This is a genomic window from Shinella sp. GW821-FHT10F02 (assembly GCF_058809275.1).
This window is the reverse complement of record NZ_JBXASL010000001.1, coordinates 793,178-848,463: the sequence shown is the minus strand read 5'-3', so window position 1 is coordinate 848,463 and position 55,286 is coordinate 793,178. Positions and strand designations below refer to the sequence as shown.

Below are 55,286 nucleotides of genomic sequence, written 5' to 3'. Positions count from 1 at the left end.
GCGGACGCGTCGAGATCGCCGGCCGTCCCGGCAGCGGCATGACGATCGCCGCGGTCGTCCAGCGCGCGGAAGAACTCTTCGGCCCCATGTCCGGCACCGGCAACTTCACAGCCCCCGGCGTGCCAGCCCTGCCGGGCTGCGCCGCAGGCCACTTCATCGATGCCATCGATATCCCGATCTTCACCGTGCACGACTGCGAGGTCGCCGTCGATCCGGATACGGGCCATGTCGACGTCCTGAGCTACCGGGTGGTTCAGGATGTCGGCGTCGCCATCAATCCGCGTGCGATCAGGAGCCAGATCCAGGGTGGCGTCACCCAGGGTCTCGGCTATGCGCTGCACGAACATATCACCATCGACGAGCACGGCTCCATGGAGCAATCGGGCTTCGAGCACTATCTCCTGCCGCTCGCGCAAGACGTGCTGCCGGTCGAGATCGTGCTGCACGAGGGCGCCCCGTCGATCGGCCCGCTGGGCGCCAAGGGTGCAGGCGAAATACCGATCCTGAATGTCGGCGCGACCATCGCCTGCGCCGTTGCGCGGGCAACGGGAAGGCCGGTGGCGGAGCTTCCCTTGACCCCGCCGCGGGTGCTGGAGTTGATGCAAGGCAACGCAAAAGCGCTGGATTTCGAGCACATCAGCCCGGTTTGGCACGCCAATCTGGCGCGGCGGTGAAGGAGCCGGCATCACATCCGCCGGCTCAGGGCCTCATGCTTGTTTGCGCTCTTTGATTTGAGCCTTGTCGGCCGAAGGCTCTTCCGTGTCCTCAAGGTCGCCCTTGGACACAGGGTCGAGCCGGTGCTTGATCGCCAGCGCATAGACGACCTGGAGGATATTGGCGTCTTTCAGGTCCGGGTCCGAAAGGGCGAGAAGCGAGGCCTTCACGATCTTCTTGCTGCTCGCATTGGGACAGTGGCTCGCCACATGCTTGAACAGCTCGTCACCCGACAAGCCCGTCTCCGCGCCCTCGATCAGGGCTTCGTAAATCCTGTTTATTTTGCCACTCACTAATTCATACTCCGTTAAATATTACAATTGTTACAACTGAATCCAGCAATTCCCTGTCATAATCAAGGAAGCAGCGGCCCGGTCTTCAGGAACAAATATCGATCCTGCGCGTTCGACCGCGTCGGGGTCGCGGCCTCACCCCTGCCCCTCGCGTCACACGCATTTGATTTGATCGGCCGATACTATGCCGATTGACTGGTTTGATTGCCTCTTCCGTCAGTCCCTTTCCATCGTCGACTGACGCCATACCTCTTTGAAATATGAGCCCCGCCCCGCGGCTCCCTGCTGGAAGGATGCATGGACATGGTGACCTTCACCCTCAATGGAAAACAACGCTCGTTCACCGGAGACCCCGACACGCCGCTGCTCTGGGTGATCCGCGATTTCGAGAAGCTGACCGGAACGAAATATGGCTGCGGCGTCGCGCAATGCGGCGCCTGTACGGTGCATCTGGACGGCATGACGCGCCGCTCCTGCATCACCCCGATCGCAACGATCGAAGGCTCCGACGTCGTAACGATCGAGGGCATTTCCGGCAAGGAGGCCGAGGCCATCCAGACCGCCTGGGCCGGGCTCGACGTACCGCAATGCGGCTACTGTCAATCCGGGCAGATCATGTCGGCGGTCGCCCTCCTACAGATGGTGCCGAAACCGAGCGACGACGAGATCGACGGCGCCATGACCGGGAACATCTGTCGATGTGCCACCTATCATCGCATTCGAGCGGCGATCCACGACGCTGCAGACGCGATGGAGGGTTGAGCCATGACCATCCATGACATCCCATCCACCCGCCGCGGTTTCCTCGCCGGCGTCGGCCTCGTCATCGGCGTGGCGATCGCGCCGAAGATCCTGCGGGCCTCGCCGACCGGCACGCCCGCCGGCGGAAGCCCGGAGCTTCTCCCCCTCAACGCCTTCGTGAAGATCGGCACGGACGATACCGTGACCATCCTGTCGAAGCATATCGAGTTCGGACAGGGACCCTTCACGGGGCTCGCCACGCTGGTGGCCGAGGAGCTCGATGCCGACTGGAGCCAGATGCGCGCGGTCCATTCGCCGACCGACAACAAGATCTATGCAAACCTCGCCTTCGGGCTGCAGGGCACCGGCGGATCGAGCTCGATCGCCAATGCCTATGAGCAGATGCGCAAGGCGGGCGCCACGGCGCGGGCAATGCTGGTTGCCGCGGCCGCGCAAGAATGGAACGTGCCGGCGACCGAGATCACGGTCGAAAAGGGCCGCATGCGGCACGCCGCATCCGGCAAGGAAAGCGGCTTTGGCGCCTTCGCGGAAAAGGCCAAGGGACAGGTGGTGCCGGAGGATCCGGCACTGAAGGAGCCCAAGGACTTCGTGCTGATCGGCACCGACCTGCCCAAACTCGACACCCGCGAGAAGATCAATGGCACGGCGATCTTCACGCTGGATATCACGCCGGACAACCTGCTGATCGCCGTGGTCGCCCACCCCAAGCATTTCGGCGCCACGGTAAAATCCTTCGATGACAGCGAGGCACGCAAGATCAAGGGCGTGGTCGATGTCAAGCAGATCCCGCAGGGGATTGCCGTCTACGCCGACAACACCTTCACCGCCCTGAAGGGCCGTGACGCGCTCAAAATCGAATGGGATCTCAGCAAGGCGGAAACCCGCTCCTCCAGCGAACTCGCCGCCGAATATGCCCGCCAGTTTGCCAAGCCCGGCATCGAGGCGACGAACACGGGCAATGTCGCGACGGCCTTCCAGCAGGAAGGGCTCCAGACCATCGAGGCGGACATCGTCTTTCCCTTCCTCGCGCATGCCCCGATGGAGCCGCTCGATGCGGTGTTCATCAAGGCGGCGGACGGTTCGGTCGATATCTATAACGGCGCGCAGTTTCCCGGCTTCGACCAGCAGGTGGCGGCCGAGATCCTCAAGCTCGACGAAACGAAGGTCCGCGTGAACACCCAGCTCGCCGGCGGCAGTTTCGGCCGCAAGGCGCAGTTCGGGTCGCCCTATATGCAGGAGGCGGCAATGGTCTATGCCGCGATCGGCGGCGACCGGCCGCTCAAGCATATGTGGACCCGCGAGGACGACATCCAGGGCGGCTTCTACCGCCCGATGTATGCCCACAGGATGCGCGGCGCGATCGACGCGGAGGGGCGGATCACCGCCTGGGAGCAGATCATCGTCGGCCAGTCGATCATGGCCAAGGCCGATCTCGATTCGACATCGGTCGAAGGGGCGTCCAACCTCCCCTACCAGATCCCCAACCTCAAGGTCACGTCGCACAACATCACGCTGCCGATACCGCCGCTCTGGTGGCGCTCGGTCGGCCATACCCATACCGGCTTTGCAGTGGAAACCTTCGTCGACGAATTGCTGACCCGCGTGGGCCGCGACCCGGTGGAAGGGCGGCTGGCGCTGCTCGACAAGGCGTCGCGTCATGCCGGCGTGCTGCGCAAGGCGGCGGAGATGGCGGATTGGGGGGCGACGCCGCCGGAGGGACGGGCGCGCGGTGTTGCGGTCGTCGAAAGCTTCGGTTCCTTCGTCGCCCAGGTGGCGGAAGTCTCGGTCGGCTCCGATGGCGCGCCGCGCGTGCACAAGGTCTGGTGCGCGGTCGATTGCGGCGTCGCGGTCAATCCCAACATCATCAAGGCGCAGATGGAGGGCGGCATCGGCTATGGTCTGGGCGCCGTGCTCTTCGATGCGGTCATGCTCGGCAAGGGCGGAAAGATCATGCAGTCGAACTTCCACGACTATCGGTCGATCCGGATCAACGAGATGCCCGATGTCGCGGTGGAGATCATCAAGTCGGCGGAAAGCCCGACCGGTGTCGGCGAACCCGGCGTTCCGCCCATAGGACCGGCGGTCGCCAATGCGTGGCGAAAACTGACGAACGCCCCTGTTCGCCAGCTTCCCATCGTCAGCCTTATTTCCTCGTGAGGGATACCGTCAGATGAAAATCAAGCTCCTGTTTTCGGGCGTTCTTGCGCACTGTCTCATCGTGGGCGCAGGCCTGGCGCTCGCCCCCGCCTCCGTTGCCCAGAACCCCAACGCCTTGCAGCCGGCGGAGACGTTCCAGTCGATTTCCGACGAACGCGCCCGCTCGATCGCCCTCTTCGAAGAGGCCGGCAAGGTCATCCAGCATCCACGATGCGTCAACTGTCATCCGGCGACGGACCGTCCCTTGCAGGATATGACGATGCATCCGCACCAGCCGCCGGTCTTCCGCGGCGATGGCGGCATGGGTCTCGTGGGCATGCAGTGCAACACCTGCCACAGCGCGGAGAACACGCCGGTCGTCGGCCAGGCCGATACGCTGAAGAGCATCCCCGGCAACCCCGCCTGGCATCTCGCACCCATTGAAATGGCCTGGGAGGGCAAGACGCTCCGCCAGATCTGCGAGCAGCTGAAGGACCCCAAACGCAACGGCGACAAGACCATGGCCGAGATGGTCGAACACATGGCCCATGACGACCTCGTCGGCTGGGGATGGGATCCGGGCGAAGGCCGCGAACCCGTGCCGGGCACACAAGAAGAGTTCGGCAAGATCATCCAGGCCTGGGTGGACACCGGCGCAGTCTGTCCGGCGTCCTGACGGAATCTGGACGTCTCAACAATGCGCACCGCATGGATCGAACGATCCGTGCGGTGCCCATTTGAGAGAAGAGTTGGCGTTCTCCTGTGCGAGACTGGAAACAGAACCAGCGGTGAATGCGACACCACCATCGTATAATGGAATAGTATGCGATCCGGGGCTAAGCTCACGCCTTTCGGAGGGCGAACGCGTCCCTCGGATTTGAACGCGAGAGCATGGAAGCATGGCAGGGCGTAACGGAGAGTTCAGGGAGCCACCACTTGATTACGTTGCGCGGATATCCCCATTCGTCGCGCCCTATGAGGGCGCAAAGGTCATCGGCTTGCAGAACAAGCGCTGGGGCGGCGTTGGCGTTCAGGTCAAGGAACAGCGTTTTTCCACACCGTTCCAGGTGGATCTGCGATCCGACTATGCAAGGTTCAGCGTCGTGCTCGACCTTGCGGGCGGCCAGCCGGAAGCACGGGATAACCGCGCCCGTCCCACCGCCCCGCGCGAAAACACCATCCACCAGATGAATTTTGCGCCCGCCGACTGCCCCGTCTGGGCGTGTTCCGAAAACACGCACTATCTACGTGCGCTTTCGCTCTATTTTAAAGTCGGCGACGTGGGACAACTCAGGGAGGACAATGTCAATCCCGACACATTGGTCGTTCCGCGGTTGATGTTCTTCGATGCCTCCCTGCTCCACATCGCACGTCTCCTGGAACTCGAATGCGGCTCAAATCACCCGGTTGATGACTTTTATGTCGAAACGCTGATCCTGACATTCCTTCTGCGCCTGTCCGGTCTGGAGCGAAACCGGCCGGAACGCCGTGCCCGTGGTGGACTGACGGCCAACCAGTTGCGCCAGGTCACGGAATACCTTTCGGAACATCTTCCGCAAGGCGCCAGCCTTTAGGAGCTTGCGAGCCTGACCGGCCTCTCCCGCTCCTATTTCTGCCGCGCGTTTCGGGAATCCACCGGCATGTCGGCCCATCAATGGCTGCTCCAGAAACGCATCCTGAAATCGAAAGAGTATTTGCTGGGCACCGATTTTTCGGTCGCGCAGATCGCGCTTGCGGTCGGCTTCTCCGATCAGGCGCATTTTACACGCATGTTCAATCGCAGCGTCGGCACAAGCCCCGCGACATGGCGCCGTGCCCGGGCGAACTGACCAACAATTCACGGCCACTCACGTTAATGTCACCGAGACAACGGGCCTGCGAGGAAACGAGCGAGAATGGAGACACCGTGCCGGACGTCTTGATCTTGCAGCCTTGCCCCGCTTAGTCTGTGCATCGCAGGTCTAACTATCCATCTTTGCTTGGGGTAGGCAATGCCAAGGTCGATGCCAACGACCGGGTGATCTACGACAACAAGACGGCGCCCTCTATTACGACGCCGACGGCTCCGGCGATGCTGCCTGGCAAAGCCAGCCGCTACCGCTTGACCGTCAGCCGCACGCTGCCGCGATTGTTGTCGTAGGTCTGCCAGGCGTCATTGGCGAAGGCGTAGAGATAGCCGCTCTTGTTCGGCGTGAAATCCTTGCCGGCGCCGATTTCGAACTCCTCGTGCGGCGCAAAGCTCAGCCGGTCCTCCGGCTTCTTGTCCGGCAGAACGACATTGGCGACCATGCCGATCAGCGAGAACCAGGGCGCGTCTTCCGCGCGCTTGGTGTACCAGAAATCCACCTGGTGATTACCGGTCAGCTTGGTGAAGAGCTGCTCACCCTTGCCGAAGATCGATGAGGCGATCTGGACGGCTTCGCCGAGGTGGAATTTGCCGTCATTGGTGCCGGAGGGCGGGCAGGTGATCTCGCCGTCCATCCATTCACCCTTGGCGGAAAACCGGTAGGTGACGCCGGCCTCCAGAAAAAGTCCGGTAAAGTTCCACCGCTCGCGCGCGAAAACGTCGACCGTCGCCTCCTGCCCCTTGTCGAGGCGCTTGGTCTTCCAGTAGTCGCCCTGTGTCAGCGGCGGGTTGTCGTGGCGATCGCGCGCGGAACGATGCAGCTCCGTGCTGCTTGCGGAGAAAAGCGGCACGCTGCGCGGCCGGGTCCGCAAGGTCTTGAACACGCCGGTCACCGAATCGTGCAGCAGGCCGAGCGGATCGGCGACGAGCTGCTGCTGGATGTTTTCGCGAAAATTCAGGCCGAGCGCCCTCACCTCCTCGATCATCCAGTCGAGCGCGCCATCGGAGAGACCGCTGCGGCCATAACCGCCCCCGACATCGGCATGCACGCCCGGAAACCAGATTTGCTGGACCGTCGGGCGATCCTCGACATTCGTCCAGAGCGTCGGCGTGAAGCTCTGGCGCCGCTCGTCGATGGCGATGGCGTGGCGGGCGTTCTTGACGACCGGGCTCAGCTCCGTGTCGTGAAAGCTGTGTTTGGCGGGGTCGTCCAGCAGGTTCAGCAGCGCCAGGTCGTCCGGCACGCCGAGCGCGCCGACCGTATCCCACACGCCGATGCAGTGGATCGGCATCGAGTGTTTGCATTTCTGTCCGCTCGCGACGCCATGGAACGGCAGGCGCTTCGTCGCGGTCACCGGCTTTGCTGTCTTTTCCGGCGTGCGATAATTCTCGAAAAGCGTCTCGATGGCGGCCCAGATCGCCTTTTCCTCCAGTCCCGCGGCCTTCAACAGGCCGCAGCGGGAGATCATGCCGCCGAGGCTGCGCACGGTATAGGCGCCGCGGCTGAAGCCGAAGAGCCAGATCTGTGCGCCGTCCTCGTAGTTGCGCGCCAGCCAGTTGTAGGCGCTCATGATGTTGCGATCGAGCCCCTCGCCCATGCCGCCGCCGGCAAGGCGATCCCACACACCGCCGTCGGTGCCGACGCCAGGGTGGTAGTAGGCCCGCTGTTCCCGGCCGGCCCCGTCCTTAGGTGCCAGCGCGTGGTGCAGTTTCACGACATTGGTCGGCGCCGGCAGTCCGTCTTCCAGTTGATCGGGCGTGTTCCAGGTTCCGTCGCAGAATACGATGAGGTGCATCTTCCCTTCCTCCCAGACGTTGCTGCCCGAAAGTATGCCGCCAAATCGGCGGAAGGAAAGAAGGCTTTACAATTTAAAGGCGATCCCTTTTAGATCTTGATGTCGTAGGTCACCCAGGCCGTCTTGCTCGCCACCCGGTCATAGACCCCGCGGCCGCGATAATTGTTCTCGGCGGTGATCCAGCGCACGACGGACCATCCTTCGCCTGCGGCAATCGAGCGGACGTTTTCGATCAGCGCGTCGGCGGCACCCGTCCCGCGGGCGGCGGGCGAGACGAACAGATCGTCGAGGAAACAGCCGATGGTGGCGGAGAGCGGCCGCGGAAACGGCCGGAAATGCGCAAGGCCTATCAGGGTGCCATCCGCGCGCGCGGCGACGAGGCCGCGCGGGTCCTTGCTTGCATCGTCCAGCCACGACCAAACCGTGTCGCGCATCTGCGCAGTCTGGGTGACGTTGTAGAAGGTCGCATAGCCCTGATAGAGCGCGTCCCATTGCGCACGATCGTCCAGGTGAAGCGCGCGAACCGTGATTTCGGACATTGAAGAACCTTTCCGGGGAAGTTGGCCGTTTCGGAAAGGTTAGCAGCGAAAGCCTCGCGCGTGCCACCGGGAAAGAATCCCATGAGGATTGAAATTGTCCTGCATTTGGCCGACAAGAATGCATGACAAAGTGGCGACCCGATACCGGCCAATTGCGGCGGCCCGTTTACATTTCCCTTGCAGACCAGTTTACGGCGGCCATCAAGAGCGGCCGGCTTGTGCATGAGGAAAAGCTGCCCGGCCACCGCGACCTCGCCTATGACCTGAAGGTCTCGATCCAGACGGTCAGCAAGGCCTATGACGTCCTGGCGCGGCGCGGGCTGGTCTCCGGCGAGGTCGGCCGTGGCACCTATGTGACGTCGACCGGCCCTTCCCTGCAATCTCCCTACATCGCCGAGCGCCTCGCCAATGTCATCGATCTTTCCATCGTCACGCCCGTCTGCACATCCTTGCATCTCGACCGGATGAAGGATGCCCTGCACCGGCTGGCGGACACGCTGCCGCCGGCCGCCGTGCTGTCGTTTCGGCCAAACACGATTTTCCCGCGGCACAACGAGGCGGCGGTCGCCTGGCTTTCCACGCTGGGCGTGAGCACGTCGCCGCAAAACCTTCTCGTCACGAACGGGGCCTCCTCCGCCTTTACCATCGCGCTGATGTCCGCCGCCGGACCCGGAACGGTGCTGGCGGCTGAAGAAATCTGCTACCATGTGATCCGCCCCCTGTCGGATTATCTGGGCATGCGCGTGCGCGCGATAGCCGCCGATGGGGACGGCATGTTGCCCGAGGCGCTCGAAGAGGCCTGCCTGCGGGACAAGGTGCGCGTTCTGGTTCTCCAGCCGAACCTCGCCAATCCGACCGCCACGCTGATGCCGGAAGCCCGGCGCCTGGCGCTTGCCGAGATGGCGCGCAAACACGACCTGACCATCATCGAAAACGATGTGTTCGGCCCGCTGATATCCAACCGGCCAAGGCCGATCGCGGCACTCGCTCCCGAACGCACCATCTACTTTACCGGCTTCACGAAGGTCGCCATGCCGGGATTGAGGATCGGCTATATCGCGGCGCCGGATCACTTTGCGGCCACCGTCGCCAACCGGCAACTGATGGCCAACTGGATGGCGACACCGATGATCGCCGAACTCGCCACGCTCTGGCTTGGCGACGGCACGATCGGCAAACTCGCCGATTGGCAGCGCGATGCCCTGCGTGCGCGCCACCGGATCGTCACGGACGCCTTGCAGGGCGCGCACTATCGCGCGCATCCTGAAGCGCTGCATGTCTGGCTGACGCTGCCGCCGGATCACGACGAACTGGCCTTCGTGTCGCAGGCCCGGGTTCGCGGCGTTGCGGTCGCCCCCAGCACGCCCTTCTCCCTTTCGGGATTGCCGGTGGGAGCCGTCCGGGTGTCGGTCGGCGCGACAGAGATGGACGAGCTTCGCGCAGGGCTCGATATCCTCGCCTCGCTCCTGCGTGCCGCGCCCGACCGGAGCGTGCTGACGATCTAGAAATTGACACGTATCTTTTTACCGATTGACGCACATCGCTTTCCATTGCTCAATGCCCGCAGAACCCACCGGAGCGGGCATGATCGAAGAGAGGCAGCATCAGTCGACTTTGGATGACCGCCCGACAGGAAAGCGGATCGGCCTCATCGCGCTTGCCACGGACCACACGGTGGAGGCGGATTTCTGGCGGCTTGTCGCGCGCGACGACATTGCCGTCCATGTGACGCGCGTCAGCTACGCCAACCCGACGACGCCGGAAAACCTGTTGGCCATGCAGCCGCACCTCACCGCCGCGGCCTCCCTCATCCTCCCCGATGAGGCGCTGGATGCGATCGTCTACGGCTGCACGTCCGCCTCGGTCATCATCGGCGAGCAGAAGATCGCGAAAGCCATCGGAGCCGGCAAACCGGGCGTACCCGTCGTCACGCCGGCCGGCGCCGCCGTTGCCGCGTTGCGCGCATTGCAGGCCAACCGTATCGCCATCCTCACGCCTTATGTGCGCAGGACGGCGGAGCCCATGCATGCCTTCTTCACGGCACAGGGATTTCAGGTCGATCGCCTCGCCTGCCTCGGCATGGAAGACGACCGCGCCATGGCGCGCCTGCCGCATGCCGAAATCGTCCGGCTCGCCATCGAGACGGTGAAGCCGGAGACGCAGGCGCTTTTCATCGCCTGCACGGCGCTGCGCGCCGCCGAATGCGTGCCGGAGATCGAGAGACGGACCGGCCTGCCGGTCGTCACCAGCAATCTCGCCGCCGCATGGGCGAGCCTCCGGCTGTGCGGCATCGCCGCCGATCCGCATTCCACCGCACGCCTGATGGCGCTTGCCGGCACACCCGACCTACCCGCCTAAGAACAGGATGAATTCTTATGATCCAACTGCCCTTCGCGCTCAGCGAATACAGGACCAGGCTCCAGGCCATCCGCGCAGAAATGGCGCGCCGCAATCTCGATCTGCTGATCGTGAACGACGTCGCCAACCAGCATTACATCACCGGCTATGACGGCTGGTCCTTCTATACGCCGCAGGTGGTGTTGGTCCCCCTCGTCGAGGAGGAGCCGGTCTGGATCGGCCGTGCCATGGATGCCGCGGGCGGCCTGCTCACCGCCTGGATGAAACCCGAAAACGTCGTCGGTTTCCCGGAAGATCATGTCCAGCGCGCCGACCGGCACCCGATGGACTGGATTGCCGAATGGATCAGCCGGAAAGGCTGGGGCCGCGGCACGATCGGCATCGAGCTCGAAGCCTATTATTATTCGCCCAAGGCCCATGCCCGCCTCACCGCGGGCCTGCCGAACGCGACATTCCAGGATGCGGACCTGCTGGTGAACTGGATCCGCAGCGTCAAATCGGAAGCCGAGATCGACTATCTCCGCAAGGCCTCGCGCCTCGCCGAAGCGGCCGTTACCGCCGCCTATGAGGTGATTGCGCCCGGTGTGCGCGAATGCGACGCGATCGCCAGAATCCAGGCGGCGCAGGTGGCGGGCTCCCCGGACTTCGCCGGCGACATCACCGCCCTGCCGCCCACCATCCTCGGCGGGGAGAACGCCTCGGCGCCGCATGTCATGTGGAGCGACCGCCGGTTCGGCGCAAACGAAACCGTGGCACTCGAACTTGCGGGCGTCGTGCGCCGCTATACCGCCGGCCTCGCGCGCACCATGCAGCTCGGCACCATGCCGACCAAGGTCGGCGATACGAGCAAGGCCGTGCTCGAAGGCATGGAGGCTGTGCTCGCGACCATCAGGCCGGGCATCACCGCGGAGGCGGTCGAGGCCAGCTGGCGCCAGGTCATCCAGCGCTACGGCCTGAAGAAGGAATCGCGCATCGGCTATTCGATCGGCGTCGCCTATCCGCCGGACTGGGGCGAGCACACGATCAGCCTGCGCCCCGGCGACAAGACCGTTTTGCAGCCCGGCAACGTGCTGCACTCCATCCTCGGCATGTGGATGGACGGCTGGGGCATCGAGGTCAGCGAAACGATCCTCGTCACGGAGAACGGCAACGAGACGCTGACCCGCTTCCCGCGAGACATCCATGTCAAATCCTGACATCGGTGCGGGCGGAATGGAGGCAGCACTTGAGCGCCGGATGATCGACATCCGGCGCCACCTGCACCGCAATCCGGAACTCTCGAACGAAGAGCGCGAGACGCAGGCCTACCTGAAGCAGGCCCTGGAAGAGGCGGGTCTGCGCGATATCCGACCCGTCGCCGGCTTCGGCCTCGCCGTCGATATCGTGGGCACGGCCGGGCCGTCCAACCGCAAGGTCGTCATCCGCGCCGATATCGACGCGCTGCCGATCACCGAGACATCCGGCGTGCCGTTCAGTTCCCAGCGCCCCGGCGTCATGCATGCCTGCGGACACGACGCCCATGCCGCGATGGGTTATGCCGCCGCGGTGCTGCTCGACCAGCAGAAACAATCGTTCAGCGGCACCGTGCGCATCATCTTCCAGCCGGCCGAAGAGGCCGAGCCGCTCGGCGGCCGGCGGGTGGTCGAGGAAGGGCTTCTCGACGACGTCGATGCGGCGATCGGCATCCATGTCGACCCCTATACCGCGACCGGCAGGATCGCGGTCGGCGCCGGACCCTACACGCTTGCCTGCGATATTTTCGACGTCGTCGTCACGGGCAATTCCGCCCATGCCGCAAAACCCTCCGAAGGTGTCGACGCCATCACTGTCGCCTGCTCGATGGTCACGGAATTGCAGAAGATCGTGGCGCGCGAGATCGATCCCTACGATCCGCTTGTCATCTCCGTCACGGGCATCGAAGGCGGCGGGGCCTATAATGTCATTGCGGCCGAAGCCCGGCTGAAGGGCACGATCCGCAGCGGACATGAGGAAACGCGCCAAAAGGCCTGGACCCGGCTGCGCCAGATCCTGGAAGGCGTGGCGGCAACCCATGGCGCCAGGGTCGACATCCACCTGCAACGCGGCGAGCCGCCGGTCGTCAACGCGCCGGAGATGGTCGAGGTCGTCCGGCGTGCCGGGAGCGAGATCGTCGGGCAGGAAAATGTGCTTGCCCTACCCGGCTGGACCGCGGCCGACGACTTCGCCTTCTACAGCGAAAAATGCCCGTCGGTCTATTTCCGCCTCGGCATTCGCAATGACGCGATCGACGCCGTCCACCCGTTGCATCACCCGAAATTCCGGGTCGATGAAGCCGCCCTGCCGCAGGGTGCCCTGGTGCTCAGCACCGCCGCCCGGACTTTCCTCCAGCCGCCCGAGTGACGGCCGGCTGCACGCCTTACAGGAAATCGTCGCGCCGGGGTGTGAACGTGTCGATCAACAGGCCCGGCTCCAGCGCGACCACGCCGTGCACCAGGTTCGGGGCGACGATGAAGCTGCTTCCTTGGGCAAGGCGGGTGGTGACGCCGTCCACGGTGACGTCGAAGGCGCCTTCGGCAATGTAGCTCACCTGCGTGTGCGGATGCGAATGCAGGGCGCCGATCGCGCCTTGCTCGAAGCGAAAGGCGACGAGCATCATTTCCGGGCGATGGCTCAGAACCGCGCGGCTGTTGCCGGGCGCCACTTCTGTCCAGACGGTGTCTTCGGGCAAAGTATAGTGTTGCATGTGTCCTCTCAGCGGGCGAGCCATCCGCCGTCCACCGGCAGGATGGTGCCATGTACATAGTCGGAAGCCGGTGCCGCCAGGAAAACCGCAGCACCGACCATGTCGCCGGGCTTCGCCCAGCGGCCGGCTGGAATGCGTTTCAAAATGTCGGCGCTGCGCTCCGCATCGGCGCGCAGGGCCACCGTGTTGTTGGTCTCGACATAACCGGGCGCAATGGCATTGACGTTGATGCCGCGCGCCGCCCATTCGTTTGCCATGAGCTTCGTCAGGCCGGCAAGACCGCTCTTCGCCGCCGTGTAGGATGGCACGCGAATGCCGCCCTGGAAGGAGAGCAGGGAGGCGATGTTGATGATCTTCGCCGGACGCTCCGCCGCGACCGCCGCCTTTGCAAAGGCCTGGCACAGGAAGAAGACGGACTTCAGGTTGGTGTCGAGCACCGCGTCCCAGTCTTCTTCGGTGAATTCCAGCGCATCGGCGCGGCGGATGATGCCGGCATTGTTGACCAGCACATCCGGCGTGGCGCCGGCCGCCAGCGCCTGCGCGATGACGCCGGCCCCCGCACCCGCCTGCGAAAGATCGGCCGTGATGGACAGGAAGGTCCGCCCGGCGGACGTCACCTCCGTCGCCGTGTCCGTCATCGCCGATCGTCCGACGCCGACGATGTCGGCGCCGGCCTGCGCCAGCCCGACCGCGATGGCGCGGCCGATGCCGGTATTGGCGCCGGTGACGATCGCCCAGCGGCCGGTCAGATCGAACATCGTCATAGAAGCGCGTCCATCGGCACCTTGTCCATGTCGGTGAAGCTCATGTTATCCCCCGCCATGGCCCAGATGAAGGCATAACGCCCGGTGCCGGCACCGGAATGGATCGACCAGCCCGGCGACAAGACCGCCTGGTGGTTCTTCAGCACAACGTGCCGCGTCTCTCCCGGTTCACCCATGAAATGGAAGATGCGCGTCGCCTCCTGCATGCCGAAATAGAGATAGACCTCCATGCGCCGGTCATGCACATGCGCCGGCATGGTGTTCCAGACCGAACCCGGCTCGAACATGGTCAGCCCGACGAGCAACTGGCAGCTCTCGCAGACATCCGGGTGCACATATTGGTTGATGGTGCGGGCATTGGATTCCTCCGCCGAGCCGAGCACGACCTTCTTCGCCATCTCGCGGGTGATGTGCACCGTGGGGCAAACGCGGTGCGCGGGCGCGCTCAGGAGATAGAACAGAGCTGGAGCGGCCGGGTCGCCGCTTACAAAGCCGAGGGCGCCGCCGCCCATGCCGACATAGAGCGCTTCCTGGAAGCCGAGCGCATAGTCCTTGCCGCCGACGCTGACCGTGCCCGCGCCGCCAATATTGACGATCGCCACTTCGCGGCGGTCGAGAAAGTGTTCGGTGCCCGTCTCCGGCACGCTGTCGACCACCAGCTTGCTCGTCGTCGGCACCACGCCGCCGACGATCATGCGATCGAGATGGCTGTAGGTGAGTTTCACCTCGCCGGGGCGGAACAGGTCCTCGATGACGAAGCCATCGCGCAGGCCCTTCGTGTCGCGCCTTGCGGCATCCTGCGGCCCCACGGCCTGTCGTACAGATACGGAAAGTGTCACGGCATTTGCCTCTTGTCTTTCAAAATGGGGGTCAGGTGAGCACGACATATTCGGTCAGCTGGTTGATCGTCGTGTCGGCCTTGTCGACGTCGAACACCTTGGTGCCATGGCTCATGATCACGAACCGGTCGCAGACCTGGTAGGCGTGGTAGATGTTGTGCGTCACCAGCACGCTGGAGACGTTTTCCGCCTTGAGCTTCAGCACCTGGTTCAGGAGCGCCTCCGTCTCGCGCACCGAGAGCGCCGACGTGGGCTCGTCGAGCAGCAGCACGCGCTTCTTGAAGTAGACGGCGCGGGCGATGGCCACGGCCTGCTTCTGGCCGCCGGAAAGGTTGCCGACGAGCGTATCCGGGGAATCGATGCCCGAGATGTGCACGGCGTTCTGCAACACGTCCATGGCGATCTCGCGCATCTCGGCCTGCCGCAGGAAGCCGAAGCGGTCCGTCAGCTCGCGGCCCATGAAGATGTTGCGGGTGATCGAAAGCGAATCCACCAGTGCGGTATGCTGGTAGATCGTCTCGATGCCGGCATCCGCCGAATCCGAGCGGCAGGTAAACGCCGTCTTCTTACCGTCGACGCTGAGATAGCCTTCCGTCGGCTTGTGGATGCCAGAGATGAGGTTGACGGTCGTCGACTTGCCGGCGCCGTTGTCGCCGAGCAGGCCCACCACTTCGCCTTCGCCGATGTGGAAGCTGAGGTTCCGGAGCGCGGTGAGTGCGCCAAAACTTTTCGAGATATTGTGCAGTTCGAGAAGGTTCGACATCACGCAAGACCCCGCCGCTCGATGAGATGGTTAAAGATGGCGGCCAGCACGATCAGCGTCGCGATGAACATGTCGAGATAGAAGCCGGGGGCGCGCAGCAGCAGCAGCACGTCCGTCATGGTGTGAATGAGCAGCACGCCGAGGAAGATGCCGATGATCGAGCCCCGGCCGCCGCGCAGCGACAGGCCGCCGATGACGCAGGCCGCAATCGCCTGGAGTTCAAGCCCGGCGCCCTGCCCCGGCTGCACGCTACCGACGCGCGCCGTGGCCAGAATGCCCGCCACCGCCGCCATGCCGCCGGCAATCGCAAAGGCGATGAGCTTGACGCGGTTCGTATTGATACCGATCGCCGTCGCCGCGCCCGGATTGCCACCCGTCGCGAAGACGTGGTTGCCGAAGCGGTGGCGGTGCAGGAGCAGGTGGAAACCGATGACGAAGAGCACGATCCAGATGAAGGCGGCGTTGACGCCGAGCAGCGTACCGGAAAACAGGCTGGTGAAGATCGGCTCGGGATCGAAGCGCACCTGGACCGCGCCGTTGTAGAGCAGCACGGCGCCGCGCCAGAACAACAGGCCGCCGAGCGTGACGATGAAGGACGGCAGGCCGAAGCGCAGCGTGATATGGCCGTTGAGCAGGCCGATCATCACACCGGCGAGGATTCCGAGCGGGGCGGCGATGAAGGCACTGACGCCGGCACCGACGAGCGTGGCCATCAGGACGGCCGTGAAGGTATAGACGGAGCCGATGGAGAGGTCGAATTCGCCGGCGATCATCAGCACGCCCGCGCCGAGCGCCAGGCAGCCGAGCACCGGGATCGCCTTCATCAGGATCGTCAGGTTCTGCGGCGAGAGATAGCGGAATTCATTGGGATAGAGCAGCGCACCGGCAATGCAGACGATCTGCAACGTCACGAAGACGAGGAAGATCGCGCCCGCGGGCATGCCCATGATCTGCTTGAGGATGGATTGTCTCTGGGTCCGCGACCGGGGCGCGGCACTGTCTGCTAGAATAGGGGTCACGGTCTGGCACTCGATCGTTTGGGAACGGGGAACCCGCCGGGCACGCCGGCAGGCTCCCTTTCAAGGCGATTAGCGGAAGCTGCCGATCAGCGGCTTGACCGAACTGATGCGCGACTTGTCGAGGAAGGCGCCCTGCCCGGTGTCGATGTCGGTCGGGGTCAGGCCGTACCTCTTCGAGAGCGCGATCTGGGCGATCGGGTAGTAACCCTGGAGATAGGGCTGCTGGTCCATGGTCGCGAACATCGCGCCGGATTCCACCGCATTGACGATTTCGACCGCAAGGTCGAAGCCACCGAACGGAATGTTGACGCCGGCATCCTTGATGGCGCCAGCACCGACCGTGGAGGTGACCGAGCCGGTGCCGAACAGCGCCTTGACCGTCGGGTTGGCGATCAGGAACTGCGCCATGATGTTCTGCGCTTCCGCCGGATCGAGGCCGGCGCGGACCGTCTCCACCTTGATGCCGGCCTCCGTCATGGCCTTCTCGATGCCGCCGCCACGGGCGACCGCGAAGCTCGCCTCGGGGATTTCGCGCGGGTTGAAGACGACGTCGCCGGATTTCAGGCCGAATTCCTTGATCATCCGGTTGCCGAGCTCGTAGCCGGAGGCGAATTCGTTCATGCCGACATAGGCCTGGCGGCAATTGCCCTTGGCGCCGTCGAGGTCGTCATTGTTGAAGCCGATGACGACGATGCCGGCCTTCACCGCAGCGCAGATGCTTTCGTCGAAGGCGTCCGACGAGGAGATGGCGACGGCGATGCCGTCAACGCCGCTCGCGGTCGCGCTTTCGATCAGGTCGTTCTGGCGCACCGGATCGTTGTTGGCATATTGCACGTCAAGATCGACGCCGAACTGGGCGGCCGCGTCTTGCGCGCCCTTCACCACGGGGTTAAAGAACTGGACACTCGGATCGAGGTAGATGATCATCGTGGCCTTGACATCCGCGGAAAGCGCCGTAGATGCCAGCATGGTGGTCAGGCCCGCAGCCAATGCAGCGGTTCTCAACCTGGTCAATTTCATTTGCGTATCCTCCCTTTGGATGTGCAATGCGGGTCCAAAAGACCCAAGTCTCGGCTGGCGGGCTCCGACCAAAGATCACGCCAGCCGAGATTTTCCTCCTCTCGCTACAGATTGCAGCGGATTATCCGAACCAGGGCGCCGGGCGCCCGAGCGTGACGTGCACGCCCTTGAACTGGGAATATTCATCGAAGCCGTAGCGGCCGAGTTCGCGACCAAGACCGCTCTTCTTGTAGCCGCCGATCGGCAGCTCCGGCGTGCCGTCGATGACGCTGTTGATCCAGCAGCGGCCGGCACGGATGCGGCGGATGCTCTGGAGTGCATTTTCGAGATTGGTGGACCAGACGGAAGCCGACAGGCCGAATTCGCTGGCATTGGCCATCGCCACGGCCTCGTCCGCCGTCTTGAAGGTCAGCGTCGAGAGCACCGGCCCGAAGATCTCCTCCCGGGCGATCGACATGTCCGGCGTCACGCCGCCGAAGACCGTCGGTGCGTAATAGAGACCGGCCTCCCTGCCGACCCTTTCGCCGCCGAGCAGCAGTTCCGCGCCGGAGGCGATGCCGGCCTCCACATAGGAATGCACCTTGTCCGCATGGGCTTCGGAAATCATCGCGCCGATCTTGGTGCGCTCGTTCAGCGGATCGCCGAAAGTGACCTTGCGCGAGATGTCGAGCAGGCGTTCCATCAGCGCATCGCGGATGCCTTCCTGCACCAGCAGCCGGCTGCCGGAAATGCAGCACTGGCCGGCATTGTGGTAGACGCCATAGGCAATGCCATCGGCCGCGGCATCGAGATCCGCATCGGCGAAGACGATCTGCGGGCCCTTGCCGCCAAGCTCCAGCCCGACGCGTTTGACGCTGCGGGCCGCGATCTCGCCGAGCTTGGTGCCGACGCGGACGGAGCCGGTGAAGGCGACCATGTCGACGCCTGGGTCTTCGGCCAGCACCTGCCCGGCCGGATCGCCATAGCCGGTGACAACATTGAGCACGCCGTCCGGAATGCCGGCCTCGCGCGCCAGTTCCGCCATGCGGATCGAGGTGCCGGAGGTGAATTCGGAGGGCTTCAGCACCACCGTGCAGCCGGCGCCGATGGCCCACGGCACGCGCTCGGAGGCGATGATGAAGGGGAAGTTCCAGGGCGTGATGATGCCGACGACACCGACCGCTTCGCGCAGCACGAGGCCGAGGCGGTCGTCGCCGATATTGTTGTGGCTCTGCCCTTCCAGCGCCCGGGCCTGCCCGGCCGCATAGGACCAGAGATCGGCGCAGAAGCCGATCTCGCCGCGGGCCTGGTTGATCGGCTTGCCGACCTCCAGGCTCTCGGCAAGCGCCAGGTCTTCCTGATGCACAAGGATAAGGTCCGCCACCTTGAACATCAGGCGCGAGCGCTCGGCGCCCGACATGCGCGGCCACGGGCCGGTATCGAAGGCCCGGCGCGCGGCGGCGATAGCGAGCCGCACGTCATCCGCCGAAGCCTCCGGCCAGGTGCCGACCACGGCGCCGGCATGGCCGGGGCTCACCCGATCGATCGTCTTGCCCGAAGCCGCATCCACAGACTTGCCATCGACAAGCATCCGGTAGCGGGATTTAATGCCGAGGCGGGGATCACTGGAATCGGGTGCAATAAAATTGGACAGCAATATCTCTCCAAGGCCGGACACATGGCGCCGGCCCCTCCCTGTTCATCCGGTTTTCAGGCCACCGGATTTCTGTTGCGTTTGATCTGTATGGTACTGTATGGTGGTTTAAATTGGATGTCAACGCATGACGGCGGCGAAAGAGATGAACCTTGAATCCCTGAAGATCGACACCGGCGAAACGGCGGCGGCGCAGGTCGAGCGCGACCTGCGGGAGTCGATCATCCGCCTCGAACTCGCCCCCGGAGTTCGGCTTTCCGAACAGGAAATCGCGACCCGCATGGGCGTATCACGCCAGCCGGTGCGCGAGGCGCTGATCGCGCTCGGCAAGTCCAAGCTGGTCGACATCCGCCCCAACCGGGGCACGGTCGTCGTCAGGATTTCAGCGCGGCAGATGATGGAAGCGCGCTTCGTGCGCGAGGCGATTGAGACCGCCGTCGCGCGGCGCGCCAGCGAAACCTTCGACGCGTGGACGCGGCGCAAGATCGATACGATCCTTGCCCGCCAGACGGCGGCGATGGAGGCGCACGACCACAACGCCTTCCGCCGGGAAGACGAGCAGTTCCACATCGCGATTGCGGAAGGTGCCGGCTGCGGCCTCGCCTGGAACGCCATCTCGGACATCAAGGCCCATATGGACCGGGTCTGCAACCTGCAGCTCCGCCATCCCGATTCCATGACGCGGCTGATTTCCGAACATGAGGCGATCATCGCCGCCATCGACACACGCGATGCCGATGCCGCTGCGGCCGCCATGCGGCGTCACCTCAACGGCATCCTCGCCGACCTGCCCCAGATCGAGGCCGATCACCCCGGCCTGTTCGAATGACGGATCGTCAATAGCGTATGACGTAACGGCCCTTGGCCTGGCCGCTTGCGAGCGCCTCCAGCGCCTCGGTGGCGCGGGTGAGGTCGATCTCCTCGATGGGGTTGAGGAGCGGCTGCCGCGCATGCATCGCGACGACCTCGCGCATCTCCTGCCGCGTGCCGACGCTGGTGCCGGTGATCGTGACGCCCGTCGCCGTCAGCCATTCCTGAACCAATGGAACGGGTTCGGAGACCAGCGCCGCCGCAACGATGCGGCCACGCGGCCGGATCGACGCAACGATCGCCGTCCAGGTGGCGGGCGTCGGCGCAAAGTTGATCGCCGCATGATAGCGCGCGCCGCCGGCAAGATGGCGGTCGAAATCCGGACCCGCCGTCATCACCTCGGCCGCGCCATAGGACCGTGCATGCTCCAGCTTGGCGGGGTCGCGGTCCACGGCCAGCACATGAACACCCATGCGCGCGGCGATCTGCACCGCATAAAGGCCGAGGCCGCCGCAGCCGAACACCGCAAGGTGCTCGCCGGTCACCACCCCTGCCCGACGGATCGCGCCATAGGCGGTGACACCCGCGCACATCACCGGCGCGGTCGCCAAGGGGTCAACGTCGGCCGGCAGCGCGACGGCGAAGGCGGCGTCGACTGCGACATAATCCGCAAAGCCGCCAGGCACGTTGAGGCCATGCGCCCGCTGGTGCTGGCAGAAGGCCTCATGGCCATCCGAACATTCATCGCAGCGAAGGCAGGTGTCGTGCAGCCAGGGCACGCCCACCGTATCACCGGCCGCCCAGCCCTCGACACCCTCGCCGACCGCCTCGACCACCCCCACACCCTCATGGCCGAGAATGAAGGGTTCCGGCGCCTGCGGCGGCATCACGTCGCCCTTCCAGATGTGGACGTCGGAATGACAGATGCCGCAGGCCTTGAGGCGGACGAGCAGCTGGCCGCGCCCTGCAACGGGCCGAGGCACCTGCCGGATCTGCAAGGGTTCCCCGTAGCCCGCCAGCACGGCGGCTCGCATCATGGGCATGGATGTCACTGGATGCCGAGCTCCGCCTTGACGGCAGCCAGTCCCGGCTTGCCGTCAAGCGTCACGACGTCCTTTAGCCAGGCATCGAGCTTTTCCGGATGCGCCTGCATCATCTTTATGGCCGCGTCCTTCGCTTCCAGCCCGTCGGTCATGATTATGTTCATGCCGGTGTTTTCGTAGTCGATGTCGAAGACGAGGTTGCTGAAGAAGGCCGTGACGTTCGGGCACAGCTCCGGATACCCCTTGCGCACCAGCGTGCGCACGGTCGCGCCCCCGAAATCGGGGCCGAATTCGGCATCGCCGTCGGCGAGATAGGCGATCTCCATGTTGACGTTCATGGGGTGCGGCTGCCAGCCGAGGAAGACGATCCATTCCTTGGCCTCGGCCGCCCGCTGCACCTGCGTCAGCATCGCAGCTTCGCTCGATTCCACCACTTCCCAGTCGCCCTCCAGCCCATGCGCCTTGGCTTCGACCATGTCGAGCAGCGGTTTGTTGGTGCCGGGCTCGATGCCGTAGATCTTGCGATCGAGCTTGTCGGCGAATTTCTGGAGGTCGTCGAAGGATTTCAGGCCGCCGTCGAAGACGTATTTCGGAACGGCCAGCGTGTATTTCGCGCCCGTCAGGTTGGTGGCGACGGGAATGACGGAGCCGTCGTCGAAATAGGGCTTGTAATCGAGATCCTGCACGGGACGCCAATTGCCGAGGAACACGTCGATATCGCCATTGCGCAGCGAATCGAAGGTGATGTTGAGGGCAAGCAGCGTCTGGCTGGGCTCGTAGCCGAGTGCGCCCAGAATGATCTCCGCCGTCGTGTTGGTCAGCGCGATATCCGTCCAGCCGAGATCGGAAAGCCGCACCGCCTTGCATTCCGGCGCATCGGCCGCAATTGCAGCATGGGCCGGCAGACATGCGGCACCGGCCGCGACGATCATCGCAAAAACTGTCCTGTTCATTGGCGTTCCCCTTGTGGTTTTCACAAAGGATACGGACGGTAATTTTTAAGACAAGCAAAAAATTGTTAAAGCGTACAAAAATTTGATCTGCTAGGGAAAACCATGCAGCAGAAGCCAAAGAAGCAGCGCACCCGCATCGAGGACGTCCGGCGCGTCGAACTGATCGACGCCGCCCATCGCATCTTCCTGAAGGAGGGTTTGCGCGGCCTGACGAGCGCAAAAATCTGCGCCGAGGCCGGCCTCTCGCAGGGCATCCTCACCTATTACTTCAAGGACAAGGAGGAGGTTCTCTTCGAGATGGTGCGGATGAACAACCGCATCCTTGCCAATGAGATCGTCGGCAACCTGCGCCGCTCGCGCTGCGGCTGGGAGCGCCTCATCGCCCTCATCGACGGGAATTTTCCCGCACAGCGTTTCGACCAGCCCACGGCGAGCGCCTGGATATCGCTTTATTCGGAAGCCTCGCACAACGAACGCTACGCGCGCCTGCTGCGCCCCTATTACCGCCGCCTGAAATCCAATGTGTCGGATATCCTGAAGCCCCATCTCGGCCCGACCGAGATCGACCACTTCGTGCGCGGTTTTGCGGCTCTCATCGACGGCCTCTGGCTGCGCCGCGGCCATGCGGATATCGACCTTCCGCTAAACGAGGCGAAATCCATCCTGATCGATTATGCGCGAAACACGCTCGGCCCGGAATTGGTCCGCCGGTTGAACAGCGTTGGTGCGGCCGAGATCTGACCACACGGATCAGCTCTTCCTATGGATTGTGCTTGCGGCAATCGCCCTGTCGCGGCCTTCCGCCTTGGCTTGCAGCAACGCCGCATCCGCGCGCGTGACAAGGGTTTCCACCGAGCCCTCCCCCGGCGACGCCGCCACCCCGACAGAGATGGACACCGTGCCCAGAATCTGGCCGGCATGGGAGAGCGCGACGCTGCTGATCTTGTCGCGCAGCGTGTCTGCAAGCTCGATCCCCTCCTGTTCGCCGAGGAACGGCAGGAGAGCGGTGAATTCCTCCCCGCCGAACCGGAAGGCATTGCCGGCCGGCGCGCAGGTTTCGCGCAGCGTCTGCCCCACGAACTGCATGACGAGATCGCCCGCATCGTGCCCGAACTGGTCGTTGAAGCGCTTGAAGTGGTCGATGTCGATCATCAGGCAGACGAGCGGCTCGCCCGCATGGTCCCTGGTGTGCCGCTGCAGGGTTTCTTCCAGGAAGCGGCGGTTGAAGAGGCCGGTCAGCGGATCGCGCACGGCAAGCGTCGTCAGCTTCTCCCGCAGTTGCAGGTTCGCGATCGCCAGGCCGACATTCTCGGCGATCAGTTCGAGATAGAGCCGCGCGCCCAAGGGTCCCAGCGCATCGTCGTCCCGCTCTTCGAGGGAGAGAAGCCCGATCATGTCGCCCTGGGCCGTCAGGGGAACGCAGAGCGCCGTCACGCCGGGCGGATCGAGGTGCTGGCAGGGCACATCGGAGCCGTTGGCGCTGCTCTGGTGCGAGCGGCCGCGCCGCAGGCTCCAGCAAGCGGTGGCGGGAAAGACCGCCGCCGAATGTTGCGGATCGAGCCATGCCCCCGTGCGCACGAGCGACGTATTGCCTTCGTTCAGAATATAGAGGCCGCCGGCAAGGCCCGGAAAGATCTGCGGCGCGAACCGGACGACGACGTCGGTCAGTTCCGCCTGGTTCTGGCACGCCTGCACGCGGTGCATCATCTGGAGAATGAGGTCCTTGGTGCGTTGGTCGGCCCGTCGCTCGGAATCGAGCCGCTCGCGTTCGATCAGGTTTGTCCGGAAGACGTCGATGGCCTCGTTCATCTCGCCGATCTCGTCGCCCCGCCGGTCGATAGGAAGCTCGACGGTATAATCCTGCTTGGCGAGCCGGCTGACGATCCCCGTCATGCGCATCAGCGGCATCGCCACCCGCCGCCTCAGAACGAAATAAAGCACGGCGACGAACAGCGCGCCTGTCACCGCAAGCATGATCTCGGCGGCGAGGCTCCACCAGTCACTGCGCGCGCGGGCGGCTTCAAGTTCCGATGTCGCACGCGTCGCCGTCAGGTCGCGGAAATGGGCCACCGTCTGGAGAAGGGCTTTCTGGACCCGTTCATGCTCCGCGCCGAAGAGAACGTCCTGCGCCGCGACCTTGTCTCCACGCTGAAACGCCTCGACCGCGGCCACTTCGATCTTGTCCAGTTCCTCCGCGTCCCTGGCGACATCCGCCAAGGCTGCCACTTCGGCCGGCGTCAGTTTCTGCGCGCCGAGTTTCTGCGCGGCGGCCTCGCGGCGCCGCTCCGTCTGCTCTTCCGCGTGAAACGCCTGCAGGTGGCGCTCCTCGCCGCGCATCACGTAAAGCCGAGCCTCGTCGCTCCGCACCTCGGCGCCGAGTGCCAGTTCCTCGGCAAGCGTGTCGAGCGTCAGGTGCTCCTCGACCGCGACCCGTTCATGAAGGGCGCTGCGGGACGACATGATGAAGGACGCGCCGGAAAGCGCCGTCAGAACGACGGTGATGCCGTAGGCCCAGTTGGTGATGGTAGTGATTCGCATCCCCGCACAGTGCCAGCCTCTGCTTGCGGGAGGATTAAGGAAATATTGCTGATTGTGCTGGGGCTAAAACCCGCCCGCATCGTACCGCTAATATACTCTATTCGATGGACTTTGCGGCAAGGAAGGTGCTTTACCGGTGTCCACGCACGAACAGGCGGCCGACTCGCCAGAGCCGACGGGCCAAAATCCAGCTGTCGATATCGGAATTGCAGGAATGAATGAAGCACGTCACCCGAGCGGAACGGTAACGGCGATACCCGCTTTGTCCGAGCCGGAAAAGAACGTCATCATCGCCGGTGTTCTCCTCTCCATGCTGCTCGCCGCGCTCGACCAGACGATCGTGGCGCCCGCCATGCCGACGATCGGCAGGGCACTCGGGCACAGCGACTACCTGCCCTGGATCGTCACGGGCTACCTCTTGACCGCCACCGCGATGGCGCCGCTGTACGGCAAGATCGCTGATGTGCACGGGCGACGTCCGACGATCTTCGCCGCCATTATCATCTTCCTCGTAGGATCGCTGATCAGCGCGCTGGCGCCCAACATGCTGACCCTGATCATCGGTCGCGCCGTGCAGGGGCTCGGCGGCGGCGGTCTGTTCGCGCTGTCGCAAACGGTGATCGGCGACCTCGTACCGCCCCGCGAACGCGCGCGTTACGCCGCCTGGATATCCGGAACCTGGGCGGTGGCCTGCATCGCCGGGCCGCTGCTCGGCGGCACCTTCGCCGAGCACCTCCACTGGTCCCTGATCTTCTGGATCAACATTCCGCTCGGGCTGGCGGCGATGATGATCATCAACAACCCGCTGAAGAAGCTGCCCGCCATAACGCGCAAGCACCGTATCGATGGCGCTGGTGCAGTGCTGCTCATCGTCGCGACGACGCTCCTGCTGCTCGCCCTCAACTGGGGCGGCAGCCGCTATTCCTGGATCTCGCCTGTGATCGTCGGATTGCTGGGGGCTTCGGCCGTCGTCTGGGCGATTTTTGCCCTGCGGCTGCGGCACACGGCCGAGCCGCTGATCTCGCTCGAAGTCCTCGGCAATCCGATCGTGCGCTACGGAACCCTGGCGATGTTCCTGGTGCAGGCCGCCAATGTCGGCCTTTCGGTCTATATTCCGGTCTATGTGCAGTCGTTCCACGGGCTGTCCGCCAGCGGATCGGGCATCGCCCTGCTGGGCCTGTTGCTGGGCACCGTGCTCGGCGCGACGACCAGCGGGCGCACGATCCCGCGTTTCACCCATTACAAGAGGATCGCACTTGTCGGCGGCGTGATCAGCTTCCTCTGCCTGATCGCGCTGGCATTTCTCGCCGGGCGCACGTCGCTGCTCGTGCTGGAAGCTCTGACGGCGGGCGTGGGCTTCGGCACCGGAATGACCTTCCCGGTCGCAACCGTTTCGGTGCAGAACGCGGTCGATCAAGCGCATCTCGGCGTCGCGACGGGCGTCCTGACATTCCTGCGCTCCCTCGGCAGCGCGCTCGGCGTCGCGATCCTCGGCGCCATCGCTCTCGGCAACGGCCTGCCGCTCGGCGGCGAAGCCATCCAAACGGTGAGCGCCGGCGTCACCTCCGCACTGCCCTTCACCTATATTTTCCTCGCCTGCGCGGTCACCATGGCGCTGTCGCTCGTCATCTTCCACCTCATGCCGGAAAAGCCGCTACGTGGCCGCGAAGACGGCGAGATGCCGCCTGCCATCGAGTAAGGCGCCCGGGGAAGCCGGCGTTCACCAGCAGCAGAAACCGCCATCGACGAGAAGATCGACACCGGTCACGTAGCTTGCGGCGCCGGACAGCAGGAAGACGGCGGGGCCGACCATCTCGTCGACACTGGCCATGCGCTGCATCGGCGTCTGCTCCTCGAAGAGCTTGGTCTGGTGCACCATTTCCGGCCGCGTGTTCATCGGTGTTGCCGTATAGCCGGGGCTGATCGTGTTGACGCGGATGCCGCGGCCGACCCATTCCATCGCCATCGATTTCGTCATGTGGATGACGCCGGCCTTGGAGGCGTTGTAGTGGCACTGGCTGAGGCCGCGGTTGACGATGACGCCGGACATGGAGGCGATGTTGACGATCGAGCCGCGGCCGGTCTTCAGCATGGCGCGCGCTTCCGCCTGGCAGGAGAGGAAAACGCCCTTCAGGTTGATGTCCATCATCGTCTGGAACTGACTTTCCTCCATCTCCTCCGCCGGATTGGCATTGGCGATGCCGGCCGCGTTGACGGCGAGCGTGAGCGGACCGAGCTCTGCTTCGGTACGCGCGACCGCATCGTTCAGCGCTGCACCACTGGTAACATCGGCCGCGATCTGGATGCTGCGGCGGCCTGCCTTGGCGATGAAGTCGGCGGTGGTCGCGAGGCCGTCATCGGTGCGGCGATCGAGCAGCGCGACATCCGCGCCGCACTGGGCAAGGCCCATGGCGATGCGCTGGCCGATGCCGCTGCCGGCGCCGGTCACGAAGGCGACGTTTCCGGAAAGATCAAACAATTTCGGTGCGTTGAGGGCGATTTCAGACATAATGCTTTTCCTGTTCAGATCGTCGCCAGTTCCATGACCGAGACGTCGTTGGCGTCCTCGCGGTCCAAAATGCCGGCCTGCTTGCCCTGTGCCATGACCATGATGCGGCTGGAGACGCCGAGCACTTCTTCAAGGTCGGAACTAACCACGATGACCGCGACGCCCGCACGGGCGAGGTCCATGATGAGATCGTAGATCGAGGAGCGGGCGCCGACATCGATGCCGCGCGTCGGTTCGTCGAGCACCACCACCTGCGGCTTGCGCGCCAGCCACTTGGCGAGCACCACCTTCTGCTGGTTGCCGCCGGAGAGTTCACCCGCATTCTGCCCGCCGCGACCCTTCACGCCGAAGCGCTTGATATAGTCCTCGGCGAATTCACGGATGCGGCGCGAGGAAAGCCAGCCATTGCGGGAAATCTCGCCGAGATTGGCATAGCCGATATTCTCCGCGATCGAATGTTCGAGCACCACGCCCTGGAGCTTGCGGTCCTCCGGTACAAGCACGATGCCGTTGCGGATCGCATCGATCGGCGAGCGCGGCGTGACGGCCTTGCCGCGCAGCAGCACCTCGCCGCCGGAAATCGGATCGGCACCCGTGATGGCGCGCACGAGCTCGGTGCGGCCCGCGCCCATGAGGCCGGCAATGCCGAAGACCTCGCCCTTGCGTACCGAGAAACTGATGTTGCGAAACGTATTGGATGGCGACGAGAGATTGCGCACCTCCAGCGTCACCTCCTCCGTCGGCGCGGGAAGCGTCGGGAACATGCGCTCCAGCGAGCGCCCGACCATCGCCTCGACAATGGTGCGGACCGGCACGTCGCCGCTGTCAAATTCCTGCACCTTGGCGCCATCGCGCATGACGACGATGCGGTCGGCGATCTGGCGGATTTCTTCGAGGCGATGCGAAATGTAGACGATGCCGACGCCGTCCGCTTTCAGCCGTTCGATCTGCTGGAAAAGAAGCTGGGTCTCCTCGCCGCCAAGTGCCGCGGTCGGCTCGTCGAGGATGAGCAGGCGCGCGTTGAGCGTCAGTGCCTTGGCGATCTCGATGAGCTGCTGTTTTCCCGTCGAAAGCCCCTCGACGAGGCGATCGGGCGAGATATCGAGGCCGAGCCGCTTGAGGCCGCTCCTCGCCCGCTCTTCCATCGCCTTGCGGTCGATGCGGCCGGCCTTCATGGGATAGCGGCCGACGAAGACGTTTTCGGCGATGGAAAGCTTCGGCAGCAACTTCAGTTCCTGGTGGATCATGCCCACGCCCTCGTCCATCGCGGCGCGCGGATTGGCGGGGGCATAGGGCCTGTCCAGCCATGTCATCTCGCCCGCGGAGGGCTGCACGGTGCCGGAAATAATGTTCGACAGGGTCGACTTTCCGGCACCGTTTTCACCGAGCAGCGCCACGACCTCTCCCGGATGGATGTCGAGATCGACACCATGGAGAACCTTGACCGGACCATAGGATTTCTGGATCCCACGGAGCGACAGGATGGGAGAGCGTGTCGTCATGGCGCTGCTGCCTTTCGTGTCCGGATTACGGATGGCTCTTGACGAATTCCGGCGCGTTCTCGCAGGTCGTCAGGACGGCATTCGGCGTCTGGCGCTCTTCCACCTTCTGGCCGGCTGCAACGGCCAGCGCGGATTCGACGGCGAGGACGCCCATCTTCTGCGTGCTCTGCGTTGCGGTGGCGATGAACGGACCGTTGCACTTGGCGAGGTATTCGAGCGCCGAGACGTCGCCGTCATAACCGCCGATGATTACCTTGTCCGAGAGATTGGCAACATCGACCGCCTTGGCAGCACCCATGGCGAGACCGTCAGCCTGGCCGAAGATGATCGTGATGTCCGGGTTTGCCTGCAGCATGTTCTGCGCGATCGTGAAGCCCTCGTCGGCCGACCACATGTTGCTCCACTGCTGGTCGACCAGCTCGATGCCCTTGTTCTCGTCGATGGCGCGCTTGCAGCCGGTGAAGCGGTCGACTTCCGGCGTCGTGCCCTTCTGGCCGTGGATGATCGCCATCTTGCCCGAGCCGCCGGCCTTCTCGATGATGTGCTTGCAGACGGCATAGGCGGATTCGACGCTCTCGCCGGCAATGAAGGTATCGCCCGGTGCGCCATCGGGAACACGGTCGACGTTGATCACCGGAATGCCGGCTTCGCGGGCAAGGCGGGTCGGCACGGCGGCAGCGGCAGCACCGGCGGGAATGTAGATGAAGGCGTCGATGCCCTGGGTCATCAGGTCCTGCACCTGGCTGACCTGCGTGGCCGTGTCGTTCTTCGCATCGACGACGATGACCGTGAGGCCCTTTTCCTTGGCGTATTTTTCGACGCCGAGCTTGATCTGGTTGAAGAAGTCGGCCTGGAGGTTCGGCACGGCAAGGCCGATCGTCTTGACCTCCGCGGCGGCCGCGGGAGAGGCAAGGACCGCAGCCGCGGTTGCCGCCATCAGCAGTTTGGACAGTTTCATGGTTTCTCCTCCGAGTTTCCCGGTGGTTTCCGTTTGCCGGAGACCACCTTCCCTTTTGCCGGTCCGCACCATTGCCGACCGTTTTCCGCACCCCGCCGCGTGGCTGCGGGGTGAAAACCGTTATTTCCGCTTGCGATAGGTCTCGGCCGTGACGGCGAGCACGATGACGGCGCCGATGATGACCTGCTGCATGAAGGGCGAGACGCTGAGCAGGTTGAGGCCGTTGCGCAGCACGCCGATGATGAGAACGCCGATGATGGTGCCACCGATGCCGCCGGTGCCGCCCGACAACGACGTGCCGCCGATGACGACCGCCGCGATGGCGTCGAGTTCGTAGGAAACGCCCGACGACGGCTGGACCGAGTCGAGGCGCGCGGCGAGCACCATGCCGGCAAGGCCCGCGAGGAAGCTGCACACGACATAGACGAGCACGGTCGCGCGCTGGACGTTAATGCCGGCAAGCCGCGCCACTTCCGCATTGCCGCCGATCGCGTAGAGCACGCGTCCGCCGTGACGGTAGCGCTGGTAGAGCAAGCCGACGATGAAGACCACGACCATCACGGCGACGGTCAGCGTCAGGAAGCCGCCGAAACGCACGATCGCCATCATGTTGAACCAGGCCGGAAAACCGATGATCTGCTGGCCGTCGGTGATCATGTTCGCAAGGCCGCGCGCAATCGACATCATGGCGAGCGTCGCGATGAAGGCCGGCACGTTGAAACGCGTGATCAACAGGCCTGCGACGAGACCGTTGAGCGAGGCGACGAGCAAAGCGAGCGGAATGGCAAGCCCCATCGGCACGCCGGCAACGACGTGGAGATAGCCGAGCACCATCATCGCCAGCGCCATGACGGAGCCCACTGCAAGATCGATGCCGCCGATCAGGATGACCAGCGTCATGCCCACGGCCATCACGCCCAGCACCGTGATCTGGTCGAGCACGTTGAGGAAGTTGCGGATCGACAGGAACTTGTCCGTCGCAAACGTGAGGAAGAGGCACAGAACGATCAGGCCGATCAGCGGCCCGGTGGCCCCGCGCAGGGATGGCAGCAGCCCGCCCACGATGCCCTGTTTTTCCTTCGCTGCAACCAGCATGAACGCTCCTCCCGGTCAGCCAGCCACCCTAGATTGGCGGCACGCATAAATATTCATTACCGTGTGTAAATTCGTATATGATCGATCCGGGTCCTGTCAATACGATCCGGCCAGCTAATTTTTGCGCCACCATCCGCGATTTCCGCTTGACTTGCCTGATCTCCGTGCAAGTATATAGGCAACTGTATATTTATTCACTATGAGGGTTTCATGCAGCCGAACGATCTCGACCGCATCGCTCGCCAGATCCGCCTTCGCGATCTGCAAGCGGTTTTCGAAGCCGGCGCCGGACACATTGGCGGGGAGATGTCGGCCATCGACATCCTGACCGCGCTCTATTTCCGCGTGCTGCGCATCTGGCCCGACCAGCCGAAAAACCCGGACCGCGACCGTTTCGTGCTGTCGAAGGGCCATGTGGCGCTGGCGCTCTACGTGACGCTCGCCAAACGCGGCTTCATTCCGGAAGAAGAGGTCGCGACGTTCCTGAAGCCGCATTCGCGCCTCAACGGCCATCCGAACTGCAACAAGGTGCCGGGCGTCGAGACCAATACGGGGCCGCTCGGCCATGGCTTGCCGGTCGCGGTCGGCATGGCGAAGGCCGCCAAGCTGACGGGGGCCGCCTACCGCACCTATGTCATGACCGGCGACGGCGAAATGCAGGAAGGCTCGAACTGGGAGGCGATTGCGGCCGCCGCACAGTTCGGCCTCGACAACCTGACGCTGATCATCGACCACAACCGCTTCCAGCAGGGCGCGTCGCTGAAGGACACCAACAACCTCGCTCCCTTCCCGGCCAAGCTGGAGGCCTTCGGCTGGGATGTCACGGAGATCAACGGCAATGTGATGGACGAGATCGTGCCGGCGCTGGAAAAGCGCGGCAGCCGCCCGCACTGCATCGTCGCCCATACCAACAAGGGCCACGGCATCTCCTTCATGCAGGACACGGTCGACTGGCACCACAAGGTGCCGAATGCCGAACAATACAAGATTGCCGTGGCTGAGCTTTCGGAGACGCTGTGATGAAAGACGTGATGACCTCTCCCAAGCTGCACGATTGCCGCGACGCCTTCGTCGCCACGCTGGAACGCCTCGGGGCGGACAATCCGAAGATCGTGGCCGTCTGCAACGATTCCGTCGGTTCCTCTAAGCTCGGTGGCTTCAAGTCCCGCTGGCCGGAACGGCTGGTCAATGTCGGCATCGCCGAGCAGAACATGGTGGGCGTCGGCGCCGGCCTTGCCAATGGTGGGCTGCTGCCCTTCGTCTGCGGCGCGGCGTGCTTCCTGACCGGCCGCTCGCTGGAGCAGATCAAGGCCGACATCGCCTATTCCAACGCCAATGTGAAGCTGATCGGCATTTCCTCCGGCATGGCCTACGGCGAACTCGGCCCGACGCATCATTCCATCGAGGATTTCGCCTGGACCCGCGTGCTGCCGAACCTGCCGGTCGTGGCGCCCTGCGATTCGATCGAGACGGCCGCCGCCGTGGAATGGGCCGCGCATTATGACGGGCCGGTCTTCCTGCGCCTCTCGCGCGTCGGCGTGCCGGACCTGCTGCCGGCGGGCCATAAGTTCGAGTTGGGCAAGGCGAACCTGCTGCGCGATGGTGACGCCATCACCCTAATCGCCAACGGGACACTGACTCACCGCATCCTGAAGGCGGCCGAAATTCTCGCCGAACAGGGCATCGAGGCCCGCGTGTTGAACATGGCGACGGTCCGGCCGATCGATGTCGAGGCCGTGGTGGCTGCCGCGCGCGAAACCGGCGCCATCCTGACGGCGGAAGAACATTCCACCATCGGCGGCCTCGGCTCGGCGATCGCCGAATATGTCGTGGCGGAAGCGCCCGTGCCGATGAAGATCCTCGGCGTGCCCGGCATCTTCGCCCCCACCGGTTCGGCCGAGTTCCTGCTCGACGAATTCGGCATGTCGCCTGCCTCAATCGCCGAGGCGGCCGTCGCTTTGATTGCACGGAAGTCTTCCCGCGCGTGATCGCGCTGGATTAGATGACGTGCCGGGCGCGGCAAGGCCTCCCTTTCGCCGCGCCCCCAATTTCTGCCTGCCGGAGCCGCCATGACGACCGCCATCCTCGCCATCGACCAGGGCACCACGAATTCCAAGGCCGTGCTTGTCTCCACGGCCGGCGAAATTCTGTCGCGCGGCGCTTCTCCGGTCGGCATCGAGCATCCGCAGCCCGGCTGGGTCGAGCAGAGCCCACTGCGCATCTGGCAATCGGTTCAGGAAGCGATCGCCGCCTGCCTGCAAGCCGGCCCTGAAGTCGATATCCTCGGCATCGCGATCTCCAACCAGCGCGAATCCGTCACGGTCTGGGATGCCGCGACCGGCGAACCGCTTGGCCCGGTGGTGAGCTGGCAGTGCCGCCGCAGCGCGCCGGCCTGCGCCGAGCTGATCGCGGCCGGCCATGCGCCGCGCGTGCAGGCGCTCACCGGCCTTCCCATCGATCCGATGTTCCCCGGCCCCAAGATGAAGTGGCTGCTCGACCGCGTGCCCGCGGGAAAAACGGTCCGGCTCGGCACGATCGACGCCTGGCTGATCCATCGCTTCACGGATGGTGCGGTGCATGCCTGCGATGCCGCCAATGCCGCGCGCAGCCAGCTTTACGACCTCAACCGGCAGGCCTGGAGCGACGAACTCTGCACCCTCTTCGGCGTTCCGAAATCCGCCCTGCCAGAGGTGTGCGACAGCGCGTCTCATTTTGGCGTCACTAAGAACGTGTCCGGTCTCGGGGACGGCATCCCGATCGCCTCCGCCATCGGCGACAGCCATGCTGCGCTCTTCGGCCACGGTGCTTTCAACCCCGGCGACGGCAAGGTGACCTTCGGCACCGGCTCGTCGATCATGACGACGCTGCCGCGGTTCATCGCGCCCGAACAGGGCATCACCACCACCATCGCCTGGTCGATCGGCGGCACGCCGACCTATGCCTTCGAGGGCAACATCCTCGTCTCGGCCGCCGCCCTGCCCTGGATGGCCGAGATGCTCGGCCTGCCGGACGTGCAGGCCCTCACCGATCTCGCCGCCACAGCCCAGCCCGGCGGTCCCGGCTTCGTGCCGGCCTTCGTCGGCCTCGGCGCGCCCTATTGGCAGGCCGATGCGCGGGCGCTTTTCTCCGGCATCACCTTCACCACCACGCGCGCCCAGATGGCCCGCGCGGTGACGGATTCGATGGCGTTCCAGGTCCATGACGTCTTCAAGGCTATGTCCGCGCAATCGCCGACGCCGCTTGGCCGCCTCTATGCCGATGGCGGGCCGAGCCGGAACAGGTTCCTGATGCAATGTGTCGCCGACACGCTGAACCACGTCATCACGCAATGCGATGCGCCGGAGGCTTCGGCCCTTGGCGCCGCCTATCTCGCTGGCCTTTCTCTTGGCATCTGGCCCGATCTTGCCGCCATCGCCGCCCTGCCGCGCGCCGGCAATCCCATCGTGCCGCGCAATGCCGATACCGTGGATCGCCTTGCGGTCTGGCAGGACGCAATCTACCGCTCGACCGTTCCGGGTCCTTCAACTATGAGTGAATAAAAATTCACCAATGGAGGACTGCATGGGACGATTGAACGAGCTGCGACTGATCGCCCGCATCGCCCAGATGTACCATATCGAGGGCAAGCGGCAGGCGGAGATCGCCGAGACCATGCACATGTCGCAGGCCACCGTTTCGCGCATGCTGAAGCGGGCCGAGCAGGAAGACATCGTGCGCACCACGGTCATCCCCCCCGCCGGCACCTTCGCGGACCTCGAAAACGCACTGCGCGAACGCTACGGTCTCACCGAAGCCATCGTCATAGACTGTTCGGAAGACCGCGACGGCGCCATCATGGCCCGTATCGGCGAGGCCGCCGCCCATTTCCTCGAAGTCACCTTGCAGCAGGACGAGATTATCGGCGTCTCCAGCTGGAGCCAGACGATCCTGCGCATGGTGGACAACATCCATCCGCTGAAGAACGCCAAGGCCAAATACATCGCCCAGATCCTCGGCGGCATGGGCGACGCCTCGGTGCAGACCCACGCCACGCAGCTCACGGCGCGCCTCGCAAGGCTCACCGGCGGCGAGCCGCGGCTGCTTCTCGTGCAGGGCATCACCTCGTCGCGCGAGGCAAAACTCGTCATGCTGGCCGACCCGGTCGTGCGCGAGACGATGGACCTCTTTGGCCGCCTCAGCCTCGCCATCATCGGCATCGGCGCCGTCGAGCCGTCCGAACTGCTCGCCCGTTCCGGCAACACCTTTTCCCGCCAGGAAATGGCGATGCTGCACGAGGCCGGCGCGGTTGGCGAAATTTCCTACAGGTTCTACGACAGCCAGGGCAAGCCGGTGGAAACGCCGCTCAACGAGCGCGTCATCGGCATTTCGCTGGAAGACCTGCGCCGGACCAACCGCGTCATGGCGCTCGCGGGCGGAGAATCGAAGACGCAGGCCATCGCCGGCGCCCTGAAACTGGGCGTCATCGATGTGCTTGTCACCGACAAGTTCACAGCAGCGCGGCTGACGGCCTGATTTCAGCCGCCGGCCTGCTGCGCATTATGGAGAAGAGACCATGAGACGTTTTGCAGGCCAGACGGTTTTTGTCACCGGGGGCAACAAGGGCATCGGGCGCGGCATCGCCAAGCGCTTTGCGGAAGAAGGCGCAAAGGTCGCGATCGCCGCAATCGAGAAGGATACGGTCGCGGCCGCTGCGACGCTGGCGGAGGAAACCGGCGCCGAGGTGCTGGGCCTCGCGCTGGACGTGACCGACGCCAAGGCCGTGCAGGAAGCCTATGGCGAGGCCGAGGCGAAGCTCGGCGCCCTGTCCGTCTCCGTGCAGAATGCCGGCGTCATCACCATCGCCAAGGTCGAGAACCTCACCGAGCACGAATGGGACCTCAACCTCGACGTCAACACCAAGGGCGTCTTCCTGTGCTGCCAGGAGGCGATCCGTCGCTTCCGCGCGAGCGGCACCAAGGGACGCCTCGTCAACACCGCCTCCGGCCAGGCCCGCCAGGGCTTTATCTACACCCCGCATTATGCCGCCTCGAAATTCGGCGTCGTCGGCTTGACGCAGAGCCTCGCGAAAGAACTCGCCCGCGAAGGCATCACCGCCAACGCCATCTGCCCTGGCATCATCCACACCGAGATGTGGGACTATAACGACCGCGTCTGGGGCCAGATGCTCGGCGAATACGGCCCGGGCGAGTTGATGGCAGAATGGGTCGAAGGCATCCCCATGGGCCGCGCCGGCACGCCCGCCGAAGTCGCTGCCCTCGTCGCCTTCCTTGCATCGCCGGATGCCGCCTACATCACCGGGCAGACGATCAATGTGGATGGCGGCCTGATCATGTCTTGATCAGTTCCCGACACGCGACGGTGGAATAGCAGGAAGCCGGAACTCGACGGGTTTGCCGCGGCGTTGGCAGCGCACCGCGTTGCGATCCCTGTTGCTCTCTTCCAGCGCATAATGCATCGCGGCGTCCTCACTGGCGAAAATGCCGCCGACGCGGCCGAGGCGGTCATCGACGACCCACCAGCCGTGGCAATCGCGGCCGACGGTGAAGCGGGGTGGTTCTGTCCGGCTCGTTTCGCGAGGAGGACGCGGCTGTCTGGCATGCGGATGCATGGTTCTTCCTTTCTTCAATGGGAGAGGTGGCTCAGGGATGCGGCAGGAAATGCTGGGCGAGCGCGGCAGCCGCGAGGATCAGGACCACGCGTAACACCAGCGCCGGCATCGGGAGTTCAGGCCGTGGCGACGGCATGGTGGTCGCGACGGCCTTGGGGTTCTTCCTTTTGCGTTTCATCGACGCCTCCGGATCAGCTTGCCTTGGCGAGCTGATCCGCGCATTCCGGAAGGCCAGCCAGCGCATGGCTAATAGCCACACCGGCCGGCACTGAGGCGGATACCAGCGGCAGCCGCACCGCTTCGTCGATGCCCAGCAAGGGCGCGAGACCGTGCTTGAGCATGGCGGGATCGGGCATGTCGCCAAGGGCGGCGAAGAGTGGGGCGAGCCGGTCCTTCAGATCGAGTGCAAGATCGACATTGCGGGTACGCAGTGCCTGATGGAGCGCGCTTGTCATGCGCGGGGCGAGGTTTGCCGCTGGCGACAGGGTTCCGCACCCGCCGAGCACGTTGAAGGCGAAGGCGGTCGCGTCGTGGGCGGAATAGAGCGCCAGCCGCTCGCGCAACGGCCGGTCGATCACGGCGAGCCGCGCGATGTCGCCGGAGGCGTCGATGAAGCCATGGATGCCGGGGACCGCGCCGAGTTCGCGCAGCGTGTCGGCCGTGACATCCGACCGGGTTGCGACAGGATCCGCAAGAACCAGGACCGGAAGCGTCGTGGCCTCCGCAACGGCGCGCAGGTGGGCGATGATGCCTTTCTGCGTCGGCTTGCTGTAATAGGGCGTCGTGACGACCAGGCCGTCCGCGCCTTCCGCTTCCGCATCCAGCGCGAGGCCGATGGTGGTCTCCGTCGCATAGGTGCCGACGGCGGCCAGAACCGGAACGGCGAGGCCTGTCGCCCGGACCACCGTGGCAAGCACGGCACGGCGCTCCGCGCGGCTGAGCGCGCCGCCCTCGCCGACCCTGCCGCAGACCGAGAGCCCCGAGACGCCGCTGGCGATCTGCCAGTGCACGAGCGCGGCTAGGCCGTCATGGTCCACGGTGTCTCCGCGGAAGGGTGTGACGAGGTCGCAGACCAGTCCCTGCACGGGGAGACGACGCCGATAATCCTGCATGATGCAAATCCTTTTCAGTGTTTTGCGGGGCCAGCAGCGCGCCGGTCCGCCGCAACCAGGGCCGCCATGATGGCGGCGACACGATCGACATGGACGGCGACGGAGCGGGACGGCGAGGCCTCGCGGGAGAGAATGCGGGCAATCCAGTTGCCGTCGACGGATTGCAGGCGGTCCAGATGGCGCCTCGGGCGGGCTGCATCGACCAGCGCGCGGCTCGCACCCTCCAGGTCATCGCGCTCCATCAGCGCCCGGAACTGCTGCCGGAAGACGGCATCGTCGCGTGCTTCGGCAAGCGAGGGCAAGGAACGCAGGATTTCCCACAGGTGATGTTCACGCAGGCGCCGGGCGGCGCCGATGCGTTCCGCCAGTTCATCCGCGGCCGTCGATGGCCCCTCGCCGCCCTGGGGACGATGCGTTTCGGACGAGGAGGCCCTAGGCATGGAAGGCACCGATCAAAACCACGATGGCGGCGGCAAGTGCCAGAAGTGAAAGACGCACAGCGAGCGACGGGCTTTGCGTTCCCGCGCTGCCGTGGTGAAAACGATGGTGCATCCGCACGCGGTGATGAAGAAAGATCATCCGCGTCGATAGCGGTGGAAGCGGGTGTTTCGGAAAATCGTTCCGCATGGCGGCACCTCACAAGAGATCGCAGCCATCCCTTGCTGACTGCGATCTCAAGTTAGGCGCGCCGGCATAACTTCTCGATTGGGAAACACGGCGGAACGAATATGGATTTCATAAAGACGGATACGCCTCTGCGCGTCACACCCGCATGGCGTCGATGACGGCTCTCAGGCCCGCGGACATGTGCCGGCGCGTCGGGTAATACAGATAGAGCCAATCCTCCGGCGGGCACCACGCCTGGAGGCATTTAACCAGCCGGCCGCTCTCCACATAGGGCTTGGCGCGCGCCTCCCAGATATAGGCAAGCCCGATGCCGGCAAGGGCTGCCTCCACCATCAATTCGTGGTCATGCAAGGCCAGCGGCCCGCGCGGTTCGACATCGATCGCCTCGCCATCACGCGCGAAAGACCACGGATAAAAGGCGCCGCTCGGATACATGTTGCGGATGCAGACATGGGCCGTCAGGTCGGCCGGCGACCGGGGGATGGGCTTCGTTTCAAAATAGGCGGGAGATCCCACCACGGCAAAGCGCAGCCGCGGCCTGATCTTGACGGCCACCATGCCTTCCCGAAGGCTTTCGCCCAGCCGAATGCCCGCATCGAACCCGTCTTCGACAATATCGACAAGCCGGTCGGTCGCGACGATTTCCAGTTCAAGCTTGGGATTGTTCCGGATCAACTCACCCATGACCGGCCCCAGCACAAAGGGCGCGATCGAATTGGGAGCGTTGATGCGGACCTTGCCGAAGGGCGTCTCGCGGAACTGGTTGAGCGCATCGAGCGCCGAGCCGATATCGCGCAGGGCCGGAGAAAGCTGCGCAAGAAGCATCGCGCCTGCATCGGTGGCGGAGACATTTCGTGTGGTGCGGTTCAGCAGGCGGATGCCGACGCGGGCCTCCAGATTGCTCACCGCATGGCTGATCGCCGAGGCGGTCACGCCGCGCTCCTCGCTCGCCTTTCGAAAACTGCGATGGCGAGCGACAGCTTCGAAGGCTGCGAGTTCGGAAAGGTCGGTCGCGCGCATTGCTGAGCCATATTCATGATGATCGACAATATTATCTCGCTAATCGGCGGAATGGCAAAGGGCTAAATTCATCTTGCCGGCCAACGATGGCCGCTCAAATTCAAACCTGAGGGAATTCCTATGAAAACCTGGTTCATCACTGGCGCCTCGCGTGGCTTCGGCGCCCTCATCACGGAACGCGCGCTTGCCAAGGGCGACAACGTGGTCGCCACGGCCCGCAACCCCAAAGCCATTCTCGACCGCTTCGGCAACCATGCCAACCTGCTCGCGGTGGCGCTCGATGTCACCAACGAGGACCAGGCGATCGCCGCCGCCCATTCGGCCATCCAGCGCTTCGGGCGCATCGACGTCCTGCTCAACAATGCCGGCTTCGGCCTGCTGGGCGCCATCGAGGAGGCAACCGCGGCCGAAGTGGAAGCGATCTACCGCACCAACGTGTTCGGCCTCCTCAATGTCACGCGCGCTGTCCTGCCTCACATGCGGAAGGCCCGTTCGGGCCGCATCCTCAACATCTCGTCGATCGGCGGGTATCGGGCGGGCGCCGGCTTCGGCGTCTATTCGTCGGCGAAATTCGCGGTCGAGGGCCTCAGCGAATCGCTGCATGCGGAGCTCACTCCGCTCGGCATCCACGTCACCGCCGTGGAGCCCGGATATTTCCGCACGGACTTCCTGGATGCCTCCTCGCTCTCCGTCAGCTCGCCGATCATAGACGACTATGACGGCACCGCGGGCGCTGTCCGGCGGCTGGCCGCCGAAGTGAGCCACAACCAGCCGGGCGATCCAGCGAAACTGGCGGACGTGCTGATCGATTTCGTCGACGCCCCCAATCCGCCGGTCCGCCTGCCCCTTGGCAGCGACACCGTCGCGGAGATCGAGAAGAAACATGCCTCCGATGCTGAAATCCTGGCAGCTTGGCGGAACATCTCCGTTTCCACCGACTTCGCACGATAACGCCGGCGGCGCTGACCGTCACAGAACTGCAAAAAACCATCCCGCCGATACACTTTCTGCGGTCGGCGGGGTTGTGGAACAGGCATTCTGGAGTAAGGAGCTGCAGGCGTTCTGGAAACGGGCGCCGTCGGTGGAAGAGGGAAGAACCGGATGGACATGGATGCTGCGAACGAGGAGCTCCAGCCGAAACAATCCGGTCGTTTTTCGGTCCTCTTCCAGCGAAACGTGCTGCTCTATCTCATCAGCCGCTTCCTCCTGATTTGTGCAAGCCAGGTGACCAATGTGGCGGTGGGCTGGCTCGTCTATGACGTCACCCGCAGCGCCATGGCACTCGGCCTCGTGGGGCTCGCGGCCTTCACGCCGAAATTGCTGTTGTCGCTGGTCTCCGGCGTCGTGGCGGACCGGTTCGAACGCCGGCTGGTCTGCGCCGGCAGCTTCGTTACCATGGCCCTCGTCTCCGTCGGCCTGCTGCTTGCGGCAACCAGCAGCCCGGTCGATATCAGCGCGATCTACGCTCTGTTCATCCTCTATGGCTGCGCAAGGGGTTTTGGAAATCCCGCCGCCCAGGCGATGATCGCCAATCTCGTGCCGCGGGCATCGCTGAGCCAGGTCGTCGGCATCTCCTCCTCGACGAGCCAGATGGCGACGATCATCGGCCCGGCGCTCGGCGGCGTGCTCTACATTGCCGGCGGCTGGGCGCCCTTCGCCTTTGCCTGCGCCGCCTTCCTTCTCGCCGCGATCCTGATGCTCTGCATCGAAGCAAGGCCGCAGCATGCAGTCAAAACGCCCTTCACCTTCAGCGACGCCTTTGCCGGCCTGACATTCATCTGGCGAAAGCCCGTCATCCTCGGCGCCATCTCGCTCGACCTTTTCACCGTGCTGCTGGGCGGCGCGACGGCGCTGCTGCCGATCATCGCCAGCGAGATCCTGCATATCGGTCCGCTCGGCCTCGGCATCCTGCGCTCCGCGCCGGCCCTCGGCGCGATGATGCTGGGACTTTTCATCGCCTACCGACCGATCGAGCGGCGCGCCGGCCCGAAACTCTTCGTTGTCACCACGATTTTCGGGCTGGCAACGATCGTGCTCGGCCTGTCGACCGACGTCTACCTGTCGCTCGCAATGCTCTGGCTGCTCGGCGCATCCGACGTCTTCAGCGTGGTGATCCGCCAGACATTGGTGCAGAGCGATACGCCGGATGCGATGCGCGGCCGGGTGGCGGCGGTCAACTCGCTTTTTATCGGCGCCTCGAACGAGCTCGGGGAGTTCGAATCCGGCGTTACCGCCGCACTCTTCGGCCTTGTCCCGGCCATCGTCATCGGCGGCGCCGGCACGCTTCTCGTCTCGCTCTCCTGGGCGATCATGTTCCCGCAATTGCGAAAGCGCGATCGCCTCGTCGACTGAGCCTCAGGGCGATGGTTTTATGGTCATGCGGCCATAGGCGACGAGGCTGAATCCGACGGCGTACATGAGCAGGCCGAAGAGCGCGGGCGGGACGGCGATCTCGGGCGAATTCATCATGGTGATCGCGAGCAACATGCCGATCGCGGCGTTTCGGATGCTGATCGACAGGGCGACGGTCACCGTCTCGGGGCCGGATAGGCCGAGAATGCGGGAGCCGAGGAAACCGATGGCGATCCCGCTGAAGACCAGGGCGATGACGGCAGGCCCGGCGCTGGCAAGGATTTCCGCCCAGCGGCCATAGACCGAAACACCGATGCCGACGATCAGCACCACCAGCACGACCGCGCCGAATGCGCCCACCATCCGTTCGGCGCGCGCTGCGAATGTCGGGATCCTGTGCCGGATGCCCATGCCGACGATGACGGGCAGCAGGATGAGCCCGACCATGATGCCGATCGTGCGCATCACGGGCAGATAGACGCGCGCATCGCCATCGCTGAAGCGCTCTATGGCGAAGTTGGCAAAGAGCGGCAGCGTTGCAATCGCCACGAGGCTGCCGACCGCGCTCAATGCGATCGACAGCGCGACGTTTCCGCGCGCAAAATAGGAAAACAGGCTGGACGTGGTGCCGATCGGGCAGGCCGCAACGATCACGAGGCCGACGGCGATCTTGGGCGGCAGGCCCAGAAGTACGGCAATCAGCATGCCCGCCATCGGGACAAGGAAGAGTGCGGCCACGATGCCCCAGATCAGCGCTTTCGGCCGCGCCACCACCCGTTGGAAATCGGTGGGCACCAGCGTCATGCCGATGCCGGTCATGATGACGAACACGGCGATCGGCAAACCGATCTCGATCAGGGCGGACTGCTCCATCTTTCTTCCTTTTCCACAGAGGCCGTTGATCGCGCCCGTGTGGATCGTAGCATTGTTCCATTGTCCCGCCAGATGCAATCGATCCCGCCAAGATGCGCACGCCCGTTCACAAACACGTTGGGAACACGAAAAAGAGGATCTATCGCTTGCCCAGGAGGCGTCGGCAGGCTACGCCATCGGCGCCGAGCAGCATGCACTGCAGAACCGAAAGTCACCCCACACCTATGACTGCCATAAAAACGACCGCCCATGACGGCGGCGACCCGGGAAAAGCCTGGCTCAAGATCCTCGCCGCCTATCGCAAGCCGAGTACGGGCCGCAGCGTGTTCGAACTGGCGGTGACGCTCATCCCGTTTACGCTCCTCTGGGCAGCCGCTTGGGCCTCGATGCATTTTGGCTATTGGTTCGGGTTGATCCTGATCGTCCCGGCCGCCGGCTTTCTGCTGCGCCTGTTCATGCTGCAACATGATTGCGGGCACGGCTCGCTCTTCGGCCGGCGCGGCCTGGATGACTGGACGGGCCGGGCGATCGGCGTCCTCACCCTGACACCTTACGATTACTGGCGCCGCGCCCATTCGCAGCACCACGCCTCGGCGGGCAACCTCGATGAGCGCGGGGTGGGTGACATTACCACCCTCACCGTCGCGGAATACCGGGCCTTGAAGCCCCGAGGCCGGCTCGGCTACCGCCTCTACCGGCATCCCCTGGTCATGTTCGGAATTGGCCCCGCCTGGCTGTTCCTCTTCCAGCAGAGATTGCCGTTCGGCATGATGCGATCCGGCGCGCTGCCCTGGATTTCGACGATGGCAACCAACGCCGCCATCCTCGTGCTCGCAGCCCTCGTCATCTGGTGCGTCGGGATTGTGCCTTTCCTGCTGATCCACCTGCCGATCGTGCTGATTGCCGGGTCGGCCGGCGTGTGGCTGTTCTATGTCCAGCACCAGTTCGAGGATACGCACTGGTCGAAGCCGCCGGAATGGACCTTCCAGCACGCGGCCCTGCACGGCGCCTCGCACTATGACCTGCCGCGCCCCCTGCGCTGGATGACCGGCAATATCGGCCTGCACCACATCCATCACCTCTCCAGCCGCGTCCCGTTCTACCGGCTTCCGGAGGTCATGCGCGATCACCCGGAACTGGGCGACCTGGGACGCATCACGCTCAGGGACAGCCTGCGATGCGTAAAACTCATCCTCTGGGACGAGGCATCCAAGAGACTGGTGACGCTGCGGGAAGTGGAACCCAGGCTTCACGCAGCGGCATAACCAACATTTACTTCTCGCAGCCTGCGGGTGAATAGTCGTCGTTCGGAAGCCACTATCCCGAAGGACGGCACGATCATGGACCGCATCGATGCGATGAAGGTGTTTATCACCGCGCTGGACGAAGGCAGCCTCGCGGGCGCGGCCCGTCGCCTGCGGCGATCCCCAACGGCCGTCAGCCGCGCGCTGGCCTTTTTGGAGGCCCATGTCGGCGTCGAGCTGCTGCATCGCACGACCCGTACGATCAAGCTGAGCGAAGCGGGCGAACGGTATGCGGCAGCATGCCGGCGGGTTCTGGTCGATCTCCAGGAAGCGGACATGCTTGCCGCCGGCGAACGCTCGGCACCGCGCGGCATGCTGACGATTTCGGCGCCGCCGATCAGCGGCGAGGAAGTGTTGCGGCCGGTCCTCGACGACTTTCTCGATCTCCACCCCGCCGTCTCCGCCCAGCTTCTCCTGCTGGACCGCCCGGTCAGCCTGGTCGACGAAGGCGTCGATATCGCGCTGCGCATCGGCCACCTCCCTGATTCCTCGCTGATCGCCACGCGACTCGGCGGCGATGTCCGGCGCGTCGTGGTCGCCTCGCCTCGTTACCTCGCCAACCATCCCGACATCGTCGAGCCCGCCGATCTTGCGAGGCATCAGATCGTGGCCTTCACGAATTTCGGGCTCGACAGCTGGAATTTCACGCCGGCGGCGGGCTCGACCATTCCCCGCACGGTGCATTTCGCGCCAAGGCTGATCGTCAACACGGTGCGCGCCGCGATCGCATCGGCAATCGCGGGCTGCGGCCTGGTGCGGCTCTATTCCTATCATGTCGCCGAACATGTGCGCGACGGGCGCCTCAAGATCGTCCTCGCCGACGCCGAGCACCCGCCCCTGCCGGTGCACCTGCTCTCCCCGCCGGGCCGGGTCTCGATGCCGAAGGTCCGCGCCTTCGTCGATTTCGCAGCGCCACGTCTGCGATCGGCATTCGCGCGAATGGCGGTAGAAGCCAGCACGCTTCAGTGATTATGCCGAAATACGGTCGAGTGTCCGTCAATCATCGACCATTCTAACGAAGAACGGGCCGTTCTAAATCGATAGCACCAACGCCGAGGGCGTGGGCGGGCTGCCAGGGTGGCGCCCGCGGCAATCGATAAAGGTCCCATCATCATGAGCACGCAGCAAAAGGTCGTCATCATCACCGGCGCCTCCCAAGGCATCGGCGCTGGACTGGTTCGCGCCTATCGCGACTACAACTATCGCATCATCGCCAACTCCCGGTCGATCGCGCCAAGCGGCGACCCGGACATTCTCGCCATTCCCGGCGATGTGAGCCAGCCGGAAACCGCCGAGCGGATCGTTCGCGAAGGGCTCGACCGCTTTGACCGCATCGACACGCTGGTGAACAATGCCGGCGTCTTCCTGGCCAAGCCGTTCGTCCAGTTCACCGCGGAGGATTTCGCGCACAATATGAGCGTCAACGTCGCCGGCTTCTTCCACATCACCCAGCGCGCCGCCGCCGAAATGCTCAAGCAGGGCTCCGGCCACATCGTCAACATCACGACAAGCCTGGTCGACCAGCCGATCGCAGGGGTTCCCGCCGCCCTCGCCTCGCTGACGAAGGGCGGCCTGAACGCGGTCACGCAGTCGCTCGCCATCGAGTTCGCAAAGAGCGGCGTGCGGGTCAACGCGGTCTCCCCGGGCATCATTAAGACCCCGATGAACCCGCCGGAAACCCATGCAGCCCTTTCGGGCCTTCATCCGGTCGGCCGGATGGGCGAGATCCGCGACATCGTCGATGCCGTCCTGTTTCTGGAGACGGCAAGCTTCATCACCGGCGAAATCCTCCATGTCGACGGCGGCCAGAGCGCCGGGCGCTGGTAGCCGATGTTTTCGCTCGATCAACTTTCGTTCTTTTGAAAAAGGAGACTGCAAATGCCCATCGTCACAATCCAGGTTACCCGCGAAGGAATAACGCCCGAGCGTGACCGTGTGTCCGCTTCGGAGAAAGCAGCGCTCATCAAGGGCGTCAGCGCGCTTCTTCTCGACGTCCTCAACAAGCCGCTCGAATCGACCTATGTCGTGATCGAGGAAGTCGAGCTCGAAAACTGGGGCTGGGGCGGCATGCCCACCACCGAATACCGCCGGCTGCGGGCGCAGGAGCGAGAAAATCCGCCCAAGGGATGAGCCGTGCCATCCCCTTCCGGGTGGATGGCACGCGCGGTGGTCTTGCTTTAGGCCTGTTGCATGCCGGCCAGCAGCAAGGAGAGCGCCCATGAAATATGTCCGCATGCCCATCGAACTCGAATCGCCCGAACAACTCGGCTATGACACGATCCGCTACAATCTGTCGGAAAGTTCGGTCGCCGACCGGCGTCTCGGCGAACTCAACGCGAAGCTCGACGACATCCTGCTGTGTTACGGCGATCATCGCGGCGCGCCGGATTTGCGCGGCCTGATCGCCGGGACGGGCAAAGGGCTTGTGGCGGATGACGTGCTGGTGACCGCGGGGGCAGTGGGCGCGCTGTTCATCATCTCGACCTCGATGCTGCAGGCCGGCGACCACATCGTCGTGGTGCGGCCGAACTACGCGACCAACATCGAGACGCCGCGCGCCATCGGCTGCGAACTGAGCCTCATCGACTTGACCTTCGAGGAGGGCTACCGGCTGGACCTCGGAAAAATCGAAGCGGCGATCCGGCCGGAGACGAAATATGTCTCGGTCACCTATCCGCACAATCCGACGGGCGTGATGCTGTCGCCGGCCGAGCTTGATGCGCTTGTCTCGCTGGTGGAGCGCAAGGGCATCCATCTGCTGTTCGACGAGACCTATCGCGAGATGACCTTCGGCCCGATGCTGCCGGTCGCCGCCAGCCTGTCGGACCGGGTGATCAGCGTCTCCTCGCTGTCGAAGACCTATGGCATTCCCGGCATCCGCATCGGCTGGCTGATCACCCGCGATGCCACGCTGATGGACACCTTCCTCGCCGCGCGCGAACAGATCGGCATTTCCGGCAGCATGGCGGATGAATATATCGCTTACGTCGCGCTCAGCCAGCGCGACGAATGGCTTGCCTTCAACAATGCCCGCATCGCCAGCGCTTTCGCCATCGTCAAGGACTGGATCGCCGGCGAGCCGCTGGTCGAATGGGTCGAGCCATCCGGCGGCTGCGTCTGCTTTCCCCGCATCGTGCCCTCGGCGAATGTCGATCCCGCCGCCTTCCACGACCGGCTCTACCGCGAACACCACGCCTATGTCGGCCGCGGCCGCTGGTTCGAGCAGGACGACCGGCATTTCCGCATCGGCTATGCCTGGCCGACCGAGGACGAACTGCGCCTGGGCCTTGCCGCGATCTCCGCCGCCATACGCGAGAGCCTCAAGAACTGAGCGGGGCGGCCTACAGATTGAGGCTGCGCAGGAAGGTGGAAAACAGCTCCTGCTGGGTCGAAAGATTGAGTTTGGCGTAGAGCTTCTGCCGGTGGGTCTTCACCGTCGCGATCGAAATGCCGAGATGGTAGCCGATCGATTCGCTGGAATGGCCCTTCAGGATGAGCAAGGCCACCTCGCGCTCGCGTGGGCTTAGAAGGCCGCGTCCGAAGTCGGTGAACAGGTGGTCGATGGGGCGCGGCTGCGGCTGCGCGTCGCCGCGCGACAGATGCACCCAAAGACGCCGGAAGATCGCCGCGATCAGGGCATGCGCCTCGCGAAGCCGCGCAACGGACGCTTCATCGAAACCGCCTTCGCTGCGGATGCGCGACAGGCTGATTTCCGCCATTTCGCCGCCGGGCAGGTCGATGGCGATGAGCAGCTCCTCCATGCCCTCCGGCCAGCCATGCGTGCGGTATCCCAACTCCTCGTCTTCATGGCGGCGGATGTCGAGGCCGCGATACAGGTCCGACGCGAGGTAATTGTCGGGCGCGAGGTCGCGCATCAGGTAGACGCCTGAAGACAGGCCGCCGAGATAGGCATTGTGGAACGGGTTCAGCACATAGGTGCCGGCGATGAACAGCGCGACGGCCCGCTTGGCGCGCGGGCCGGAGAAGGTGTCGAAGACATAACTAGGCCCACCATCGCGCCGGTGGACCACCGACAGCGCCAGGTGAAAGCGCGCGACCGAGCCGATCGCCGCCAGAAGCGCAGTGGCAGCGTCCGGCTGGTCATAGCGGTCGAGAGCCTGGGCGAAGGGCGCTATCCAGCTGGCAGCGAGGGGTTCCGACATGGGGCCATCTGTCAAATTCCTGAGGGAAACCGGCTATTTGCCCGCATGGTTAGGGCATGGCGGCCTATGAGACAAGCCGCTCGATGACCGCCAGGGTGCGCTCGATCTCGTCTTCGCGATTGTAATGGGCAATGCCGATGCGCACGACGCCTTCCTCCTCGGATAGGCCGAGATGGCGGGCGGGCTCCAGCGCGTAATTGTGACCCGACCAGACATTGATGTCTTCGGCCGCCAGCGCCTCGGCGAAGCGGTGGGTCGAGACGCTCTCGTGGGTGAAGGAGATGGTCGGCACACGATGGGCAAAGAGGTTCGGGTTGGCGATCCCCATCAGCTTGACACCGGGCAGCGCCGCCAGGCCGCCGATCAGCCGGCGGGTCAGGCCGGCCTCGTAGGCGTCGAAGGCGTTGTAGGCGCCCGCCATCCGCTCGCGCCGCGTGCCGGCATGGCCCGTCGCCTCGCCGGCCCAGGCAAGATACTCGATCGTCGCTGTCAGGCCGGCAAGAAGCTCGGTCTGCGGCGTGCCGGTGCAGAAGCGGTCCGGAATATCGTCGCTCGCGCAGCGCACACGGTGCGGCGGCAGCGACCTCAGCAGCGCCTCGCGCCCCCACAGGATGCCGAGATGCGGGCCGAAGAACTTGTAGGACGAGCAGGCCAGGAAATCGCAGCCGATCGCCTGGACATCCGGCAGCCGGTGCGGCGCCAGCTGCACCGCGTCGATCCAGACGAGCGCGCCCGCAGCCCGCGCCAGCGCTGTCAACGCGGTGACGTCATTGACACTGCCGGTCATGTTCGAGGCATAGTTGAGCGCGAGGAATTTCGTGCGCGGCGACAGGAGGGCCGCAAGATTCTCGGGCTCGATGCGCCAGCTTTCCCTGTTGAAGGGCAGCCATTTCACCACCAGGCCGCGCGCCTCGGCCATCGCAAGCCAGGGCGAGATGTTGCCCTCGTGGTCCATGCGGGTGACGATGATCTCGTCGCCGGGCGACAGCGTCTGGCCGATGACCTGCGCCATCTGGAAGGCCAGCGTCGTCATGTTCGAGCCGATCACCATCTCCTGCCAGGAGGCGGCATTGACGAATTCCGCGGCCGCCTCATGCGCCGCCCGCCAGATCGCATCGGCCCGCTGCGAGGCAGCGAAACGCCCGCCGAGATTGGAGGATGCCGTCGCCATGGCTTGGGCTACGGCCGCAATGACCTGTTCGGGAACCAGCGTTCCGGCCGGATTGTCGAGATAGGCGGTGCGGGACTGGAGCAAGGCCGGGAAAGCGGCGCGGATCAGGTCGATCGGATAGGCGGTCACGGGCATCACTCCTGCGGAATAGGTCTGTTCGATCGCTTATCCCGCGCCCGGAGCACCGTCGCAATCCACCTGACGGAGGATGGGCCGTATCCCTGGTGACAGCTAGGCCCTTATCTCGACCGCCTTTCGCCGGCTATAGGACGCGATGCCGGCCATGCCGCTTTCGATGCCGAAGCCCGACTGTTTCCAGGGCGCGGAGCCGAGCGCGAAGCCGGAACCCTCGCCGGCCGCGTCGTCGCCCATGACGACCACCTTGCCGGCCTGGATCGTGCGAGCCGCCTCCATGGCGATTGTCAGGTCGCGGGTATAGACGGTGGCGGCAAGCCCGTAGATCGTATCGTTCGCCAAAGCGAAGGCCTCGTCGGCGGTGCGGAACGACTGGATCGTCAGGACTGGCCCGAAGACTTCTTCCTGCACGATGCGCGTGCCCTGCGAAACACCATCGAAGACCGTGGGGGCGACATAGCTGCCCTCCGCCGAAGGCGCCACCCGCACGGCCGTCACCCGGCGCGCACCGTCGCGGAGCGCGGACTGGATGTATCCGTCAACGCGCTGCTTCTGTGATGCGCTCGCGAGCGGCCCAAGCCCGGCCTCGCCGGAAAACGGCGCGACCAGGCGCATGGCATCGACCTTCGCGGCGAGCGCTTCGGTGAACGGTTTCACGATCGCATCCGCGACGAGAATGCGGGTTCGGGCGACGCAGAGCTGGCCGGCATTCCAGAGGCCCGCCTGCGCGATGCATGCGGCAATCCGCTCGATATCGCCGGCCATGTCCTCGAACACCAGGGCCGGCGACTTGCCGCCGCATTCGAGCAGCAGCGGCTTGCCGTTCGATTGCGCGGCGAGCATCATGAGCGCCCTGCCTGTCGCCGTCGATCCGGTAAAGCTCATCAGGTCGACATCCGGATGCCCGCCGAGCGCCGCGCCGGCATCCGCGCCAAACCCGGTCACCACGTTCAGTACGCCCTCCGGCACGCCGGCCTCTACCGCGATCTCCGCGAGCTTCAGTGTCGAATAGGACGCGATCTCGGATGGCTTCAGCACGATCGAATTGCCCGCCGCCAGCGCCGGCGCGATCTTCAGGGCGGCGTTGACCAGCGGGAAATTCCAGGGGGTGATCGCAGCGACGACGCCATGCGGCTCGTCGCGCGAGAAGGCGAGCGTGCGCGGATCGGCGCTCATGACCGCGCCCTCCGTCTTGTCCACCGCGCCGGCGAAGAAGCGGATCAGGCCTTCGGCGATCGACACGTCGAACCGGGCGTCGGCGAGCGGCTTGCCCATCTCCAGCGTGTCGAAAAGTGCCAGCGTCTCCGTGTTCTCCCGCACGAGATCGGCAAAACGGTTGAGGATCGCCTGGCGCCGCAACGGGCCGAGCGACCGCCAGCGGCCATCCACAAAGGCCCTCCGCGCAGCCTGGACCGCGCCGTCCACATCCTGCGCATCGCAGGCCGCCACGGCCGGCAACCGACGGCCGTCAGCGGGGTGGACGGGCTCGAAAGTCTTCCCCGCGCTTGACGGACGAAAGGCGCCGTCGATGAATGGCTGGACGGGGAACGCGAGCGCGTTCAAAGCAGCGTCGAAATCAGGAGAAAGGGAAGGCAGCATGAGGTCGGTGTCCTTGAAAAATCCCACGCCGTTTAAGCACGCGTATCCATCCGCAGGGAGACGACCATTGGGCGTCACTCGATGCATTTGGATGTCTTATGCGCAGGGTGCCGTTGGCCTAGCGTCGTTGCCAGCATATCCGAGCCAGGCACCATTGATGAACGCAGACCAGCATTTTTCGCATCCCCAGTCCGACGAGGCGTCGATCGAAGAAATCGGCGGCCGTCGTTCGGGCCTCGTGCTGATCTGCGAACATGCCGGACGTGAAGTGCCGGAAGCATGGAATCGGCTCGGCCTCGGTGAGGACTATTTCGACACGCATTTCTCGCACGATATCGGCGCGGCGGAGCTTACCCGCGCGCTCAGCGCCCAGCTCGCCGCACCCGCCATCCTCGCCCGCTATTCGCGGCTGTTCTACGACATCAACCGTGGTTCGCGTTCCTGGGATTGCATTCGCCCGGACATGGGCGGCATTCCCGTGCCGGGCAACCAGAAACTGACGGATGCGGAACGGGACCTTCGCGATGCGCTGGTGCGCGAGCCCTTCGACCGCGCTGTCATCCGCCGCCTGCGCCCGGGCGACGTGCTGGTCGGCATCCACAGCTTCTCCGGCATCTATGACGGCAAGGCGCGCCGGACGGAAATCGGCGTGCTGCGCGCCGACGGCTGCCGGACCGGCCAGGCGATGCTCGACTGGCTGAAGCAGGACGGCCGTTTCGTCATCGGCGACAACGATCCCTACGACCTGCGCAAGGTGGCGCCGGGCACCACGACCCGCATACAGTCCGCGGTCGACGTCGAGGCCATCATCATCGAAGTGCGCAACGACATCATCGATACGGCCGAAGGCGTCGAGCAGGTGGCGGCCTGCCTGGCCGATGCGCTTGCGGCTCTCGTCTCCTCGAAAGAGGAGGTGCAGCCATGAAATTCCACCAGATCAGCGCCTTCGAGGCCGTGACGCGCGCCGGCGGCATCCGGGCGGCCGCGCGCACGCTCGGCCTCACGCAAAGTGCCATCACCAAGGCGATCCGCGAGCTGGAGGCGGAAGCCGGCGTGTCGCTGCTGCTGCGCAGCGCCCGCGGCGTCGTGCTCACCGAGAGCGGCCGGCAGCTTGCCGCGCGCGCCCATCTCCTCGTCGAGCAGATGCGCGCCGCGCAGGACGATATCCGCCAGCTCAATGCCGGCACCGGCGGCAAGCTGGTCGTCGGCCTGACGCCCACCATCATTGAGACGGTGCTGTCCGAGATCATCCGGCATTTCCGCACCCGCATGCCGGGCGTGCGGCTGGTCATCCACGAGGCGTCGTTGCCGGGCTCTCTGCCCGATATCCGCGACGGCACCTTCGACCTCGCCGTCGTGGGCGCCGGCCGGGAGCCGGCGACCGCCAGCGACCTCGCCTGCGAATTCCTGCTCAGCGTCAACAAGCGGATCGCGCTGCGCCGCGGCCATCCGCTGGCGGGGATCCGCAACCCGGCGGAGCTTGCCGATGCGGTCTGGGTGCTGCCGCAGGAGCCGAGCGATCCCTCCGACCCAATGCACGCCTTCATGCAGGAAGCGGGCCTCGCCATGCCGCCGAAGCTGGTCGAATGCGTGAGCCTGCCGGCCACCGTTTCAATCATCGCCAACAGCGACATGGTGTCCGCCCTGCCGGAACCGCTGATCGACCAGCCGCATGTCGCAAGCCGCATCGTCAGCCTCGCCTTCGAGCAAAAACTCCAGCCGAGCCGCTATTGGCTTCTGCGGCGCTCGGCCGTGCCGCTGTCGCCGGCGGCGCTGTTCATGTGCGACCTGCTGCGCACCTATTCAAAAGACATCAAGGACAAACGATGACGACCAAGACCACGGACATTGTCGTCATCGGCGCAGGCTCGGCCGGATCGGTCGTCGCCAACCGCCTTTCGGCGGACGGCACGCGGCGCGTGCTGCTGCTGGAGGCCGGCGGCTGGGACTGGTCACCGGTGTTCAGCGTGCCAGCCGGTGAAGAGAAGGCGATCGGCAACCCCGACTACGCCTGGGCCTACCGGACGGAACCGGACGCCACCCGCGACGGACGGCAGGAGAACTGGCCGGCCGGGCGCGTGCTCGGTGGCAGTTCCTCGATCAACGGCATGATTTTCCTGCGCGGTAATCGCGGCGATTTCGACGCCTGGGCCGAGGCGGGTGCAACGGGCTGGGACTATGACAACGTGCTGCCCTATTTTAAGCAGCTGGAGCACAATTCCCGCGGCGGCGACGCCTTTCGTGGTGCCGATGGCCCTTTGAGCGTCTCCGACGTGCGCACGCCGCACGCGCTGGTTAAGACCTTCATCGCCGCCGCGCAGCAGGCGGGCCACGCCTACAATCCGAACGTCAACGGCGAGACGCAGCTTGGCGTCGGCCCCTTGCAGGCCTCCCAGAAGCGCGGCTGGCGGCACAGCGCGGCGCGCGCCTATCTCTGGCCGGCCCTCTTCCGGCGCAACCTGACGATCCGCACGCGGGCGCAGGTCACCCGCATCCTGACCGATCGTGGGCGGGTAACCGGCCTCGACTATGTTCAGGGCGGCACGACGCATCGCATCCATGCGGGTGCCGTCGTTCTCAGCGCCGGTGCGCTCGCCTCCCCGCGCCTCCTCATGCTGTCGGGCATCGGCCCTGCCGATCATCTCCGCGCGCATGGCATCAACGTGGCTGCAGACCTGCCGGGTGTCGGCGAGAACCTGCAGGAGCATCCGGGCGTGCTGGTCACGGCGGCCGTTCGCACGCGCACCTACAATGTCGAGACGGACCCGCTCAGCGTCGTCAAACACGGGCTGAACTGGATGCTGCGCGGCCGCGGGCCGGGTGCGACGCCCATCGGCCACGCCGTCGCCTTTGCCCGCACGCGCGAAGGGCTTGCCGAGGGCGACGTGCAGATCACCTTCACGCCGATCGGCTACAACACCGATGGCGACGGGCCGATGCTGTTGCCGTTTCCGGCGATCGTGCTCGCCGTCAATGTCTGCCGCCCGCTGTCGCGCGGCACGCTTCGCCTGCGCTCGGCAGATCCGCATGCGCTACCCGTCATCGACCACCCGATGTTCGGCGACCCGCAAGACCTCGACACGCTGCGGCGCGGCGCGCTGATGGCCCGCGACATCCTTGCCGCACCGGCCTTCGCCGCAACCTATGAGCGGGAAGTGAAGCCGGGGCCGGAGACGCACTCCGACGAGGATTGGAACACGTTCCTGCGCCAGAAATCCATGCGCTTCAGCCATCCCGCGGGCACCTGCCGCATGGGGCGCGACGGTGGCGCCGTCGTCGATGAGACGCTGCGCGTGCACGGCCTGTCCGGCCTCTTCGTCGCCGATGCCTCGATCATGCCGACGCTGCCCAGCGCCAACACCAATGCAGCCTCGATCATGATCGGAGAAAAGGCCTCCTATCACATCAAGGCACACCTATAAGCCAAAAGGGGAACCCGCGTGTCCAACGATTACGAAACCGCCCGCGCCGAAAGGGCGCCCGCCCTCGACGACTTCCAGGCGTCGCTTGCGAAAAACGGCGCCCAGTTCATCCAGGTCCACCTGCCGGATATCAACGGCAACTTCCGCACCAAGATCGCGCCCTTCAAGATCTCCTCGCAGGGCGAGGCGGTGAACTGCAATTTCTTCTGCACGGCGCCCGGCGAAGGCGCGCCGCTGCTGGAGCCGCTCTTCCCGGCCGAGGTCTCCAGCGAGACGAACGGTTTTCCAAACATGCGCGGCCTCATTGACCCCGCGACGGTGCGCCAGCACGAATGGGCGCCGGAATGGGCCTCGGTGATCGTCGATTCCTTCGAGATCGGCGGCCGGCGTAATCCGCTCGACCTGCGCGGCATCATCGCGCGTCATGAACAGCGGGCGACCGATCTCGGCTACGAGGTGAAGTTCGCACTCGAATACGAGTTCGGCATCTTCGAGATCGACGAGGAGAAGATGCGGGCCGGGCGCTACCGTGACCTGAAACCCTGGGGCCATGGCGATATCAACTATTCGCTGATGCGCTCCAAGGGCTTCCAGGCCTTCTTCGCCGAACTCATCCGCCGGCTGAAGGGCGTCGGCATCACGCTGGCCGCGGTGACGACGGAATACGGCTACGGCATGTACGAATATGCGCTCGGCCCGAAATCGCCGCTGGAGGCGGCCGACGACGCCGTGCGCGCGAAAATCGTCCTTCAGGAACTCTGCCTGGAGCACGGCCTCACCGCCACCTTCATGGCGCGGTTCCAGCCGCTCGGCACGCACAGCGCCTCCGGCGCGCACCACCACCAGAGCCTCTGGAAGGACGGCCGCAATGTCACCGCGACCGGCGAAAACCAGCTGAGCGCGGTCGGTCGACACTATCTCGGCGGCCTGCTGCAACACCTGCCCGCCTCGCACCTCGCCTTCCGGCCGAACATCAACTCCTACCGCCGCTTCGACCGCGGCGCCTGGTCGCCCACGACGATCGGCTGGGGCCACGAGGATCGCACGAAATCGATCCGCGCCATCACCATCCCGTCGGAGCCGGCCGCCCGTTTCGAGCACCGCGTCCCGGGTTCGGACATCAACCCGTATCTGAGCGTCGCGATGATGCTCGCCGCCGGCCTCGATGGTATCGAGAAGCGCCTCGATCCGGATGCCATTGCCGACCGGGAGCTGCCCGATACGCTGGAAGGCTCGATCGCGCTCTTCGAAAAGGACGCCTTTGTGACCGAGGCGCTCGGCGCCGGAT

At 64.7% G+C, this 55,286-nt stretch carries 56 protein-coding genes (2 of these 56 running past the window's edge); 29 read left to right on the top strand and 27 right to left on the bottom strand.

The annotated features are described in order from the left end of the window. Positions 1 to 674: the 3' end of a xanthine dehydrogenase family protein molybdopterin-binding subunit gene (locus AC1RWL_RS03890; protein ID WP_493093152.1), read on the top strand. Its footprint begins 1,684 nt before the window's first position; only the last 674 of its 2,358 coding nucleotides appear in the window; its start codon lies off the left edge, out of view; it ends in the stop codon at positions 672 to 674. A 33-nt stretch (positions 675 to 707) separates the two neighbouring features. On the opposite strand, the gene AC1RWL_RS03885 is transcribed toward AC1RWL_RS03890, so the two are convergent. Beyond that, complete coding sequence (locus tag AC1RWL_RS03885; RefSeq protein WP_256114844.1) at positions 708 to 1,007, bottom strand: hypothetical protein; 300 nt, start codon at positions 1,005 to 1,007, stop codon at positions 708 to 710. Between the two features lie 303 nt (positions 1,008 to 1,310). Here AC1RWL_RS03885 and AC1RWL_RS03880 point away from each other — a divergent pair, with 303 nt between their 5' ends. The 5 genes from AC1RWL_RS03880 (at position 1,311) to AC1RWL_RS03860 (ending at position 5,734) form a co-directional block, all read left to right on the top strand. Beyond that, on the top strand, positions 1,311 to 1,769 hold the full coding sequence (locus AC1RWL_RS03880; protein ID WP_493093838.1) for a (2Fe-2S)-binding protein: 459 nt from the start codon (positions 1,311 to 1,313) through the stop codon (positions 1,767 to 1,769). A 3-nt stretch (positions 1,770 to 1,772) separates the two neighbouring features. After that, positions 1,773 to 3,926 (top strand): xanthine dehydrogenase family protein molybdopterin-binding subunit, encoded by a 2,154-nt coding sequence (locus AC1RWL_RS03875; protein WP_493093153.1) that lies wholly within the window; start codon positions 1,773 to 1,775, stop codon positions 3,924 to 3,926. Between the two features lie 13 nt (positions 3,927 to 3,939). After that, a complete protein-coding gene (locus AC1RWL_RS03870; RefSeq protein ID WP_256114847.1) occupies positions 3,940 to 4,581 on the top strand; it encodes an Isoquinoline 1-oxidoreductase subunit in 642 nt (213 codons plus the stop codon). Positions 4,582 to 4,804: 223 nt separating this feature from the next. Next, positions 4,805 to 5,479 (top strand): hypothetical protein, encoded by a 675-nt coding sequence (locus AC1RWL_RS03865; RefSeq protein WP_493093154.1) that lies wholly within the window; start codon positions 4,805 to 4,807, stop codon positions 5,477 to 5,479. 12 nt (positions 5,480 to 5,491) lie between these two features. After that, the gene (locus AC1RWL_RS03860; RefSeq protein WP_493093839.1) at positions 5,492 to 5,734 is read left to right on the top strand and encodes a helix-turn-helix domain-containing protein; all 243 of its coding nucleotides are present in this window, start codon (positions 5,492 to 5,494) and stop codon (positions 5,732 to 5,734) included. A 265-nt stretch (positions 5,735 to 5,999) separates the two neighbouring features. On the opposite strand, the gene AC1RWL_RS03855 is transcribed toward AC1RWL_RS03860, so the two are convergent. Beyond that, a complete protein-coding gene (locus tag AC1RWL_RS03855; RefSeq protein WP_493093155.1) occupies positions 6,000 to 7,547 on the bottom strand; it encodes a T6SS phospholipase effector Tle1-like catalytic domain-containing protein in 1,548 nt (515 codons plus the stop codon). 89 nt (positions 7,548 to 7,636) lie between these two features. Then, a complete protein-coding gene (locus AC1RWL_RS03850) occupies positions 7,637 to 8,086 on the bottom strand; it encodes a GNAT family N-acetyltransferase (RefSeq protein WP_493093156.1) in 450 nt (149 codons plus the stop codon). A gap of 122 nt (positions 8,087 to 8,208) precedes the next feature. On the opposite strand from AC1RWL_RS03850, the gene ehuR reads away from it, so the two are divergent. From ehuR to AC1RWL_RS03830, 4 genes are all read left to right on the top strand, one after another. Continuing rightward, entirely contained in the window at positions 8,209 to 9,591 is a 1,383-nt protein-coding gene (ehuR, locus tag AC1RWL_RS03845; RefSeq protein WP_493093157.1) for a MocR-like ectoine utilization transcription factor EhuR, read from the top strand. 79 nt (positions 9,592 to 9,670) lie between these two features. Continuing rightward, the gene (gene eutA / locus AC1RWL_RS03840) at positions 9,671 to 10,444 is read left to right on the top strand and encodes an ectoine utilization protein EutA (protein WP_493093158.1); all 774 of its coding nucleotides are present in this window, start codon (positions 9,671 to 9,673) and stop codon (positions 10,442 to 10,444) included. A 17-nt stretch (positions 10,445 to 10,461) separates the two neighbouring features. Beyond that, the gene (locus AC1RWL_RS03835; RefSeq protein WP_493093159.1) at positions 10,462 to 11,640 is read left to right on the top strand and encodes a M24 family metallopeptidase; all 1,179 of its coding nucleotides are present in this window, start codon (positions 10,462 to 10,464) and stop codon (positions 11,638 to 11,640) included. Continuing rightward, the gene (locus AC1RWL_RS03830; protein WP_493093160.1) at positions 11,627 to 12,823 is read left to right on the top strand and encodes a M20 metallopeptidase family protein; all 1,197 of its coding nucleotides are present in this window, start codon (positions 11,627 to 11,629) and stop codon (positions 12,821 to 12,823) included. Before AC1RWL_RS03835 ends, AC1RWL_RS03830 begins: the two co-directional genes overlap by 14 nt. Positions 12,824 to 12,839: 16 nt before the next feature. Here the strand turns inward: AC1RWL_RS03830 and AC1RWL_RS03825 are convergent, their stop codons facing one another. From AC1RWL_RS03825 to AC1RWL_RS03795, 7 genes are all read right to left on the bottom strand, one after another. After that, on the bottom strand, positions 12,840 to 13,166 hold the full coding sequence (locus tag AC1RWL_RS03825; protein ID WP_493093161.1) for a cupin domain-containing protein: 327 nt from the start codon (positions 13,164 to 13,166) through the stop codon (positions 12,840 to 12,842). Between the two features lie 8 nt (positions 13,167 to 13,174). After that, complete coding sequence (gene kduD / locus AC1RWL_RS03820) at positions 13,175 to 13,930, bottom strand: 2-dehydro-3-deoxy-D-gluconate 5-dehydrogenase KduD (RefSeq protein WP_493093162.1); 756 nt, start codon at positions 13,928 to 13,930, stop codon at positions 13,175 to 13,177. Further along, positions 13,927 to 14,769: a 5-dehydro-4-deoxy-D-glucuronate isomerase gene (gene kduI, locus AC1RWL_RS03815; protein WP_493093163.1), complete on the bottom strand. Its 843-nt coding sequence runs from the start codon at positions 14,767 to 14,769 to the stop codon at positions 13,927 to 13,929. Before kduI ends, kduD begins: the two co-directional genes overlap by 4 nt. Before the next feature lie 31 nt (positions 14,770 to 14,800). Further along, complete coding sequence (locus tag AC1RWL_RS03810; protein WP_069062436.1) at positions 14,801 to 15,532, bottom strand: ATP-binding cassette domain-containing protein; 732 nt, start codon at positions 15,530 to 15,532, stop codon at positions 14,801 to 14,803. Next, on the bottom strand, positions 15,532 to 16,551 hold the full coding sequence (locus AC1RWL_RS03805; protein ID WP_439615401.1) for an ABC transporter permease: 1,020 nt from the start codon (positions 16,549 to 16,551) through the stop codon (positions 15,532 to 15,534). Before AC1RWL_RS03805 ends, AC1RWL_RS03810 begins: the two co-directional genes overlap by 1 nt. A gap of 69 nt (positions 16,552 to 16,620) precedes the next feature. Beyond that, positions 16,621 to 17,571 (bottom strand): sugar ABC transporter substrate-binding protein, encoded by a 951-nt coding sequence (locus tag AC1RWL_RS03800; protein WP_493093164.1) that lies wholly within the window; start codon positions 17,569 to 17,571, stop codon positions 16,621 to 16,623. A gap of 121 nt (positions 17,572 to 17,692) precedes the next feature. After that, positions 17,693 to 19,207: an aldehyde dehydrogenase family protein gene (locus AC1RWL_RS03795; RefSeq protein ID WP_493093165.1), complete on the bottom strand. Its 1,515-nt coding sequence runs from the start codon at positions 19,205 to 19,207 to the stop codon at positions 17,693 to 17,695. Between the two features lie 124 nt (positions 19,208 to 19,331). Here AC1RWL_RS03795 and AC1RWL_RS03790 point away from each other — a divergent pair, with 124 nt between their 5' ends. Then, positions 19,332 to 20,033: a GntR family transcriptional regulator gene (locus AC1RWL_RS03790; protein WP_256114865.1), complete on the top strand. Its 702-nt coding sequence runs from the start codon at positions 19,332 to 19,334 to the stop codon at positions 20,031 to 20,033. 7 nt (positions 20,034 to 20,040) lie between these two features. Here AC1RWL_RS03790 and AC1RWL_RS03785 read toward each other — a convergent pair whose 3' ends face one another. After that, the gene (locus AC1RWL_RS03785) at positions 20,041 to 21,057 is read right to left on the bottom strand and encodes an alcohol dehydrogenase catalytic domain-containing protein (protein WP_493093166.1); all 1,017 of its coding nucleotides are present in this window, start codon (positions 21,055 to 21,057) and stop codon (positions 20,041 to 20,043) included. A 5-nt stretch (positions 21,058 to 21,062) separates the two neighbouring features. Beyond that, positions 21,063 to 22,010: a choline ABC transporter substrate-binding protein gene (gene choX / locus AC1RWL_RS03780; RefSeq protein ID WP_493093167.1), complete on the bottom strand. Its 948-nt coding sequence runs from the start codon at positions 22,008 to 22,010 to the stop codon at positions 21,063 to 21,065. Positions 22,011 to 22,112: 102 nt separating this feature from the next. Between choX and betI the strand changes: the two genes are divergently transcribed. Next, on the top strand, positions 22,113 to 22,751 hold the full coding sequence (gene betI, locus AC1RWL_RS03775; RefSeq protein ID WP_493093168.1) for a transcriptional regulator BetI: 639 nt from the start codon (positions 22,113 to 22,115) through the stop codon (positions 22,749 to 22,751). A gap of 9 nt (positions 22,752 to 22,760) precedes the next feature. Here betI and AC1RWL_RS03770 read toward each other — a convergent pair whose 3' ends face one another. Next, a complete protein-coding gene (locus AC1RWL_RS03770) occupies positions 22,761 to 24,548 on the bottom strand; it encodes a diguanylate cyclase (protein ID WP_493093169.1) in 1,788 nt (595 codons plus the stop codon). Positions 24,549 to 24,762: 214 nt separating this feature from the next. Here AC1RWL_RS03770 and AC1RWL_RS03765 point away from each other — a divergent pair, with 214 nt between their 5' ends. Continuing rightward, a complete protein-coding gene (locus AC1RWL_RS03765) occupies positions 24,763 to 26,247 on the top strand; it encodes an MDR family MFS transporter (protein WP_493093170.1) in 1,485 nt (494 codons plus the stop codon). 21 nt (positions 26,248 to 26,268) lie between these two features. Here AC1RWL_RS03765 and AC1RWL_RS03760 read toward each other — a convergent pair whose 3' ends face one another. From AC1RWL_RS03760 to AC1RWL_RS03745, 4 genes are all read right to left on the bottom strand, one after another. Then, complete coding sequence (locus AC1RWL_RS03760; RefSeq protein WP_493093171.1) at positions 26,269 to 27,057, bottom strand: SDR family oxidoreductase; 789 nt, start codon at positions 27,055 to 27,057, stop codon at positions 26,269 to 26,271. A 14-nt stretch (positions 27,058 to 27,071) separates the two neighbouring features. Continuing rightward, positions 27,072 to 28,559: a sugar ABC transporter ATP-binding protein gene (locus AC1RWL_RS03755; RefSeq protein WP_493093172.1), complete on the bottom strand. Its 1,488-nt coding sequence runs from the start codon at positions 28,557 to 28,559 to the stop codon at positions 27,072 to 27,074. Between the two features lie 25 nt (positions 28,560 to 28,584). Beyond that, positions 28,585 to 29,517 carry a substrate-binding domain-containing protein gene (locus tag AC1RWL_RS03750; protein ID WP_256114872.1) on the bottom strand — a complete coding sequence of 311 codons (933 nt, stop codon included), beginning with the start codon at positions 29,515 to 29,517 and terminating at the stop codon, positions 28,585 to 28,587. Positions 29,518 to 29,637: 120 nt separating this feature from the next. Further along, entirely contained in the window at positions 29,638 to 30,612 is a 975-nt protein-coding gene (locus AC1RWL_RS03745) for an ABC transporter permease (protein ID WP_435264674.1), read from the bottom strand. 210 nt (positions 30,613 to 30,822) lie between these two features. On the opposite strand from AC1RWL_RS03745, the gene AC1RWL_RS03740 reads away from it, so the two are divergent. The 5 genes from AC1RWL_RS03740 to AC1RWL_RS03720 all read left to right on the top strand — a co-directional run bounded on the left by AC1RWL_RS03740 (position 30,823) and on the right by AC1RWL_RS03720 (position 35,950). Continuing rightward, positions 30,823 to 31,632 carry a transketolase gene (locus AC1RWL_RS03740; protein WP_064333621.1) on the top strand — a complete coding sequence of 270 codons (810 nt, stop codon included), beginning with the start codon at positions 30,823 to 30,825 and terminating at the stop codon, positions 31,630 to 31,632. Beyond that, positions 31,632 to 32,600, top strand: coding sequence for a transketolase family protein (locus tag AC1RWL_RS03735; RefSeq protein ID WP_493093173.1), 969 nt, complete (start codon positions 31,632 to 31,634; stop codon positions 32,598 to 32,600). The genes AC1RWL_RS03740 and AC1RWL_RS03735 overlap by 1 nt, the downstream gene beginning before the upstream one ends. Before the next feature lie 81 nt (positions 32,601 to 32,681). Continuing rightward, on the top strand, positions 32,682 to 34,151 hold the full coding sequence (locus tag AC1RWL_RS03730) for an FGGY family carbohydrate kinase (RefSeq protein WP_493093174.1): 1,470 nt from the start codon (positions 32,682 to 32,684) through the stop codon (positions 34,149 to 34,151). A gap of 22 nt (positions 34,152 to 34,173) precedes the next feature. Then, positions 34,174 to 35,124, top strand: coding sequence for a sugar-binding transcriptional regulator (locus AC1RWL_RS03725; RefSeq protein WP_256114877.1), 951 nt, complete (start codon positions 34,174 to 34,176; stop codon positions 35,122 to 35,124). A gap of 40 nt (positions 35,125 to 35,164) precedes the next feature. Beyond that, positions 35,165 to 35,950 (top strand): SDR family oxidoreductase, encoded by a 786-nt coding sequence (locus tag AC1RWL_RS03720; RefSeq protein ID WP_493093175.1) that lies wholly within the window; start codon positions 35,165 to 35,167, stop codon positions 35,948 to 35,950. Here the strand turns inward: AC1RWL_RS03720 and AC1RWL_RS03715 are convergent, their stop codons facing one another. The 6 genes from AC1RWL_RS03715 to AC1RWL_RS03690 all read right to left on the bottom strand — a co-directional run bounded on the left by AC1RWL_RS03715 (position 35,951) and on the right by AC1RWL_RS03690 (position 38,979). Beyond that, complete coding sequence (locus AC1RWL_RS03715; protein ID WP_493093176.1) at positions 35,951 to 36,220, bottom strand: hypothetical protein; 270 nt, start codon at positions 36,218 to 36,220, stop codon at positions 35,951 to 35,953. It abuts the gene before it with no gap. A gap of 31 nt (positions 36,221 to 36,251) precedes the next feature. Further along, positions 36,252 to 36,398, bottom strand: coding sequence for a hypothetical protein (locus AC1RWL_RS03710; protein ID WP_327509729.1), 147 nt, complete (start codon positions 36,396 to 36,398; stop codon positions 36,252 to 36,254). A 13-nt stretch (positions 36,399 to 36,411) separates the two neighbouring features. Beyond that, positions 36,412 to 37,332 (bottom strand): dihydrodipicolinate synthase family protein, encoded by a 921-nt coding sequence (locus tag AC1RWL_RS03705; RefSeq protein WP_493093177.1) that lies wholly within the window; start codon positions 37,330 to 37,332, stop codon positions 36,412 to 36,414. Positions 37,333 to 37,346: 14 nt separating this feature from the next. Further along, positions 37,347 to 37,772, bottom strand: coding sequence for a hypothetical protein (locus AC1RWL_RS03700; protein ID WP_493093178.1), 426 nt, complete (start codon positions 37,770 to 37,772; stop codon positions 37,347 to 37,349). Beyond that, the gene (locus AC1RWL_RS03695) at positions 37,765 to 37,911 is read right to left on the bottom strand and encodes a hypothetical protein (protein ID WP_493158223.1); all 147 of its coding nucleotides are present in this window, start codon (positions 37,909 to 37,911) and stop codon (positions 37,765 to 37,767) included. Before AC1RWL_RS03695 ends, AC1RWL_RS03700 begins: the two co-directional genes overlap by 8 nt. A 183-nt stretch (positions 37,912 to 38,094) precedes the next feature. After that, complete coding sequence (locus tag AC1RWL_RS03690; protein WP_493093179.1) at positions 38,095 to 38,979, bottom strand: LysR family transcriptional regulator; 885 nt, start codon at positions 38,977 to 38,979, stop codon at positions 38,095 to 38,097. A gap of 120 nt (positions 38,980 to 39,099) precedes the next feature. Between AC1RWL_RS03690 and AC1RWL_RS03685 the strand changes: the two genes are divergently transcribed. Then, positions 39,100 to 39,930 (top strand): oxidoreductase, encoded by an 831-nt coding sequence (locus tag AC1RWL_RS03685; protein ID WP_493093180.1) that lies wholly within the window; start codon positions 39,100 to 39,102, stop codon positions 39,928 to 39,930. A gap of 156 nt (positions 39,931 to 40,086) precedes the next feature. Beyond that, positions 40,087 to 41,331 (top strand): MFS transporter, encoded by a 1,245-nt coding sequence (locus tag AC1RWL_RS03680; RefSeq protein ID WP_493158221.1) that lies wholly within the window; start codon positions 40,087 to 40,089, stop codon positions 41,329 to 41,331. Positions 41,332 to 41,334: 3 nt separating this feature from the next. Here the strand turns inward: AC1RWL_RS03680 and AC1RWL_RS03675 are convergent, their stop codons facing one another. Further along, a complete protein-coding gene (locus AC1RWL_RS03675) occupies positions 41,335 to 42,204 on the bottom strand; it encodes a bile acid:sodium symporter family protein (protein ID WP_493093182.1) in 870 nt (289 codons plus the stop codon). 224 nt (positions 42,205 to 42,428) lie between these two features. Here AC1RWL_RS03675 and AC1RWL_RS03670 point away from each other — a divergent pair, with 224 nt between their 5' ends. The 5 genes from AC1RWL_RS03670 to AC1RWL_RS03650 all read left to right on the top strand — a co-directional run bounded on the left by AC1RWL_RS03670 (position 42,429) and on the right by AC1RWL_RS03650 (position 46,839). Continuing rightward, on the top strand, positions 42,429 to 43,469 hold the full coding sequence (locus tag AC1RWL_RS03670; protein WP_493093183.1) for a fatty acid desaturase: 1,041 nt from the start codon (positions 42,429 to 42,431) through the stop codon (positions 43,467 to 43,469). A gap of 75 nt (positions 43,470 to 43,544) precedes the next feature. After that, on the top strand, positions 43,545 to 44,477 hold the full coding sequence (locus AC1RWL_RS03665) for a LysR family transcriptional regulator (RefSeq protein ID WP_493093184.1): 933 nt from the start codon (positions 43,545 to 43,547) through the stop codon (positions 44,475 to 44,477). 144 nt (positions 44,478 to 44,621) lie between these two features. Further along, entirely contained in the window at positions 44,622 to 45,335 is a 714-nt protein-coding gene (locus AC1RWL_RS03660) for an SDR family NAD(P)-dependent oxidoreductase (protein ID WP_493093185.1), read from the top strand. 51 nt (positions 45,336 to 45,386) lie between these two features. Beyond that, positions 45,387 to 45,638 carry a tautomerase family protein gene (locus AC1RWL_RS03655; protein WP_493093186.1) on the top strand — a complete coding sequence of 84 codons (252 nt, stop codon included), beginning with the start codon at positions 45,387 to 45,389 and terminating at the stop codon, positions 45,636 to 45,638. Positions 45,639 to 45,726: 88 nt separating this feature from the next. After that, a complete protein-coding gene (locus AC1RWL_RS03650) occupies positions 45,727 to 46,839 on the top strand; it encodes an aminotransferase class I/II-fold pyridoxal phosphate-dependent enzyme (RefSeq protein WP_493093187.1) in 1,113 nt (370 codons plus the stop codon). 10 nt (positions 46,840 to 46,849) lie between these two features. Here AC1RWL_RS03650 and AC1RWL_RS03645 read toward each other — a convergent pair whose 3' ends face one another. The 3 genes from AC1RWL_RS03645 to AC1RWL_RS03635 all read right to left on the bottom strand — a co-directional run bounded on the left by AC1RWL_RS03645 (position 46,850) and on the right by AC1RWL_RS03635 (position 50,576). Next, positions 46,850 to 47,671 carry a helix-turn-helix transcriptional regulator gene (locus AC1RWL_RS03645; protein WP_493093188.1) on the bottom strand — a complete coding sequence of 274 codons (822 nt, stop codon included), beginning with the start codon at positions 47,669 to 47,671 and terminating at the stop codon, positions 46,850 to 46,852. Positions 47,672 to 47,735: 64 nt separating this feature from the next. Next, entirely contained in the window at positions 47,736 to 48,977 is a 1,242-nt protein-coding gene (locus tag AC1RWL_RS03640; RefSeq protein WP_493093189.1) for a cysteine desulfurase-like protein, read from the bottom strand. A 96-nt stretch (positions 48,978 to 49,073) separates the two neighbouring features. After that, a complete protein-coding gene (locus AC1RWL_RS03635; RefSeq protein ID WP_493093190.1) occupies positions 49,074 to 50,576 on the bottom strand; it encodes an aldehyde dehydrogenase family protein in 1,503 nt (500 codons plus the stop codon). Between the two features lie 157 nt (positions 50,577 to 50,733). On the opposite strand from AC1RWL_RS03635, the gene AC1RWL_RS03630 reads away from it, so the two are divergent. The 4 genes in view from AC1RWL_RS03630 to AC1RWL_RS03615 are tightly spaced (at most 18 nt apart) and all read left to right on the top strand, a layout consistent with a single transcriptional unit that may run on beyond the window. Next, complete coding sequence (locus AC1RWL_RS03630) at positions 50,734 to 51,501, top strand: N-formylglutamate amidohydrolase (protein WP_493093191.1); 768 nt, start codon at positions 50,734 to 50,736, stop codon at positions 51,499 to 51,501. After that, positions 51,498 to 52,406, top strand: a complete 909-nt coding sequence (locus AC1RWL_RS03625; RefSeq protein ID WP_256114893.1) for a LysR substrate-binding domain-containing protein — start codon at positions 51,498 to 51,500, stop codon at positions 52,404 to 52,406. Before AC1RWL_RS03630 ends, AC1RWL_RS03625 begins: the two co-directional genes overlap by 4 nt. After that, complete coding sequence (locus AC1RWL_RS03620; RefSeq protein ID WP_493093192.1) at positions 52,403 to 53,998, top strand: GMC family oxidoreductase; 1,596 nt, start codon at positions 52,403 to 52,405, stop codon at positions 53,996 to 53,998. The genes AC1RWL_RS03625 and AC1RWL_RS03620 overlap by 4 nt, the downstream gene beginning before the upstream one ends. Before the next feature lie 18 nt (positions 53,999 to 54,016). Continuing rightward, a protein-coding gene (locus tag AC1RWL_RS03615) for a glutamine synthetase family protein (RefSeq protein ID WP_493093193.1) crosses the window boundary here: on the top strand, positions 54,017 to 55,286 show its 5' portion. 110 nt of this gene lie beyond the right edge of the window; the window shows 1,270 of its 1,380 coding nt (coding positions 1-1,270); the start codon lies at positions 54,017 to 54,019; its stop codon lies off the right edge, out of view.

Bases quoted from the DNA above. Each gene is read 5' to 3' on its own strand.
- AC1RWL_RS03880 (WP_493093838.1), top strand. From the start codon at position 1,311: ATGGTGACCTTCACCCTCAATGGAAAACAACGCTCGTTCACCGGAGAC.
- AC1RWL_RS03875 (WP_493093153.1), top strand. From the start codon at position 1,773: ATGACCATCCATGACATCCCATCCACCCGCCGCGGTTTCCTCGCCGGC.
- AC1RWL_RS03870 (WP_256114847.1), top strand. From the start codon at position 3,940: ATGAAAATCAAGCTCCTGTTTTCGGGCGTTCTTGCGCACTGTCTCATC.
- AC1RWL_RS03865 (WP_493093154.1), top strand. From the start codon at position 4,805: ATGGCAGGGCGTAACGGAGAGTTCAGGGAGCCACCACTTGATTACGTT.
- AC1RWL_RS03855 (WP_493093155.1), bottom strand. From the start codon at position 7,547: ATGCACCTCATCGTATTCTGCGACGGAACCTGGAACACGCCCGATCAA.
- AC1RWL_RS03850 (WP_493093156.1), bottom strand. From the start codon at position 8,086: ATGTCCGAAATCACGGTTCGCGCGCTTCACCTGGACGATCGTGCGCAA.
- ehuR (WP_493093157.1), top strand. From the start codon at position 8,209: ATGACAAAGTGGCGACCCGATACCGGCCAATTGCGGCGGCCCGTTTAC.
- eutA (WP_493093158.1), top strand. From the start codon at position 9,671: ATGATCGAAGAGAGGCAGCATCAGTCGACTTTGGATGACCGCCCGACA.
- AC1RWL_RS03835 (WP_493093159.1), top strand. From the start codon at position 10,462: ATGATCCAACTGCCCTTCGCGCTCAGCGAATACAGGACCAGGCTCCAG.
- AC1RWL_RS03830 (WP_493093160.1), top strand. From the start codon at position 11,627: ATGTCAAATCCTGACATCGGTGCGGGCGGAATGGAGGCAGCACTTGAG.
- AC1RWL_RS03825 (WP_493093161.1), bottom strand. From the start codon at position 13,166: ATGCAACACTATACTTTGCCCGAAGACACCGTCTGGACAGAAGTGGCG.
- kduD (WP_493093162.1), bottom strand. From the start codon at position 13,930: ATGACGATGTTCGATCTGACCGGCCGCTGGGCGATCGTCACCGGCGCC.
- AC1RWL_RS03810 (WP_069062436.1), bottom strand. From the start codon at position 15,532: ATGTCGAACCTTCTCGAACTGCACAATATCTCGAAAAGTTTTGGCGCA.
- AC1RWL_RS03800 (WP_493093164.1), bottom strand. From the start codon at position 17,571: ATGAAATTGACCAGGTTGAGAACCGCTGCATTGGCTGCGGGCCTGACC.
- AC1RWL_RS03790 (WP_256114865.1), top strand. From the start codon at position 19,332: ATGACGGCGGCGAAAGAGATGAACCTTGAATCCCTGAAGATCGACACC.
- AC1RWL_RS03785 (WP_493093166.1), bottom strand. From the start codon at position 21,057: ATGCCCATGATGCGAGCCGCCGTGCTGGCGGGCTACGGGGAACCCTTG.
- choX (WP_493093167.1), bottom strand. From the start codon at position 22,010: ATGAACAGGACAGTTTTTGCGATGATCGTCGCGGCCGGTGCCGCATGT.
- betI (WP_493093168.1), top strand. From the start codon at position 22,113: ATGCAGCAGAAGCCAAAGAAGCAGCGCACCCGCATCGAGGACGTCCGG.
- AC1RWL_RS03770 (WP_493093169.1), bottom strand. From the start codon at position 24,548: ATGCGAATCACTACCATCACCAACTGGGCCTACGGCATCACCGTCGTT.
- AC1RWL_RS03765 (WP_493093170.1), top strand. From the start codon at position 24,763: ATGAATGAAGCACGTCACCCGAGCGGAACGGTAACGGCGATACCCGCT.
- AC1RWL_RS03760 (WP_493093171.1), bottom strand. From the start codon at position 27,057: ATGTCTGAAATCGCCCTCAACGCACCGAAATTGTTTGATCTTTCCGGA.
- AC1RWL_RS03755 (WP_493093172.1), bottom strand. From the start codon at position 28,559: ATGACGACACGCTCTCCCATCCTGTCGCTCCGTGGGATCCAGAAATCC.
- AC1RWL_RS03750 (WP_256114872.1), bottom strand. From the start codon at position 29,517: ATGAAACTGTCCAAACTGCTGATGGCGGCAACCGCGGCTGCGGTCCTT.
- AC1RWL_RS03745 (WP_435264674.1), bottom strand. From the start codon at position 30,612: ATGCTGGTTGCAGCGAAGGAAAAACAGGGCATCGTGGGCGGGCTGCTG.
- AC1RWL_RS03740 (WP_064333621.1), top strand. From the start codon at position 30,823: ATGCAGCCGAACGATCTCGACCGCATCGCTCGCCAGATCCGCCTTCGC.
- AC1RWL_RS03735 (WP_493093173.1), top strand. From the start codon at position 31,632: ATGAAAGACGTGATGACCTCTCCCAAGCTGCACGATTGCCGCGACGCC.
- AC1RWL_RS03730 (WP_493093174.1), top strand. From the start codon at position 32,682: ATGACGACCGCCATCCTCGCCATCGACCAGGGCACCACGAATTCCAAG.
- AC1RWL_RS03725 (WP_256114877.1), top strand. From the start codon at position 34,174: ATGGGACGATTGAACGAGCTGCGACTGATCGCCCGCATCGCCCAGATG.
- AC1RWL_RS03720 (WP_493093175.1), top strand. From the start codon at position 35,165: ATGAGACGTTTTGCAGGCCAGACGGTTTTTGTCACCGGGGGCAACAAG.
- AC1RWL_RS03715 (WP_493093176.1), bottom strand. From the start codon at position 36,220: ATGCATCCGCATGCCAGACAGCCGCGTCCTCCTCGCGAAACGAGCCGG.
- AC1RWL_RS03710 (WP_327509729.1), bottom strand. From the start codon at position 36,398: ATGAAACGCAAAAGGAAGAACCCCAAGGCCGTCGCGACCACCATGCCG.
- AC1RWL_RS03705 (WP_493093177.1), bottom strand. From the start codon at position 37,332: ATGCAGGATTATCGGCGTCGTCTCCCCGTGCAGGGACTGGTCTGCGAC.
- AC1RWL_RS03700 (WP_493093178.1), bottom strand. From the start codon at position 37,772: ATGCCTAGGGCCTCCTCGTCCGAAACGCATCGTCCCCAGGGCGGCGAG.
- AC1RWL_RS03695 (WP_493158223.1), bottom strand. From the start codon at position 37,911: ATGATCTTTCTTCATCACCGCGTGCGGATGCACCATCGTTTTCACCAC.
- AC1RWL_RS03690 (WP_493093179.1), bottom strand. From the start codon at position 38,979: ATGCGCGCGACCGACCTTTCCGAACTCGCAGCCTTCGAAGCTGTCGCT.
- AC1RWL_RS03685 (WP_493093180.1), top strand. From the start codon at position 39,100: ATGAAAACCTGGTTCATCACTGGCGCCTCGCGTGGCTTCGGCGCCCTC.
- AC1RWL_RS03680 (WP_493158221.1), top strand. From the start codon at position 40,087: ATGGATGCTGCGAACGAGGAGCTCCAGCCGAAACAATCCGGTCGTTTT.
- AC1RWL_RS03675 (WP_493093182.1), bottom strand. From the start codon at position 42,204: ATGGAGCAGTCCGCCCTGATCGAGATCGGTTTGCCGATCGCCGTGTTC.
- AC1RWL_RS03670 (WP_493093183.1), top strand. From the start codon at position 42,429: ATGACTGCCATAAAAACGACCGCCCATGACGGCGGCGACCCGGGAAAA.
- AC1RWL_RS03665 (WP_493093184.1), top strand. From the start codon at position 43,545: ATGGACCGCATCGATGCGATGAAGGTGTTTATCACCGCGCTGGACGAA.
- AC1RWL_RS03660 (WP_493093185.1), top strand. From the start codon at position 44,622: ATGAGCACGCAGCAAAAGGTCGTCATCATCACCGGCGCCTCCCAAGGC.
- AC1RWL_RS03655 (WP_493093186.1), top strand. From the start codon at position 45,387: ATGCCCATCGTCACAATCCAGGTTACCCGCGAAGGAATAACGCCCGAG.
- AC1RWL_RS03650 (WP_493093187.1), top strand. From the start codon at position 45,727: ATGAAATATGTCCGCATGCCCATCGAACTCGAATCGCCCGAACAACTC.
- AC1RWL_RS03645 (WP_493093188.1), bottom strand. From the start codon at position 47,671: ATGTCGGAACCCCTCGCTGCCAGCTGGATAGCGCCCTTCGCCCAGGCT.
- AC1RWL_RS03640 (WP_493093189.1), bottom strand. From the start codon at position 48,977: ATGCCCGTGACCGCCTATCCGATCGACCTGATCCGCGCCGCTTTCCCG.
- AC1RWL_RS03635 (WP_493093190.1), bottom strand. From the start codon at position 50,576: ATGCTGCCTTCCCTTTCTCCTGATTTCGACGCTGCTTTGAACGCGCTC.
- AC1RWL_RS03630 (WP_493093191.1), top strand. From the start codon at position 50,734: ATGAACGCAGACCAGCATTTTTCGCATCCCCAGTCCGACGAGGCGTCG.
- AC1RWL_RS03625 (WP_256114893.1), top strand. From the start codon at position 51,498: ATGAAATTCCACCAGATCAGCGCCTTCGAGGCCGTGACGCGCGCCGGC.
- AC1RWL_RS03620 (WP_493093192.1), top strand. From the start codon at position 52,403: ATGACGACCAAGACCACGGACATTGTCGTCATCGGCGCAGGCTCGGCC.